Annotated in this window: 56 protein-coding genes and 1 pseudogene (2 of these 57 cut by a window edge); 14 read left to right on the top strand and 43 right to left on the bottom strand. The window is 47.2% G+C overall.

The genetic code is table 11. The annotated features are described in order from the left end of the window. From ACFSVM_RS21080 to ACFSVM_RS21015, 14 genes are all read right to left on the bottom strand, one after another. Window positions 1–47 carry the beginning of a CgeB family protein gene (locus ACFSVM_RS21080; RefSeq protein WP_379264380.1) on the bottom strand. The gene continues 1,090 nt to the left of window position 1, outside the view, so only the first 47 of its 1,137 coding nucleotides appear in the window; the start codon lies at window positions 45–47; its stop codon lies off the left edge, out of view. 23 nt (window positions 48–70) lie between these two features. Continuing rightward, complete coding sequence (locus ACFSVM_RS21075) at window positions 71–1,141, bottom strand: CgeB family protein (RefSeq protein ID WP_379264378.1); 1,071 nt, start codon at window positions 1,139–1,141, stop codon at window positions 71–73. Window positions 1,142–1,405: 264 nt separating this feature from the next. Continuing rightward, entirely contained in the window at window positions 1,406–1,717 is a 312-nt protein-coding gene (locus tag ACFSVM_RS21070) for a hypothetical protein (RefSeq protein WP_379264376.1), read from the bottom strand. Between the two features lie 68 nt (window positions 1,718–1,785). After that, entirely contained in the window at window positions 1,786–2,073 is a 288-nt protein-coding gene (locus tag ACFSVM_RS21065; RefSeq protein ID WP_379264374.1) for a hypothetical protein, read from the bottom strand. Then, window positions 2,073–2,396, bottom strand: a complete 324-nt coding sequence (locus ACFSVM_RS21060) for a restriction endonuclease subunit S (RefSeq protein WP_379264372.1) — start codon at window positions 2,394–2,396, stop codon at window positions 2,073–2,075. Before ACFSVM_RS21060 ends, ACFSVM_RS21065 begins: the two co-directional genes overlap by 1 nt. Before the next feature lie 24 nt (window positions 2,397–2,420). Beyond that, window positions 2,421–2,708: a nucleoside-diphosphate sugar epimerase gene (locus ACFSVM_RS21055; protein WP_379264370.1), complete on the bottom strand. Its 288-nt coding sequence runs from the start codon at window positions 2,706–2,708 to the stop codon at window positions 2,421–2,423. Window positions 2,709–2,960: 252 nt separating this feature from the next. Next, window positions 2,961–3,587 (bottom strand): DedA family protein, encoded by a 627-nt coding sequence (locus ACFSVM_RS21050; protein WP_379264368.1) that lies wholly within the window; start codon window positions 3,585–3,587, stop codon window positions 2,961–2,963. 221 nt (window positions 3,588–3,808) lie between these two features. After that, window positions 3,809–5,185, bottom strand: a complete 1,377-nt coding sequence (locus tag ACFSVM_RS21045) for a glycosyltransferase family 2 protein (RefSeq protein ID WP_379264366.1) — start codon at window positions 5,183–5,185, stop codon at window positions 3,809–3,811. Window positions 5,186–5,216: 31 nt separating this feature from the next. After that, window positions 5,217–6,254 (bottom strand): GT-D fold domain-containing protein, encoded by a 1,038-nt coding sequence (locus ACFSVM_RS21040; protein WP_379264364.1) that lies wholly within the window; start codon window positions 6,252–6,254, stop codon window positions 5,217–5,219. Window positions 6,255–6,267: 13 nt separating this feature from the next. After that, window positions 6,268–6,999 (bottom strand): sugar phosphate nucleotidyltransferase, encoded by a 732-nt coding sequence (locus ACFSVM_RS21035; protein WP_379264362.1) that lies wholly within the window; start codon window positions 6,997–6,999, stop codon window positions 6,268–6,270. Window positions 7,000–7,013: 14 nt separating this feature from the next. Further along, the gene (locus ACFSVM_RS21030) at window positions 7,014–7,760 is read right to left on the bottom strand and encodes a glycosyltransferase family 2 protein (RefSeq protein ID WP_379264360.1); all 747 of its coding nucleotides are present in this window, start codon (window positions 7,758–7,760) and stop codon (window positions 7,014–7,016) included. Beyond that, on the bottom strand, window positions 7,757–8,626 hold the full coding sequence (locus ACFSVM_RS21025; protein ID WP_379264358.1) for a glycosyltransferase family 2 protein: 870 nt from the start codon (window positions 8,624–8,626) through the stop codon (window positions 7,757–7,759). Before ACFSVM_RS21025 ends, ACFSVM_RS21030 begins: the two co-directional genes overlap by 4 nt. A gap of 9 nt (window positions 8,627–8,635) precedes the next feature. Next, entirely contained in the window at window positions 8,636–9,631 is a 996-nt protein-coding gene (locus ACFSVM_RS21020; protein ID WP_379264356.1) for a glycosyltransferase family 2 protein, read from the bottom strand. Window positions 9,632–9,831: 200 nt separating this feature from the next. Further along, entirely contained in the window at window positions 9,832–13,209 is a 3,378-nt protein-coding gene (locus ACFSVM_RS21015; RefSeq protein WP_379264354.1) for a WIAG-tail domain, read from the bottom strand. Between the two features lie 223 nt (window positions 13,210–13,432). Here ACFSVM_RS21015 and ACFSVM_RS21010 point away from each other — a divergent pair, with 223 nt between their 5' ends. Together ACFSVM_RS21010 and asd are read left to right on the top strand one after the other, a co-directional pair. Then, a complete protein-coding gene (locus ACFSVM_RS21010) occupies window positions 13,433–14,560 on the top strand; it encodes a YheC/YheD family endospore coat-associated protein (protein ID WP_379264352.1) in 1,128 nt (375 codons plus the stop codon). Window positions 14,561–14,649: 89 nt separating this feature from the next. After that, window positions 14,650–15,462, top strand: a complete 813-nt coding sequence (asd, locus tag ACFSVM_RS21005; RefSeq protein ID WP_379264350.1) for an archaetidylserine decarboxylase — start codon at window positions 14,650–14,652, stop codon at window positions 15,460–15,462. Between the two features lie 407 nt (window positions 15,463–15,869). Here the strand turns inward: asd and ACFSVM_RS21000 are convergent, their stop codons facing one another. The 3 genes from ACFSVM_RS21000 to pdxR form a co-directional block, all read right to left on the bottom strand. Continuing rightward, the gene (locus ACFSVM_RS21000; protein ID WP_047913601.1) at window positions 15,870–16,658 is read right to left on the bottom strand and encodes a helix-turn-helix domain-containing protein; all 789 of its coding nucleotides are present in this window, start codon (window positions 16,656–16,658) and stop codon (window positions 15,870–15,872) included. 97 nt (window positions 16,659–16,755) lie between these two features. Continuing rightward, window positions 16,756–17,535, bottom strand: coding sequence for a TIGR00266 family protein (locus ACFSVM_RS20995; protein ID WP_379264348.1), 780 nt, complete (start codon window positions 17,533–17,535; stop codon window positions 16,756–16,758). A gap of 96 nt (window positions 17,536–17,631) precedes the next feature. After that, window positions 17,632–19,128, bottom strand: a complete 1,497-nt coding sequence (pdxR, locus tag ACFSVM_RS20990) for a MocR-like pyridoxine biosynthesis transcription factor PdxR (protein WP_379264346.1) — start codon at window positions 19,126–19,128, stop codon at window positions 17,632–17,634. Window positions 19,129–19,291: 163 nt separating this feature from the next. Between pdxR and ACFSVM_RS20985 the strand changes: the two genes are divergently transcribed. The 3 genes from ACFSVM_RS20985 to ACFSVM_RS20975 all read left to right on the top strand — a co-directional run bounded on the left by ACFSVM_RS20985 (window position 19,292) and on the right by ACFSVM_RS20975 (window position 21,797). After that, a complete protein-coding gene (locus ACFSVM_RS20985) occupies window positions 19,292–19,906 on the top strand; it encodes a pyridoxamine 5'-phosphate oxidase family protein (RefSeq protein ID WP_379264344.1) in 615 nt (204 codons plus the stop codon). A gap of 218 nt (window positions 19,907–20,124) precedes the next feature. Beyond that, window positions 20,125–21,423 (top strand): aminotransferase class I/II-fold pyridoxal phosphate-dependent enzyme, encoded by a 1,299-nt coding sequence (locus tag ACFSVM_RS20980; protein WP_076315061.1) that lies wholly within the window; start codon window positions 20,125–20,127, stop codon window positions 21,421–21,423. A gap of 236 nt (window positions 21,424–21,659) precedes the next feature. Next, window positions 21,660–21,797 (top strand): YjcZ family sporulation protein, encoded by a 138-nt coding sequence (locus ACFSVM_RS20975; protein ID WP_379264341.1) that lies wholly within the window; start codon window positions 21,660–21,662, stop codon window positions 21,795–21,797. Window positions 21,798–21,918: 121 nt separating this feature from the next. Here ACFSVM_RS20975 and ACFSVM_RS20970 read toward each other — a convergent pair whose 3' ends face one another. The 6 genes from ACFSVM_RS20970 to ACFSVM_RS20945 form a co-directional block, all read right to left on the bottom strand. Beyond that, window positions 21,919–23,136 carry an ABC transporter permease gene (locus ACFSVM_RS20970; RefSeq protein WP_379264339.1) on the bottom strand — a complete coding sequence of 406 codons (1,218 nt, stop codon included), beginning with the start codon at window positions 23,134–23,136 and terminating at the stop codon, window positions 21,919–21,921. 3 nt (window positions 23,137–23,139) lie between these two features. Continuing rightward, window positions 23,140–23,886: an ABC transporter ATP-binding protein gene (locus ACFSVM_RS20965; protein ID WP_379264337.1), complete on the bottom strand. Its 747-nt coding sequence runs from the start codon at window positions 23,884–23,886 to the stop codon at window positions 23,140–23,142. 17 nt (window positions 23,887–23,903) lie between these two features. Then, window positions 23,904–25,268: a DEAD/DEAH box helicase gene (locus ACFSVM_RS20960; protein WP_379264335.1), complete on the bottom strand. Its 1,365-nt coding sequence runs from the start codon at window positions 25,266–25,268 to the stop codon at window positions 23,904–23,906. Window positions 25,269–25,463: 195 nt separating this feature from the next. Then, window positions 25,464–26,240: an SDR family NAD(P)-dependent oxidoreductase gene (locus ACFSVM_RS20955; RefSeq protein WP_379264333.1), complete on the bottom strand. Its 777-nt coding sequence runs from the start codon at window positions 26,238–26,240 to the stop codon at window positions 25,464–25,466. A 119-nt stretch (window positions 26,241–26,359) separates the two neighbouring features. Further along, the gene (locus tag ACFSVM_RS20950; protein WP_379264331.1) at window positions 26,360–26,818 is read right to left on the bottom strand and encodes a chemotaxis protein CheX; all 459 of its coding nucleotides are present in this window, start codon (window positions 26,816–26,818) and stop codon (window positions 26,360–26,362) included. 204 nt (window positions 26,819–27,022) lie between these two features. Beyond that, the gene (locus ACFSVM_RS20945; protein ID WP_379264329.1) at window positions 27,023–28,348 is read right to left on the bottom strand and encodes an MFS transporter; all 1,326 of its coding nucleotides are present in this window, start codon (window positions 28,346–28,348) and stop codon (window positions 27,023–27,025) included. Window positions 28,349–28,612: 264 nt separating this feature from the next. Between ACFSVM_RS20945 and ACFSVM_RS20940 the strand changes: the two genes are divergently transcribed. Together ACFSVM_RS20940 and ACFSVM_RS20935 are read left to right on the top strand one after the other, a co-directional pair. Then, complete coding sequence (locus ACFSVM_RS20940; protein ID WP_379264327.1) at window positions 28,613–29,515, top strand: LysR family transcriptional regulator; 903 nt, start codon at window positions 28,613–28,615, stop codon at window positions 29,513–29,515. A 19-nt stretch (window positions 29,516–29,534) separates the two neighbouring features. Next, complete coding sequence (locus tag ACFSVM_RS20935) at window positions 29,535–30,344, top strand: histidinol-phosphatase (RefSeq protein ID WP_076315053.1); 810 nt, start codon at window positions 29,535–29,537, stop codon at window positions 30,342–30,344. Window positions 30,345–30,554: 210 nt separating this feature from the next. On the opposite strand, the gene ACFSVM_RS20930 is transcribed toward ACFSVM_RS20935, so the two are convergent. From ACFSVM_RS20930 to ACFSVM_RS20895, 8 genes are all read right to left on the bottom strand, one after another. Then, complete coding sequence (locus tag ACFSVM_RS20930; protein WP_379264324.1) at window positions 30,555–31,526, bottom strand: DMT family transporter; 972 nt, start codon at window positions 31,524–31,526, stop codon at window positions 30,555–30,557. Between the two features lie 7 nt (window positions 31,527–31,533). Then, complete coding sequence (locus ACFSVM_RS20925; protein ID WP_379264322.1) at window positions 31,534–32,100, bottom strand: GNAT family N-acetyltransferase; 567 nt, start codon at window positions 32,098–32,100, stop codon at window positions 31,534–31,536. Window positions 32,101–32,128: 28 nt separating this feature from the next. Continuing rightward, entirely contained in the window at window positions 32,129–32,896 is a 768-nt protein-coding gene (locus ACFSVM_RS20920) for a metallophosphoesterase family protein (protein ID WP_379264320.1), read from the bottom strand. A gap of 54 nt (window positions 32,897–32,950) precedes the next feature. Beyond that, window positions 32,951–33,901 carry a metallophosphoesterase gene (locus ACFSVM_RS20915; RefSeq protein WP_379264318.1) on the bottom strand — a complete coding sequence of 317 codons (951 nt, stop codon included), beginning with the start codon at window positions 33,899–33,901 and terminating at the stop codon, window positions 32,951–32,953. Between the two features lie 27 nt (window positions 33,902–33,928). After that, window positions 33,929–34,741 (bottom strand): aminoglycoside N(3)-acetyltransferase, encoded by an 813-nt coding sequence (locus tag ACFSVM_RS20910; RefSeq protein ID WP_379264316.1) that lies wholly within the window; start codon window positions 34,739–34,741, stop codon window positions 33,929–33,931. Window positions 34,742–34,894: 153 nt separating this feature from the next. Continuing rightward, the gene (gene sdhB / locus ACFSVM_RS20905) at window positions 34,895–35,668 is read right to left on the bottom strand and encodes a succinate dehydrogenase iron-sulfur subunit (RefSeq protein ID WP_047913583.1); all 774 of its coding nucleotides are present in this window, start codon (window positions 35,666–35,668) and stop codon (window positions 34,895–34,897) included. Window positions 35,669–35,710: 42 nt separating this feature from the next. Then, window positions 35,711–37,456 (bottom strand): succinate dehydrogenase flavoprotein subunit, encoded by a 1,746-nt coding sequence (gene sdhA / locus ACFSVM_RS20900; RefSeq protein WP_379264313.1) that lies wholly within the window; start codon window positions 37,454–37,456, stop codon window positions 35,711–35,713. Window positions 37,457–37,481: 25 nt separating this feature from the next. After that, window positions 37,482–38,144, bottom strand: a complete 663-nt coding sequence (locus ACFSVM_RS20895; RefSeq protein WP_379264311.1) for a succinate dehydrogenase cytochrome b558 subunit — start codon at window positions 38,142–38,144, stop codon at window positions 37,482–37,484. 347 nt (window positions 38,145–38,491) lie between these two features. Between ACFSVM_RS20895 and ACFSVM_RS20890 the strand changes: the two genes are divergently transcribed. Continuing rightward, window positions 38,492–39,388: a LysR family transcriptional regulator gene (locus ACFSVM_RS20890; RefSeq protein WP_379264309.1), complete on the top strand. Its 897-nt coding sequence runs from the start codon at window positions 38,492–38,494 to the stop codon at window positions 39,386–39,388. A gap of 14 nt (window positions 39,389–39,402) precedes the next feature. Here ACFSVM_RS20890 and ACFSVM_RS20885 read toward each other — a convergent pair whose 3' ends face one another. Further along, the gene (locus ACFSVM_RS20885) at window positions 39,403–40,068 is read right to left on the bottom strand and encodes a potassium channel family protein (protein WP_379264307.1); all 666 of its coding nucleotides are present in this window, start codon (window positions 40,066–40,068) and stop codon (window positions 39,403–39,405) included. 23 nt (window positions 40,069–40,091) lie between these two features. Beyond that, window positions 40,092–41,438 (bottom strand): TrkH family potassium uptake protein, encoded by a 1,347-nt coding sequence (locus ACFSVM_RS20880; protein WP_379264306.1) that lies wholly within the window; start codon window positions 41,436–41,438, stop codon window positions 40,092–40,094. A 368-nt stretch (window positions 41,439–41,806) separates the two neighbouring features. Here ACFSVM_RS20880 and ACFSVM_RS20875 point away from each other — a divergent pair, with 368 nt between their 5' ends. Continuing rightward, window positions 41,807–43,507, top strand: a complete 1,701-nt coding sequence (locus ACFSVM_RS20875; RefSeq protein WP_379264304.1) for a CPBP family intramembrane glutamic endopeptidase — start codon at window positions 41,807–41,809, stop codon at window positions 43,505–43,507. Here ACFSVM_RS20875 and uvrC read toward each other — a convergent pair. Both uvrC and trxA read right to left on the bottom strand, forming a co-directional pair. Continuing rightward, entirely contained in the window at window positions 43,476–45,461 is a 1,986-nt protein-coding gene (uvrC, locus tag ACFSVM_RS20870; RefSeq protein WP_379264302.1) for an excinuclease ABC subunit UvrC, read from the bottom strand. The genes ACFSVM_RS20875 and uvrC overlap by 32 nt on opposite strands. Before the next feature lie 253 nt (window positions 45,462–45,714). Next, the gene (gene trxA, locus ACFSVM_RS20865) at window positions 45,715–46,029 is read right to left on the bottom strand and encodes a thioredoxin (RefSeq protein ID WP_047913576.1); all 315 of its coding nucleotides are present in this window, start codon (window positions 46,027–46,029) and stop codon (window positions 45,715–45,717) included. 229 nt (window positions 46,030–46,258) lie between these two features. Here trxA and ACFSVM_RS20860 point away from each other — a divergent pair, with 229 nt between their 5' ends. Beyond that, window positions 46,259–46,417, top strand: a complete 159-nt coding sequence (locus ACFSVM_RS20860) for a YqzM family protein (protein ID WP_090726846.1) — start codon at window positions 46,259–46,261, stop codon at window positions 46,415–46,417. A 114-nt stretch (window positions 46,418–46,531) separates the two neighbouring features. Here the strand turns inward: ACFSVM_RS20860 and dnaI are convergent, their stop codons facing one another. From dnaI to ACFSVM_RS20845, 3 genes are all read right to left on the bottom strand, one after another. Then, window positions 46,532–47,485: a primosomal protein DnaI gene (dnaI, locus tag ACFSVM_RS20855; protein ID WP_379264299.1), complete on the bottom strand. Its 954-nt coding sequence runs from the start codon at window positions 47,483–47,485 to the stop codon at window positions 46,532–46,534. A gap of 60 nt (window positions 47,486–47,545) precedes the next feature. Next, window positions 47,546–49,075: a helicase DnaB gene (locus tag ACFSVM_RS20850; RefSeq protein ID WP_379264297.1), complete on the bottom strand. Its 1,530-nt coding sequence runs from the start codon at window positions 49,073–49,075 to the stop codon at window positions 47,546–47,548. A 266-nt stretch (window positions 49,076–49,341) separates the two neighbouring features. Then, complete coding sequence (locus tag ACFSVM_RS20845) at window positions 49,342–49,638, bottom strand: YuiB family protein (protein ID WP_076315164.1); 297 nt, start codon at window positions 49,636–49,638, stop codon at window positions 49,342–49,344. 346 nt (window positions 49,639–49,984) lie between these two features. Here ACFSVM_RS20845 and hemQ point away from each other — a divergent pair, with 346 nt between their 5' ends. After that, window positions 49,985–50,728: a hydrogen peroxide-dependent heme synthase gene (gene hemQ, locus ACFSVM_RS20840; protein WP_076315038.1), complete on the top strand. Its 744-nt coding sequence runs from the start codon at window positions 49,985–49,987 to the stop codon at window positions 50,726–50,728. Window positions 50,729–50,794: 66 nt separating this feature from the next. Here the strand turns inward: hemQ and ACFSVM_RS20835 are convergent, their stop codons facing one another. Beyond that, on the bottom strand, window positions 50,795–51,049 hold the full coding sequence (locus tag ACFSVM_RS20835; RefSeq protein ID WP_076315037.1) for a hypothetical protein: 255 nt from the start codon (window positions 51,047–51,049) through the stop codon (window positions 50,795–50,797). A gap of 3 nt (window positions 51,050–51,052) precedes the next feature. After that, the gene (locus tag ACFSVM_RS20830; protein ID WP_076315036.1) at window positions 51,053–52,243 is read right to left on the bottom strand and encodes an NAD(P)/FAD-dependent oxidoreductase; all 1,191 of its coding nucleotides are present in this window, start codon (window positions 52,241–52,243) and stop codon (window positions 51,053–51,055) included. A 585-nt stretch (window positions 52,244–52,828) separates the two neighbouring features. Here ACFSVM_RS20830 and ACFSVM_RS20825 point away from each other — a divergent pair. After that, window positions 52,829–53,830: an NAD(P)/FAD-dependent oxidoreductase gene (locus ACFSVM_RS20825; RefSeq protein ID WP_379264293.1), complete on the top strand. Its 1,002-nt coding sequence runs from the start codon at window positions 52,829–52,831 to the stop codon at window positions 53,828–53,830. Window positions 53,831–54,178: 348 nt separating this feature from the next. Here the strand turns inward: ACFSVM_RS20825 and sda are convergent, their stop codons facing one another. Further along, complete coding sequence (gene sda, locus ACFSVM_RS20820) at window positions 54,179–54,316, bottom strand: sporulation histidine kinase inhibitor Sda (protein ID WP_379264427.1); 138 nt, start codon at window positions 54,314–54,316, stop codon at window positions 54,179–54,181. Window positions 54,317–54,591: 275 nt separating this feature from the next. Next, window positions 54,592–55,250, bottom strand: a pseudogene (locus ACFSVM_RS20815) (YheC/YheD family protein). 181 nt (window positions 55,251–55,431) lie between these two features. Here ACFSVM_RS20815 and ACFSVM_RS20810 point away from each other — a divergent pair. Together ACFSVM_RS20810 and ACFSVM_RS20805 are read left to right on the top strand one after the other, a co-directional pair. Then, window positions 55,432–55,635: a hypothetical protein gene (locus tag ACFSVM_RS20810; protein ID WP_379264291.1), complete on the top strand. Its 204-nt coding sequence runs from the start codon at window positions 55,432–55,434 to the stop codon at window positions 55,633–55,635. Window positions 55,636–55,875: 240 nt separating this feature from the next. Further along, window positions 55,876–57,399 carry a Ppx/GppA phosphatase family protein gene (locus tag ACFSVM_RS20805; protein ID WP_379264289.1) on the top strand — a complete coding sequence of 508 codons (1,524 nt, stop codon included), beginning with the start codon at window positions 55,876–55,878 and terminating at the stop codon, window positions 57,397–57,399. Here the strand turns inward: ACFSVM_RS20805 and ppk1 are convergent. Then, on the bottom strand, window positions 57,359–57,671 hold the final stretch of the coding sequence (gene ppk1 / locus ACFSVM_RS20800; protein WP_379264287.1) for a polyphosphate kinase 1. The gene runs 1,784 nt beyond the window's last position; only the last 313 of its 2,097 coding nucleotides appear in the window; its start codon lies off the right edge, out of view; its stop codon occupies window positions 57,359–57,361. The genes ACFSVM_RS20805 and ppk1 overlap by 41 nt on opposite strands.

The following is a 57,671-nucleotide window of genomic DNA, read 5'->3' as shown; positions in this document are numbered from 1 at the left end:
CTTCTTGTTGAAGAAACTTTTTTCTTTGGTTTCTGTCTCACAGCCACGCCTATCGTCCTCCTTTGGTTTTCTAAACAAGATTCAGCAGCATCTCAATCCGGTGCTTCATGGTATGGCGCAGATTCGTCGTCATAAGACCTCGCCAGGCAACGGACAGACGCTCTTGTTCGTGTGTAAGATAATATTCCATTTTCTCTTGGAGGTCTTCTGCCGTATGAAAGGTCTCGATGTCATATCCCGGTCGATAATACATCGTCAGATCATCTCGTACATCTGTCAATTGGAGCGTGCCGCAGGCACTGATCTCATAGGTGCGGGGATTGATAGAGCCGCCCTGAATTTGATGTGTATTCCGATTATCTAATCCCGTCTCGCAAGGTCTATGCATATTAATAACGATCTTAGCTCCATTATAGTAATTTACAGATTCAACAGGCGGAATCCAGCCTGAGCGAATAAATGGACGTAGCAGTTCTAAATTGCTGAGCCTATTCCATTCCCCTCCTGCAATCATTACACGTTTGTTCTTCAAATAAGGAGCAAGCGCATCGAACAAAGCGATTCGGTTCCAGAATCCACTTCCGATAAATACGATGTCGTATCGATATTCCGGTGCAATTTGCCGCGGCCTGTACAGTGAGGTATTCACTCCGAGGGGAACATAATGCACGTGCTCAGCACCCAGATTTCTGTAGAACGGTACTGTATTCAGCTCATGTGTAAACACCAGATCATAATGCTGGGAGATTGATGCTGTTTCCTCTGTAAAATAAGGATCATCGACAAACCATATGGCCGTTCGGATGCCGTGCGATCGAATCTCTTGTATTTGTGCAAGATGATCTTCGGGGAAGATATGAAGTCCATTCAATACGAGTACCAGATCAGGGGTGTGCTCCATAGCACTCTGGGCCATTGCAGATCGATCTGCCACCACACATTCACGAACAGATGAGTTCAGTGCATCGATGATCCCTTCATCAATGGCATCAAAGCCCTGAGGAACATACATGACCTTCAGATCCCGGATCTCGGGAGTAAATGGCTGCGTTCTGCCAAGCACCGCTTCACATCCGCCATATCGTACCCCCTGCTCATATCCATCCTGATAACCCTGCTGCCTCCGCTTAGTCCTGTTCACCTCTCGTTCTCACCCTCGCCCAAGTGGTATAGTGTAATCACTTCTAACTATATGCCAGGGTGTCAAATGCATCATGGACCGTTGTCCTCACCCGTATAAATTTGGCCTTTGTCCCCAGTACATCTATCATGATTTCTTACCTTAAGCCCAATTTTGCAATCATAAAAGGGCTTGTACCCTGCGTAATAAAAGAAAAACTGTCTTACAAGTGACCGAATTAATGTCTGCTTGAAAACAGTTTATGCCATTCAAAAAATAAAGAAATTATTGGGCCTCATAAGCAAGCTTATGCCCATCTTCGAATCCTTGAGCGAACCCTGCGTTGAACCCTTCGCTGTAAGCGTCTTTGTACCCCGGTGCGGCGATGGTTTCTCGCGGAGACGGGACACGTTTTTTGCGGAGTTGACGCTTCTTGCCCGCTGGAAGTAACCGTTTCTTTGCTCTCTTCTTGCTTGAGGTCATCTTGGTTGACTTCTTCTTGGTCACCCCGGCGACCTTTTTCTTCTTTCTGACGGATGTAGCGCGGGCACCAGCCTTTGTACCGGAACCCGTTACCCTCTTTTTTTTTCTCTTCATATTTAATCCTCCTGTGGACTTAATCATGGATGAAATAGCTCAAGGTATTATGAATAAGGCCGGACTACTTACGTATTTCGGAGCAACATGAACACGGTTTCCTCATCAGCATACCAAGGGGGAGCAGGACTCCCTTTCTTTATCGGCTCAAGTGAGATCCCATGGATGCTCTCTGCCATCTCCTGCTGACATTTGGCGATGAGGTCAATATGCTTCGTTAGCTGTGATGCAGGAATGGCTGCCAGCTCATAGCCGTCTGCAATCGTCTCCAGCATACGAGAAAGTGCAGTCTGGCTTCTCGCAATCGACTCCAGCAGAGCAAGCTTCGCCTCCCTCTCTCTCGTTAACAGGCTCATCACTTACCCACATCAAGATCCATCATAGAATCAAACGAACCGCCATCCTGCTCTCCTTGACTTAATAAGGCCTTTAGATTACTGTTTAGACCGGCTTCCATCCGATTAACTCCCTCAAGAAGCTCAATTAGATACTCCTGCAGCTTAAGCGACATATTCAACTGCTCCTCATGGCTCTCGAACACAGCTCCGCTTAAATGATTTACAGACCAATTTCTTAGTTTTTCCGCTTCCAGCGCCTTAGCCTCCAGAATCAGAGATATATTTTGCTGCAGCTTAACGGCTGCATCCATAATTTGAAGCATGGATTCCTCTCTGCTCATCCACTCTCACCCGCCCTGTTGCTTCTATTCTTCATCCGATGCAGCCATTTCCCTAACGATATGCGTAATGGAATCGGCAATCATCTCTTCGAGATCAGCCAAATTGCCCAAATAGGTTACGATTCCTGAATTTAATTGTCCGGCTCCATCGATTAGTCCCTGCATATCGGTGAAATGCGGCAACATGTCCGGCATTACACTGATCATCTCTGCCATACGCACATTCACATGCCGTTCTGCTTCAAGAACTCTTGCGACTTGTTGATGAGCATGCGCTAGATGAGCGAGCACTTCATCGAGTTTTTGCTGCACTGGATCCAACCTCCCTCTTAAAATACAACTCAAGATCAAATTCCGGCCTCATCAGCATTTGCCTTCCATAGCATATGCATGGCCCCGGAACTCAGTGCTTGTTAGACATGCTTATCGCCGTGGATATTTTAATGAACCGTGACTGGTCTGTAACAGGGGGGATCAGGAATGCGTTTAACTAAAAAAAGCACTGGATGCTCTCATCCAATGCTTGGTTCACGGTAATATTTTTATTATGGCAGATTCACCATCTTACTCTCGATTCTGCTGAGATCTTCGGATTCTTCGAAGGATCCATCTTACCAGCTGGTACAAGACAAAGACAATTCCAATCAGAATAAGAGTGCGTGTCAGCGACTTCTCCACCATGTTGAACACCTGCTTCCACTGCTCACCGAAGAGATAGCCGATGAGGAAGAACACCGTCACCCACAGTGCCGTTCCACCATATGCATAGGTAGCTACGGTTCGATACGGAAGTCGAATAATACCTATAAAATATCCGATGAATTGTCTGACCCCCGGAACAAAAAAAACAAAGAGCAAAAGCTTCTCCCCATATTTGTCGTACCGTTTTCTTGTTTTCTCAAGAAAATCCGGATGAATGGACAGAAACTTTCCAAACCGATGCACCAAGGGAGATCCAAATCTGTATCCGATCGCGTAGGTAATCGTCACTCCGAGACAGGCTCCTGTCAGTGCCAGCAGATAGGCCGGAAGCCACTCCAGCAGTCCCAGATAAACAAGATATCCCGTATATGTAAGCGTGCTGTTCCCAGGAGGAATCGGCAAAGCGATAAAGTCCAAAGGCAGGCCAATTAACAATACATAATAGCCATATTGATCAAATAATCGTTCAACGACGTCAATTAAATTCATGTAATCTCCTATTTTTCAGGCCCTAATGATATTTTGGGATAGGCAGACAAGGGCAGCTGCACTTTCTCTACTGAAAATATTATTAAAATTGGAAACTATAATCAAGTTTTAACCTTTCAAGCACAACATCCGAACCCTTTGAGATCAACTCAAGGGGTCCGGTTTAATTATGAATTAACGAATATCACCCTGACACTGATCTCCTGCACCCGCGTTTCATCTTATAATAGGGGACTGAGCAGAATAGGCGGAGCAATAATGGGAAGACCTAGTGGAATGGATTGCAATTGTTCGGTCGTAAGCTCATAGATGTCTTTTCGGTCAATGCCCCAGCACTCAGCTGCATGCGGCGTAACGAATTGCCTTCGCTTTCCATCCTTCAATTGAAATAGATGCTGTGCTGCCTCAGGACTGCTGACAGTCACGATGCTCCCATCAGGAATTCCAATCGTCATCTTCTCTGCTTGCTGCCGCTGTAATTCTTCGGTTAAACGGAGCTGAATGATATCCCCGGTTGGGATGGACTGAAGCTCATAACGAGACAGCCGAACCGCTTGATCAAAGACCATTGTTAGATGCGAATCCTGCAGTTCTAGAAGATGCTTATGGCCCTGGTTTAACCAGTACAGCTTGCTGCCGCTTGTTTTGATCAGTCTGCCATCAGGATAAAATTGATAGCTCGGAATACCTCGCACTCCAAACTGATCATATGCTGTACCAATCGTATGCAGCGTTTCCTGAATCAGCTGATGCGGATTCCCCCATTTTGCCTCATAAAACTTCGCATTCCGATGATTGGTTTCTTCAAACTGTGAATTCCCTATACTCTTCATGCTTACACTGCCGAAATGGTGAATAAAGCTGTCTCCCGCGATGCATAGTTTTCTTCCTGACAGCCTGATTCGAATCATCCAGTCATCATCCTCGTAATTGCCAATGCGATACCCTTCATCCAGATATCCAATGTCATACAGCAGCTCTCTTCGGAACAATAAACAGAAGCCAACAAGACGATCGGTATATTTCCATTTCCCGGGATCAGGCTTATTAAACCTCTCTGCAAAAGGAAGCATATCCCTCACTTCGGTATAGGGAACCTCTATTTGCTGTTCTCCTCCAATATAATTAGTGACAGGTCCTACAGCAGCAATTCCAGCATCACTGTCCAAACAGCTCATCATATTTGTGAGCCATCCCGGTGTCACCACAACGTCGTTGTTTAACACGACAATATACTGCCCTCTGGCCATCATCAGACCATGATTAACACCGCCTGCAAATCCCAGATTGCTATCCAGCACCGTGTATCTGACATTCAAGTCTAAAGACCTGAGGTATTCTGCCGTACCATCCGTCGATGCGTTATCCACAACTACAATTTCATAAGGCTGAGAGGTGTACGCCTGAATGCTGGCAATGCATCCCTTTAACATGTCCATCTGATTATAGGTTGGAATGACGATGCTTGGTCCTTCCATCCACTTACCGTATGAATTAAGGCCATGAGCCACACCTTGATCGTACCCTTGTTGAAAGCCTTCCTGAAACGGAGTCACCCGCGGCGTCTTCCGCATCTGCTTCTTGGTCTTTCGAGCCATCTTTGTTTTACCTCCTTCAAGAACAGCTGCATCACTGCTGGCTCTCCTGTATCATTTGATCCGCTAGATGACCGATATCAATGGCGACTTTTTTATCTCCACTCGCTATGCGCTGACAAAGAACGACAGCAGGAACTCCCGCAGCGATTAAACAAATATCAAATTCATACATACGGCACTGCTCTAATACCCGCTCGATATCTTCAAATCCACGCACCGGGCTAATACTGCCTACAACGTTTACACCCTGCTTCCTCATCCTATCCGCTGTTTCTGCGGCTTTGTTTCCGATAAGAAGGACACGCTGCTCAGCGAGAATAGACAGGAGCAGGCCATGATGATGGAGCTGATAATTAATTAGTGAGTTTGTCAGCCGGTTCTGCGTTAAGTTCCAGCCATAATGTTTGCTAATGGCAAACAGCAGCATCTGGAATTCGGGCCGCCTGGACATTGGAACACCTACATAATCCGCCTTCTGGATGGAGTCCATCAGGAGACTCTGAACAGAAGCATCAGGTAAAGGCACCCCTGCATAAGGTAGAAATGCCCCTAACTCATGGGCTTCTGAGCTAGCGATGATCGTCCCATAAGCAAGGGTCAGCAGCTCGCCGTCTCCCAGCCGAACAAGCGAAAAAGACCGGCGTTCATCAAGCGCCGACCGAATCTCATCCGCTACCTGCACACTGTCTGTAATCTCAAGCATCTCGGCTTGATGCTGCATGAGACCTGACTGAATGAGAGCTTCGGCTGTAACCCCTGGCAGTATTTTTCCGCTTGGAACGAGCCGCTCTACTATTGCCTCCCCGCCCTGGTACACCCCCTCTTTATACCCTGCGGCATAAGCCTTCTGAAGCGGACCCTCATGATAGAGCGGGAGCAGAGCCTGCGGCTTACGATGACGCGGATGCTTGTGCTTCTTGGTACTTGCTTTATTCCTCCTGGTCGGCTTTAACTTAGATCCCTTTTTTCTGAGAGAAGCCTTCTTCTTGGCGGTAGACCTCTGCCGTCTCTTCTTCGCGGCGTGAATGACTGCCAGCCCGTCATGATCCAGCTTCCTGCTTCGCTCCATCTTCATTGCTCCCTTAGGGTAAGATCTTCTTCATCTGAATGGCTGCATCCTGGAGAGATTCGAATGTCCCTGCATCGCTCCAATAACCGGAGAGAATATCGTACTCCAAGCTCTTCGCTCTGGCATAAGCATTGTTCACATCCGTAATTTCAAGCTCTCCGCGGGCAGAGGGAGATATGCCTGAAATAATGTTGAATACATCCGCATCAAACAGATAAAACCCGGTAACGCTGTAATTTGTCTCTGGATGCTCAGGCTTTTCTTCAATATATGAAATGAGCTCGCTATGCTCGGCATCAAATGCAGGAACCCCATATCTTCTTGGATCATCGACTTCCTTCAGCAGCACTCTGGCTGTTCCCGGCTTCTGACGCTTAAATGCGGTGACAAAAGGAGCAAGATCATCTGCAAACAGATTATCTCCAAGCAGGACACCAAACTTCTCCTGTGGCAAAATAAAACCCTTGGCTAAATCCAGTGCCTCTGCAATACCACCCGATTCTTCCTGAATCCGATAGGTCAGGTTTACCCCATACCCGGCTCCACTCCCGAGAAAATCGATATAGAGTCCAGCAGACTGTTTGCTAATAATCAGCATAATGTCTGTAATCCCTGCTTTGCGCAGTGTTTCGATTCCATATACAATCATCGGGTATTTGCCCACAGGGAGCAGATGCTTGTTAAGCAGCTGGGTCAAAGGCCGAAGACGCGTTCCTGTGCCTCCTGCAAGAATTATCCCTTTCAATTTCATTCCCCCTTCTATATAAATTGAAGTGGATCCACTTGCCATTTATCTATAAACAGCTGATGATTCCGCTTCACTAGCTGACTCAGGCTGTCCTCACCTGATTTTCGAAAACTGACACTGCCCTCATGATGTACAAGTGTATCTCCACAGACGAGCAGCCTGTATCCGGCAAGCCTTGCCCTATAGCAGTAATCATCGTCCTCGTAATGACCTGGGCTGAACCGTTCATCCAAATAACCGATCTTCTCCAGCAATTCCCGCTTGAACAAGAAGCACAGTCCGACAATTCGAGGAACCTCTACCCAGCGTGAAGGATCATGCTCATTATGTGCTGCTGCAATATCTAAGAACTGAGCTTTGGAGTCAAACGCGATCTCCACCTGCTGTATGCCGCTGGCATAGTTTGTGACAGGACCTGCAATACCGACCGCGGGGTCGCTGAACAGCCCCTGCTTCAACTGAGCTAGCCAGTTTCGTGTCACGGTCACATCATTGTTGAGCAGCAGCAGGCTGCCTCCCCTGGCGATACGCAAGCCGCTGTTGCATGCCTTTGGAAATCCCCGATTCTCAGGCAGAGAGATCACTTTGATACGCTCAGATACGCAGTACTCGTAGGTTCCATCCGTAGAACGATTATCTACGACGATGATCTCGTAAGGGTCTTCTGTCCACTTCCGTATTGAATCAATGCAGCTTCGCAGCAATTCAAGACCATTGTATGAAGGTATAATAATGCTGGTCATCTCCTGAACATTCATGGCGCATTTCTCCAACTGGCGACGGCAACTCTATATTGAGAAGAAGGCTCTCCCCGCCCTGTGCGGGCTTCAAGATATTTCGATAAAGCCTCAATATGGTCACCAATAATCATGCGTTCCACATCGTTGCCCTTGCCTGTATTGTCTTTTCTAAGGCGATTGCCCGTTATCACGTTCACTTTGCTGACTGCCTCAACCTTCATCCCCTTTGTACAAGCCAGCATCTGTGCCACAGGGGGAACCATCAGGCTCTGATACCCAACCTCTCTGATGCAGCGGCTGGATAAAGCATGAGGTATTGCGACAAGCGAATTAGCCGCAAGATCACTCCGATCGAGCACCGAATTTAGATAAGTCTTCATTCGTGTGACATCATCCTGATCTGGAAATGCGGGAATATAGGAGGTTAAATTATTTAACGCCATATCCACGCCTCGATCGACGGCCGACAGAAATGGGACCAATCGCTCAGCCTTAATCACAATGTCCCCATCCGTGAACAGGACAATATCAGAAGTCGTAAGCTCTGCTCCGATTGCGCGGCCGACATCGTGTCCTACCCGGTCTGGTTCATGCACGATTGTGACAGCCGGAAACTTTCGTGCTATCTCATAACTGTTATCTCTGCATCCATTCAGCACAACCACGATTTCCTGCAGAGGCAGACGACTCAGCTCCTTTAGTACTCCTCCGAGAGTTCCGGCCTCATCCGATGCAGAAACGACGGCAGAAGCTGAATTCTGTAATGTTAAGCGTACTGGTGCTGAAGCAGACAGCTTACCCTTTGTGCCCGGTAATTTCGTCCTCCTGCTGCCTGGCTTCTTCCTCCCACGCGCACTCTTCATTCGTACAGCCTGGTTCTTCAAATGATCTATTCACCTCGCTCTTACCAAGTGCCTTGCCCTATGGAGATCCGTAAATCCGCCGCGGCTCCCTTGATGCAGCGTTAACCAGCGCACAGCTTCTTCATGATCGCTCAGAACAACGCCGGTCAATAGGTCTTGGTTTCGCCGATCCTTTCTCCTTAGCGGATTTAATCTCCCAACGGGCACGCGATGTACCGCTTTGACAAGGAGCCCCTGCTTGATTGCCATGGCTTGAGCTAAAGGAGGTATCTGTAATCCCCCTTCTCGGAGCATTTCAAATGCAGCTCTGCTGATCGCATGCGGCACTGCCGTCATGGAGGCTCCCTTCAAATCTGATCGACCGAGCATCGTATTCAGTGCGTGCTTTGCTTCCACGACCGGATGAACCGGCACTTTACGAACGGGGCCATTATAATCGTTTAATGCAATATCAATACCGGACAATACTGCACTAACAAATGGCTTCAAGTCCTGAGCAGGGATCAGCATATCTCCATCAATGAAGAGCAGCACCTGTCCTCTAGCCGCTTCAGCACCGATTTGCCTTCCGACATCATGACCGAGAGCTTCTGAGTAAGTAATAATACGAGCTCCTGCTGCTATGGCTCTCGCCTCTGTCTGATCCGTGGAACCATTGACAACAACGATCACTTCCGTGGATGGATGGATCCTCTCCGCTTCCCGAATGATGCGGGCAATCAAGGCTTCTTCATTCATTGCAGGAATAATGACAGAGACCAACGGGTCATGGGTGACAGATTCCTGCACCTCGGGTTTCAGGTGATTGCGCATGAATTGCTCAGGGATCAACGGGGCTGATTTAACCGGATTTCGAGATGTTGTTCGGCGATTTTTAATCATTCGTCTGGTTGATCGACGCTTCTTCAACGGTTTTATTTTTCCGGCTTGCTGTATATGACCTCCCTTGTCAAGCACCCGTTTCTGGCTACCGGACCGGCTGGGAGCTGTTCTGCTTCGCTTCATTTTTTGATTGTTGTCTCCCACCGTATGTCCTCCTTCTACCTTCTTTTCAGGCATTGCTTCTATCAAGGAGTATTCACGTATAGCATATGCATTCTGAGGAGGAGAGCAACGGCATCTGTCCATGCTATCTTCACTTGAACCTCACGAGTATATAAAAATAAGCAGTGCTCTCCCGCTGCCGATCGTTCAGGGATTGCACTGCTTATTTACTGAAATGGGGATTATGACTGCGTGCCCAGAGCGATCCACGATACTGTGCCGTAATCACTGCTGTCCCCGCTCAAACGTCTGATTTTGAGCAATACGGATTCTTTACGCTGCTCAATCACGCTGACTTGGAAGTCTGTCGTATTACACATGGCGACGAATGCATAGCCTGCTGATTCAAACTCTTCCTCAAAGGAGATCACCACTTCTTGCTCAGCTGCTTCCTCCTCTTCAAAAGCAATAATATACTGCCCAAACTGCTGTGTAACCGGGTGCTTCAATGCCGAACGTACCGGAGTAAAGCTCAAGTGCTCCGGACACAGTGTTCCTTCTGCAACATGCTGTCCTTCAATCACTCGTTCCGCCAGCTGCGCTCCTGTAATCGATCGTGATTCAAGGACTGTAGCCGGAAGGCTCTCATCTGCCAGCTTATCGCCTGTGATGCTCTTATCTTGAATCAGCTCGGCCCCAATCGCCCCTTCCTCGATATGAGCCCCATTGATGCTGCGAAGCCGAATATGATAAGGAAGAATTGCACCTTCAAATATATGTCTAGATTGAATGGCCGACTGCTGCAAATGATTGGAGCTAATGATCTCAGCCTGCAGATGTGAACCATTAATGGATAACGGCATCAGATGCTCCCATGAGATGGAGGATATGCCGTAATGCTCATGCTGAATCAGACCCGGCATGAGATGCATGGACTGCACTGCTTCACTAGCAAGGTGAGAGCTGCCGATTGCACCTTCTTCAATAAGTCCAGACCTGATGGACAGCGCCTGAATATGTTCGCTTTCAATCGTTCCAGGCTGTATATGGTAAGATGAGATCGAATCTGGAGCAATGTGATGCTCACGAATAGCACTGTCCTGAACATGCCCTGAACCGATCGCGGCTTCTACGATATGCAGGCCTTGAACACTGCCATGCTCTAAATGTTCAGTGGATATGGCTGCTGCCTTTACATGATGGCGGTCGATAATCTGATCCTGAAGTGCATCCTCATTAATGGATGCGTTCATCAGATGAACCTCGCCTATGCTCGCACGGGCAAGCTTGCTTCCTGTGATCGTCTCATCGAGAATCCATTCTGCTTGCCGCAGATCACTGGCCAGATGCTCGGCCGTAATGGTGCTCTTCTTGAGATGATACCCTTGAATGCTCCGCTCTGCCACATGCTTGCCGAACACGGACTCATTCGCAAGATGAGTATCGAGAATGGATTGAGGAGCTATTTTGTCAGACGTAATCGCATTCGCCTGGATCGACTCATGAGTGATGGCCCCTGGATATAAATGGCCGCTCAGCACACTGTGTGCCGCAAGCTTCGTTGCGGTTACACTGCTGTCTGCGAGCTTCGCTCCGGTCACGGCCAGATTGGCTAGCTTATCGGTCGAGACACTTTCGGGCGACAGCTTAAGCGATGTAACCGCATAGTCTGACAGGTGCTGAGGAAGCACGGCTCCATTTTTAATCAGCTGATCGGTTATACTTGCCTGAGCAAGATGCCTTGTGTTAATGCTGTTGTCTGCAATTGCAGCGGAGAGAATTGAGCCTTTCTTCAGGTGAATGCTGTCGATGGAATCGGCAGCGATATGCTCGGTATGAATAGCCTGCCCTTGAATTGCCTCCCTGCCGACACTGCCAGGCGTCAAGTGAATATTCTGAATAGACTTCTCTGCCAGATGCTCACTGCGAACCGCATTATCTGCAATAATGCCACTATCTACCGACCCCGATGCCAGCTTAGATTCAGTTACACTCTTGTCGGCAAGCTTATCCGTAGTAACCGATGAAATTTGCAGATTCTTCGTATTCACTGCGTTATCACTCAAGTGCAGGTGCTGAATGCTGCGAGGTGAGATCGCTGTGCTGATGACGGATTCAGGTCCCAAATGCTGTGCCTGAATCGTACTGTTACCGATGTGTTCTGACTCAATGGCCTCCTTGGTTAAATGCCAAGCATAGATAGAGCCTGCGGCCAGATGAGCAGAGCCTACTGCACCGCCTGCGATGTGTCTCGTATGCACGGCCTGGTCTGCAATTTTGGCTGCGAGAATGCTCTGATCCGCAATTTTGGAAGAAGTTACAGCCTGCTCTACTAATTGGGCGGTGCCCACGGATTGATCACTAAGCTTCGTGGTGCCTATAATCCCATCCGCCAGATGATGCCCCAAGATTTCAGACTGTCCGATTTGCTCTCTGCCGATGGCACCTTTCCGAATCTGCTTTGCACCAATCGTCTCTTCTGCTAAATGCATCTCTGTTACGGCTTGCTTCTTAATGTGTGCTTCTCCAACGGCCCCTTCAGCAAGCAGATCGGCGTCAATAATCTTCGCAGATAAGTGCTGCTTGCCTATGGATCCCTCCGCAAGATGCTCCGAGTTTATTCCTCCCTGGACCACGTGCTGTGCAAGAACGGCACGGTCCTCGATTTTTCCAGAGGTTACAGCGCCATCTCTTATCTTGCGCGAGGTTACCGCATCATCGGCCAGCTTGGAATTATGAACGGCTCCATTCCCTAACTGTCTGGTTCCTACTGCGCTTCCTGCAATCTTCTCCTGTGTAATGGATTCATCCTGAAGCATGGCACTGGAAATGATCAGATTGGCAAGGTGCCGCGTGCTGATGGAACCATCAGCGATCTTGTCAGCATCGATGCTCTGGTCGCTTAATTTCCTGGAAGTGATGCTGCCGTCCTTGATCTTGCCGCCTGTTATTGATGCGTCCTTTACTTTGTCTCCCGAAATGGCTCCATTGACCAAGTGCTCATCCAACACAGAGGCTTCGGCCAGCTTGGAGGACACAATAGCCCGGTCTGTAATATGAATAGCAGTAACCGCATACTCCTGAAGAGCTTCGCTGCCTACAGCTCCCCGTTTGATATGTCCGCTGCTGATTGCGTAAGGGGCCAGCTGTGTACCTGTTACAGCATGCTCGCTAATGTCCTCAGTGTAGATAAATGCTTCTCCTCCTGGCATCTGTTTCTCCGCCAGCAGCTCTTTCTTTGCAGTGATCAGGCTGTGACTGGATGGAGTGTCTTGTTTTATATTCGATACCGGGCTAGTGACTGTCTCCTGCAGCAGCGTTTGATCCGTCTCGGAAATGGATGATGCCTGGGCGATAGGGGCTGCCTGGGCCGTTTCCTCTTCCTGAACAGGTACAGGTACAATTACCGCACCCGCAATAGAAGCCTTCTCTTTGAAGGCAGGTTCTTCTAAGGCAGTGGATTCAGTCTTAGCATTCAATTTACTCTGCTGCCTCGCCTTAGCTCTCTCCCTCTCTGCATTTAACCGGTCCAGTAGTGCAAGCTCACTCGTATCGGGGTCTATCCCAAAACGATGTTTGGATGCATTCTGGCTCGTTTTGATCTTCCCTCTTTTTTTCAACACCGCTCGCTCCTTTATGACAAAACAGTTATTTTTCCTGCATCCTATGCACAGCTATGGGCATGTGACACTCTCCGTACTCACTTCATACAGGTCCATGCCTTAATTTTAGGCTTGTATACAACGGCTGGACGCGGGCTGTTCTCCCTATCGGGACGATTCCTGCAATCATAGAATAGAATTGAACCTTTCCTTAACGTATCCGGAAGGAGGAATCAAGCTTATGGAATATGTCGGTATCCTCCTGGACTCTTCCGTCTATCGAGGAATTCCTCATGCCAGAACAGGGCAGGAATCACTTGTATCATATGAGCTGGCAGCAGCTGCCTACGACCTCATTCCCTGTTATATGAGGCTTGAAGATATTCATTTACCCTCAGGAACGTGCAGAGCCTATATCCACTCAGAGAACACATATAAGCTCAATACTATCAAGCTTCCCTATATTATTCATAATCGGGCTATGTACTTTACCACAGCCAGTCACCACAAAATGGCCGGACTGATACAGCGGGGAATTCTCATCTATAACCTTAGAAATCGATATAAAAAAGTTCAAATTCATAGACTGTTATCCCGAAATTCAGAGCTTGTGCCTCATTTGCCCGAGTCAGAGCCGGCAACAAAGCAATCCTTAGCACGGATGATGGCTAAGTATTCCGATTTAATTATCAAGCCCAGCAATGGGAGTATTGGATCCGGAGTGATGCGGCTTACACAGCGAAGCGCCTTGTGGCAGCTCTCCTTCCATCCGAAACCAGGCAAATGGAGACAAATAAGATTCAAGCAAGGAAGACTGCCGGCCTTTTTGCCGGCACGCCTTACTCGCAAAGAGCACCTCATTCAGCAAAGAATACCTTTGGCCACTTATGAAGACAGACCTTTTGATCTGCGTGTAACCGTACAGCGAGGGATAACCGGGGAATGGGGAGTTACAGGGATGTTCGCCAAGCTGGCTGCCTCTAAGGATGCTTTTATCACCAATGTAGCTCGCGGCGGATCAGCTATGGCGGTAGACCGCATATTTTCTAGCGCGTTCCCTCATGTTGCAGCAGATAAACTCCAGAGCAGCATTCATCATTTGGCTCTGACTGCAGCACACCAGCTGTCTGTCGAGCTGCCCCATATTGCGGATCTTGGCATAGATCTGGGTATTACTGCCGCAGGTGAACTCTACTTGATCGAATGTAATGGAAGAGATCAGCGCTATGGCTTCCGCAAAGCTGGCATGCCGGAAGAATGGACCCGGAGCTACCGTGAACCGATGGCGTACGCACGTTATCTACTTGATCAGAAACCGTCTGCTGCTTCTCTGAACGGCCTCAACCTTATTACAAGAACGTCATATTGATTTCGATCCAGTTCTGTGTCAATATTATGCAGAGTGGCCGGACTTTACGATTGTCCGGTCTAGACGCTCGTTTCCTAAGGGGGATATACATGTCGAAACCGTTGCTGCGCCTCATGACAGAGCTTTCTTCACGCAAATGGATCTCCCGGCTTACCGGCACTTTTTCCAAGAGCAGTGCGAGTAGGCTGCTAATTCCGTGGTTTATCCGAACCTACGAAATAGATCCTAATGAGGCCGAACTAGAACCAGGCGAATACCCTTCCCTGAACGCTTTTTTTACGCGAAGGCTGAAGCCCCATGCGAGGCCTCTGCATGAACACCCAGATTCTCTGCTCAGTCCGGTGGACGGCAAAATTACAGCAATGAGCCCGATAACCAAAGGCACCATTCTTAATATTAAAGGTCACGATTATACCCTTGCTGATCTACTGAACCAATCTCCTCACATGGAGAAGTATAAAAATGGATGGGCCGTCATTCTGTATCTGAGTCCAAAAGATTATCATCGAATTCACGCTCCGGTTACGGGTAAACAGGTAGAGAGCGAGCATATCCGCGGTAAAGTATATCCGGTGAATGATTTTGGTCTGCGTCACATGAGAACCGTATTAAGCCGGAATGAACGGCTTATTACATATATCAAGCATGAGCATGGCGAGATTGCGCTTGTGAAAGTCGGTGCTATGAATGTAAGCAGCATTCAATATGCTGATGACAAAGTGAAGGCTTGGCAGCGCGGGGATGAGCTCGCTTACTTCGAATTCGGCTCTACTGTCGTGTTGCTGTGCGAGAACGGTACCTTTGTACCAAGAGAAGACCTGGCGGAAGGGGACAGTGTCCGGATGGGTGATTCACTTGGAGTCATTGTTTCAAAGGCAGCAGAAATAAGAAGGCCTTCATAGAAGGACACAGTGAATAGTGCATGGATCTAGATAGTAAAAAGCAGCAGTCTCTCGGAGAACATTTTCCAGAGGGCTGCTGCTTTTATCATTTCAGGCTTTTGCATCATTCGATATGATTGTTCATGGGATGTATACAAAAGCCCCTGTATATGAAGAGTAGTCAATATATGGATTCAGTCCAACTTCATTTCAATCCATTCTAGAACCAGACGTCTTCCACCGGTTTACGGCGCAAACGATTACGGAACAGAGAACAGCCTTTGCCAAAGCAGCCGCGATTACGAATTCTGCGAATTCCGTTCAAAGTAGACCCTCCTTACTCCTGCATGTTATACATTAATGCATATACCCAGCAGCATGAGGTTTGAAACTTTGATTATCGATTTGCGCTATTTTACACTCTTGAATCAACGGATCTCCGATGGACTTCTCCCCGTGTATTGCTTGAACTGCCTGCTGAAAAAGAAGATATCGCGATACCCGAGGGCATCCGCCACCTCTGTTACATTCATTCCTGCATGCACCAGCAGGTGCTCTGCACGTTCAATGCGCATCTTGATAATATAAGACTGGACGGATGAACCGATCAGCTCTTTAAATTTAATGGAGAAATAACGGGGGGAAAGTCCTGCTCTCGCCGCAAGATCCTCTACCCGATGATTAATGCCGGGATGCTGACGCACGTAGTTAGCAATCTCCTGAATCGCTTCAGCTAGCTGGTTACTAACCTTCTTCTCTGCAGGGTGCTCCTCATATTCCAGACGCAGCAAATGAATCATCATCTGCTTCAAAATAAGCTTATTCTCTTCTTCACGTCCATAGGCTTGGGATAAAAATAACCTCACGTATCTCGCAAGCATATGCTCAAAGTCAATCGTCTCTCGAAGCCGGTTATACGTACCCGGTACTTCTGTAACCGGCTCCTTGACATCAAAATGTATATACGTTAGTACAAACGGCTTCTGCGGATTATGAGTTGCGCTTGTATGGTCACCAGGACGGAACAAGAAGCAGCTCCCCTTCTGGGCATGATAAGGCTCATCATTTACAATGACCGTACCTTCTCCGCTCCACACATAAAATAAATCGTAGTTTTGCATCGGTTTTTCGCGTTTCTGCCATTTCCAGCCTGGCTCACAGACAATCTTGGCGACGGCGGGCAAAATCACAAAAGACGACGGTGACGCATGTAACATGTCGTCCTTCCTCCTTATTAAGTGGATCATTATCCCTTATTATAGCGTGAAACGAGGCGGAAGAAAAACGCTTCATCATGTAGATATGATTAACTATTTAACGTCCATCCAGTAAATTGCCGAGTCCTCCAAGAACACTGCCTTCCTCTTTTTTTCCCATGCTTGCAGACAGCACTTTATCAGCCAATCTTGAGAATGGCAGAGACTGTACCCAGACTTTACCCGGTCCACGCAAAGTGGCAAAGAAGAGACCTTCACCGCCGAATAATGCAGTCTTTACTCCCTTGACGAACTCAATATCATAATCAATAGTGGATGTCATCGCGACAAGGCAGCCTGTATCTAAACGGAGCGTTTCACCAGGCTGGAGCGTTCTTTCGATCACTAAACCGCCGGAATGAACGAAGGCTAGGCCATCCCCTTCAATTTTTTGCATAATGAAGCCTTCACCGCCAAAGAAACCTGCACCCAGCTTACGACGAAACTCAATGCCTACCGATACTCCCTTGGCTGCACACAGAAAGGCATCCTTCTGGCAGATCACTTTACCGCCAAGATTAACCAGGTCGAGAGGGATGATCTTGCCTGGATACGGTGAAGCAAAGGTTACACCTTGACGGTACCTGCCTTCGTTCGTGAATACCGTCATGAATAAGCCCTCACCTGTGATGAGTCGTTTGCCTGCCCCCATCAGCTTACCCATCATGCCTCTTCCCGCTGAACTGCCGTCTCCGAAGATCGTTTCCATACGAATATCCTGATCCATCATCATGAAGCTGCCTGCTTCAGCAACTACACTTTCACCCGGATCGAGCTGAATTTCTACACACTGCATCTCTGAACCGAGAATGGAATAATCAATTTCATGTGCCGGCATTTGAATTCCCCCGTAATTTTAATTAATTTTCAAATAAGTCCTTATTAATGACTATGATTACGAGATATTATCTTTACTGGTTTCATTTCGCTTACTTTATTTTCCTTTTTCTTGTCCATATTTGATATCTTCAAATGCCAATGTCATCCTTAGGATGCCTTCTTTTATTTGTTCCTCGGATAGATGCGCGTATTTAAAAAAGAGGGAGGGTCTGGACGGATCGAGCTGGAATCGGATTCCGTCAGTGAAGTATACTCCTCGCCGTATACAGGCCCTTTTAAATGCAGCATAATTCTCATCGTTCCCGTTCCATAGCGCGTAAAAACCCAGCCCCGCATCCCCTATAAACACAGTGAACATGTGGCCTGCATGCTGCTGGATCCAATCGGCAAATTTCTGATGTTTGACCCCATACCTGCGAGTCAGCTTTCGAATATGCTTCGCATAGCCGCCACGAGACATCCAGACAGCCAGCGCCCGCTGTTCATATAGACCTGCAGATATGGGATCGTAGTAGGCCTTGGCAGCAACGACCGGTGCTACAAGTGCTGGAGGCAGAACAGCATAGCCCAGACGAAATCCCTCCGGCATCGTTTTGGAGAAGGAGCCGATATGAACGACTCTTTGCTCCTGATCCAGCACTTTCAGCGGCTCAATCGGTCGTCCTTGAAAGCGGAATTCGCTGTCATAGCTGTCTTCGATAATAATTGCCTGCCTGTTTCTTGCCCAAGCCAGTAGAGCCAGCCTCCGCTCCAGATTGAGCACAACGCCCGTTGGGAACTGCCGGCTGGGCGTAACAAACAGAAGACGTGCATCCCAATCCTCAGGAATAATTCCATGATGATCTACGGTAGAGGGAATCACTTCGCCTCCGCACACCTGGACAGCCTGGGCAAACCCCTTGAATCCCGGACTTTCGACTACTGCCTTCTCGCCCTCATCCAATATCACTTGGGTAAGAAGCGCTATAGCCTGCATCGAACCGTTGAATAAGACTATTTCCTTGCCGCTGACCATAATACCCCGAGTTGCTCCCAGATGCGCAGCTATGGCTTCTCTTAAACGTATGTCGCCTGCCGGGTCATACAGACTTTCATATTTTCCCTGTTGATTGCTTCTCGATAGGAAACTCTTCCATTCCGCATATGGAAAATCGGCATCAGGCTGGTGTGATCTGTCAAAACGTATTTCCTCTGTCTGCTGATGTGGGGGCTGCTCATCCGGCAGGAGAAGATGCGAATTGATCGCTGTTAATGATTGATACTGTTCTGCTGCACGTTTCCCCCACGCAGATAATCGAATGTTTGTATTATGTAATGCCTCTGGCGGTTCACCCGGTATGCCGGCAAAGGCTACATAAGTCCCTCGTCCGGTCTCCGTGTGAATATACCCATCGGCCTGCAGCATGTCATAGGCGGTTGCAACAGAACCGCGAGACAGTCCGTATTGAACAGCTAACAGCCGAGTGGCCGGCAGCTGAGTTCCACTCTGCAGCGTTCCTGACAGAATTGCATCCCGAATCGCATGGTACAGCGCATGGTATTTATAACGGTATTCCTTGATATATCGATCCCAAGATAGCATAAATTCCATGTTGTTCGTTCCTCCGTTTATCTGCAGCTTCCGGTTTGAGTTTACATGCATTTTATAGATTGGACTATAAAAAATCAATGGTATTGGATCTTTTTTCATGACAATAGACGGACTAAGATGTAGAAAAACATCAATATAACCCGCTTCAAGGAGGCACACGTTCATGAGAAGAAAAGAATTTACCATAGAACAGGAAGAGGAGATCACTGAATTTCTGTCAACACAAACCTTCGGATTTCTTGGTACCGTAAGTATGGACAACAAACCAAGGGTAACACCACTCAATTTCGTTTACGATGAGGGCTGTTTTTATTTTCACGGCAGTCTGGCTGGAGAGAAAATGAAGCATATTAAGGCAAACAGCACGGTCAGCTTTACTGTGGCAGAAGAGTATTCCTTGATCCCTTCCTACTTTAAGGATCCCTTGCTGGCCTGCCCCGCTACCGCCTTCTTCAAGAGTGTGTCCGCCAGTGGTCATGCAGAAAAAGTAACCGATTTGAAGGAAAAAGCCCGGGCTCTGAACCGATTTATGGAGAAGCTCCAGCCGGAGGGAGGCTATCTGACCATCGATGCCGACGATCCAAGATATACAGGTCAATTAAAGGCTGTAGCCGTCGTCCGGATCGTTCCAGAAACGCTGAGTGCGAAATTCAAATTCGGGCAGAACCTGCAGCAGGACAAGCATGAGCAGCTTCAGGAGCAGCTTGAGCAGCGAGGTGAGGCTAAGGATGCGGCAACCGTAGAAATGATGCGAAAATATTGCCCTTTTCACTCCTGAATATTTCCATGTTTTCTCTTTCCAGGAGCCGTTCATACTACAGCTGCAGCTTGTTCATGCTTGCTGCACAACCATTATAGCTCAGCAATGTAACGCGGTAATGCATTGTAAAGGTCATTTGTATTGTTTTTCCGTGACGGCGGCTGTGCTTGGTGCTATAATATGAGGCAGTGTAAATGGTCTCTAATTTATTCAACGACTTGGAAGGATGAAAATCGATGAACCCACTGGCTGTACAGCTGAACGAAAGTATTCAAGCGGGCAGCGATCATGTGTACGACATGCTCTCGAGGCTCGGCAAAGAGCTATATTATCCGAAGGAAGGTATTCTTAGTCAATCGGCTGAAGCTTCAAGCCGTGCGAAGAAATACAATGCAACGATCGGGATTGCTACCGAAGGCGGCAAACCGATGCATCTGCAAGTCATCCAGGAGAAACTATCTGCTTATAAGCCACAGGATTTGTATCCTTACGCACCCCCGGCTGGTAAACCGGATTTACGAGTAGCATGGCGGAACAAAATGATTGAAGAGACGCCATCCTTACAAGGTAAAATATTTGGCAATCCCATCGCAACGAACGCTCTGACCCATGGTCTCAGCATTGTGGCAGACCTGTTTGTCGACGACGGAGATGCTGTTATATATCCAGACAAAAACTGGGAGAACTATGAACTCACCTTTGGAGTTCGAAGACATGCCCGTCTGGTCAATTATCCATTGTTTAATGATCAGATGAAATTTAACAGCACCGGACTGAAGGAAGCCCTCCTTGCACAGAAGGATCAGGGCAAAGCTGTTGTTGTCTTGAATTTCCCGAACAATCCGACAGGCTACACCCCGGGCATTGAAGAAAGCAAGGAGATTGTAGCAGCTGTCAAAGAAGCCGCAGAGGCAGGAATTAATGTCGTTGTAGTCACCGATGATGCCTATTTCGGTCTTTTCTTCGAGGATTCCATTCACGAATCTTTGTTTGGAAGCCTGACCGGCATACACCCACGAGTTCTACCGATCAAGATTGACGGCGCAACGAAGGAAGAGTTCGTATGGGGATTCCGTGTCGGATTTATAACGTATGCCCATGACAACCAGGACATCCTGTCTGCACTGGAACAGAAGACGCTGGGTATTATCCGTGCAACGATCTCTAGTGGTCCGCATCCTTCACAGACCTTTGTGCTTGATGCGCTGAAATCACCTGAATTTGCAGCACAAAAAGAAGAGAAGTTCCACATCATGAAAGCTCGTGCCAATACCGTAAAAGCACTGCTCGACAGCGGCAAATACGACGGAGCATGGGAATACTATCCTTTTAATTCAGGGTACTTCATGTGTCTGAAGGTTACGAAGGTACAAGCTGAAGAGCTGCGAGTGCATCTTCTGGACCGATACGAGATCGGTACCATTGCGCTCGGCGAGCATGATTTGCGTATTGCCTTCTCCTCGCTGGAGGAGAACCAGCTTGAGGAGCTGTTCGACACCATTTATCAAGCTGTCCAGGATCTGACACAAGGTTAGATTCAGATTCAAGTATTAAACCAGGTAAGTCCAAATCACGAGAAAAGTATAAGCCCCTCTGACTTCGTCAGAGGGGCTTGTTTGTGTGTCAAAAATAGACGGCTTATATTTGTCGTTTATTTTTTTATGCATCAAAAGGCAACTGCCCAAACACGAGAGGGATTTGCGTCATAGGATACGTTGTACGCTTCGTAAGAGAAGCTTACCATTAAATGACTCGAAAGGGGTATGGAAATATGTCTGGAAAAGATGAAAGAAGCTACGGAGATTATGGAAACTACGGTAGTTATGACCATGGAAGCAATAAACTTGGTGCAATCCTTGTATTGTTCATCCTTCTCGTAATCATCGTTAAATCCTTCTCCTCGTACTAATTTCAGGTGAGCAGCAGCTCGGTAAATTTTCGTACCTGATCTAACCTCGCGAATAAGTCACCAGGCCATAAAGGAAAGGGGGCTATCCATTGATAGCCCCTTTCCGCTAATCACCTTACACTTATTCCAATTCTTCTTCCTTAGTCCATTTCTTCAGTTGTGAGCTTCGGAACATACGGGCGATGAGTAGGCCAAGAGCTAATGTAATTAGCAGCTCTACCCATCTGCCCCACCCTCCGACAAGCAGTGGAATCCATAACAAGATGGTTAACGCTGACTGCAAGGTATATACGAACTTCAGTACCTGTAGTCTACGGCTCTCTGCTGTTACCGGATAGATGTAGATCCAGAAGGAATCACGGTGATATCGGAGTAGTCCGGACAGCTGAATTCCCAGTACGAACAAGAAGAATAAGTATACTCCGCTTCCCCACAGGCTGCTTCCCGTCCAGTACACGAACAGACCGCCTACAATGGCAAGCCTGATACATATTCCCAGCAGATCACTGCGGATGAAGGTCTTTGCTATTAAGTATTGAAAAGCTTTGTCCTGCCCCCATGATATACGTTCGGCCAGTGGTGCAAGCAAACGGCGGGAATGGACACGCTGCTTGAGTGCAGGGACCTCGACGAAGAAACCTAATGTCTTGATGACTCTCGCCCCTCTGATCTGCTCGGTTTCGATCAGATGCTCCCAATGAACAGGCAATCGTACGGGCAGACGAAGAGAGACGACATACAGCACAGTCAGTACAGCGATAAAGATTAATCCAGGTATAACTTGATGCCATATCCATGCATACAATGACAAGGTAATCACAGCATAACGCAGAAGCCGGTATCCCATTCGTGACGACTTGGTTAACATTTGCTGCTCGCACCAGCCTCCGAAGCTGGCAATGCATTTTAAGATCACGAGCAGAATGAGAAACAGCAGGAAGGGCTTGGGTTCTCCTTCACTCCGAATATAAAGCGGCCACAAGAGGATGAATAACATGATGAGTCCAACCGTTTTGTAGACGATACCCCGAATAAAGCTGTTCTGCAAATATAGATGCATCCGATATTCCTGAGGTCTTAAGAAGACAATATCGGCTTGACGAAGATAGGTCCGATAGCTGCTGAAGATGACCGGAGCAACGAGCACAACAAGCATAACCCACCGAATCGGAAAACCATTCGGTACATCTTGTACAAGCGAAGTGTACCATGCGGAAAACGCGATCAGGGAAAAGCCAAGGACGACGGCTACTCCGCTCTGCAATACATAGCCTAAATAAGGAGTAATTTGGCTCCAGAATGCACCTCGTCTTGATTTCCATAGCTGCTGCAAATCCATCCTCTAATCCCCGCCTTGTACGAGCTTATAGAATATTTCCTCCAGCGGCGCCTGTCTCATTCCGGACCCAGCCCGAAGCTCTTCCAAAGTCCCTTGTGATATAATCTTTCCGCCATGAAGTATGACGAAACGATCGCAATAGTTCTCTATCGTGGACAGGATATGTGAGCTGAGCAGAATCGATGAACCCGAGGCGCGAATTTGCATCATGAAATCGAGCAGTGATCTGATGCCCAGTGGATCTAGGCCCAGAAACGGTTCATCAATAATGTAAAGTGGAGGTCTGGCCACAAAAGCGCTCATGATCATGACCTTTTGACGCATCCCTTTGGATAGATGGGCAGACAGGCTGTCTTTTTTGTCCCCCATACGGAACATGTCCAGGAGATGATCGGCCCGCTCTTCGAACTCCGTCTTGGACACATTATAGGCCCTTGCGGTAAATTCCAAATGCTCCATAACGGTCATCTCCATGAACAGCTCTGGTGATTCCGGAACATACGCCATGCCGCTCTGGTAAGCTTCTGGATTCTCATCCCTGCGTTTGCCTCCAATGAGCACCTCTCCCTGATGAGGCACCATCAGACCTAAAATATGCTTCATTGTCGTACTCTTCCCGGCACCGTTCAGACCGATCAGGCCAACCATTTCACCAGGAGCAACATGTATATCAATATCATGCAGCACCGGCTTCTTTGCACTGTACCCTCCGCTTAATCCGTTAATTTGCAGGATAGGTGTCTGTTCCATGTGATCCCCGCTTTCTTCTAGGACTCGCTGCTATCATTACGTTTATTCTTCAGCCATTTCGGAGCTCCTTTGTTCTTCTTGTCTTGCGCCTTCTCATTCTTGCGTCTTCCGGCTGGAGCCGGCTTGTCCTTCGGACGGCTTGGCGTATGGCTGATACCCGCTTTTGGAGAAGTCGTTCTTGGAGCAGCCTCTGTACTTGATCCGCTTGCTCTTGTGCCTTCACGGAATGCACTGCGCTTCGCTTGATCGTCCCGTTCCTGTATTTCTCCTCCGTACAGCACCCGTTCAATCAGCTCGATTCCGAGCTCTCTTGCGAATTTACGCATAATGAATGTTTCCTTCTCACCCACAATGGAAATCACCGTTCCCGTCTTGCCCATCCGTCCTGTTCTTCCTGCCCGGTGAACATAGTGATCAGAATCAAAGGCCGGATCAAAGTTGATAACCAGCGGAAGATCCTGAATATCCAGTCCGCGCGCCGCAACGTCACTGGCTACCAGCAGCTTGATTTTGCCCTCTCTAAAATTCGCAAGGACTCTACTCCGAGTCATTTTATCGGCATCGCCATATAAGGCAGCTGCAGACAGACCCATAAAGTTCATCTTGCCTTCTACTTCGGCAATAGTTTCTGCCGTATTCGCGAACACGATAGCTCTGGACGGGTCAAAATGGCGCACAATTCTTCGCAGCATGTCCACCTTTTCCCGTTCCTCAGCTACAAAGTAGAGATGCGTCAGACCGCTCGCTGTCATCTGCTCAGGTTCAATGCCTATGGTGACCATATCCTTCATTTCGCGCTTGGCAAGCTGCTCGGTCTCCTTATCCACCGTTGCAGACAAGAATACAAGCTGACGATCCCTTAATGAACGATGCATGATCTGCTCTACATCTCCGGCTCCGCCAAGCTGGAACACTTGATCCACTTCATCAATGACAATCGTACTAATCTGATGCATCTTCAGCTTGCGAATTTCGATAAGTTCACGCACCCGTCCCGGTGTACCCACAACCACTTCCGGATGTTCCTTCAGCTTCTCAATTTGGCGCTTGATTGCAGCACCGCCGATGAGTCCCAGTGTCTTAATTCCGCGGTAGGCACCGTATGTTTCGGCTTCGCGAACAATCTGCATCGCCAGCTCCTGTGTTGGAGCGAGGATCAGCTTCTGCGTACCCTTGATATCCGTATTTACCGTCTCCAGCACCGGCAGCAAATAAGCCAGCGTCTTTCCTGTTCCTGTCTGGGAGCGTGCAAGCACATCCTTGCCTTCCTTAATGACGGGAATGGTCTGCTCCTGTACAGGAGAAGGTGTCTGTATGCCTCGTTCTTCCAGTCGTTCTATCAAACCCGGGCTCAGCCCGAGCGAATTAAAAGTTGTCGTCATTCAAGTCCATCCTTTGTTATAAGTTCATTACTGTTCATTATATGCGAAAAACGTTCACGTACCAAATTACGGCTGCCAAAAAAACAAAAGAACGCTGCAGCAGTATCCATCCAGCTCACCAAAATTGATTGAAAACGCATCAAAAAACACACAAAAAAGCTCTTGAGCACAATTCTGTTCAAGAGCTCTCTATAGCTATTTACGATTTAACAAGCCATACGTAAGCTTGTCCGCCAGCCTCGGAAACAACTGATATAGCTTTATTCCTGCCGCAGCGATATGCGGAAGATTAACCTCTTCCTTCTGTTTAATGATCGCCTGAACCATCTTATCCGCTACATATTCAGGCTTCATAATAAAGCCCTTCAGGTTGCTAATGTAACTACCGCCTGGATCTGCCGTCTCAAAGAAAGGCGTATCAATCGGCCCCGGATTAATCGTCGTTACCTTGATCCCTGTCTCTCTCAGCTCCTGACGCAGTGCATTGCTGAAGCCAAGCACGGCATGCTTCGTTGCCGTATAAGATGCAGACTTTGCTGTTCCAATCTTGCCTGCCATGGATGCGACATTAACGATATGCCCCTGTCCGGAAGCTAGCATATGGGGCAGTACAGCCTTCGTCATTCGTACGATACCCATATAATTTACGTCCATCATTTGTTCAAAGGCCGCTACAGTCATGTCCTTCGTCATCTCGAATTGACCGTACCCTGCATTGTTAAGCACAACATCGATCTGACCGTACCTGTCGATCATCCTCTTAATCAGTGCTTCCACCTGAACATTATCGGTTACGTCCAGCGGATACCAGTCCGGTGTACCGGTGATCGAGGCACTGATCTTCTGCAGCTTGTCCTCCGACCTCGCCAGCAGCACGGGCAGAGCGCCCTGCTCACTTAGCTTCTGAGCGCAGATTGCGCCAATACCGCTGGAAGCTCCTGTAATGAGTATTACCTTATCCTTTAATTTCATCTTTCTTACCTCCCGAGTGCAGTCCACTTATGTATCTGATCATAGTGTACCTGCAAATGGGTTTCAAGATTACAGTTCCATGATAGGATGTAAGCTGCCTTAAGCTGAATCCTGCCTTCTTACGAAATCATCACCTGGATATCAAGCTCTCCGATGCCGTCCATCACAAGCGGAATACTTAGAGCCTGGGTCACCGCATCCATCGCTGGATGGGAGGACTTCGTCACTTGCGGCGGCGTAATATCAACGGCAATACCCTGATTGTATAGAATCGTGCTTGCGTTCCCGCTGATCATATTGCCAAGCTCTGAAATGGCGCTTTGTCCCATCTCATCCATCTCTGAGATAACAAATCCGCCCATCATCGCAGAGACGATCCGCAGTGCCACCTGCTCCTGTATTCCGAACACGACCTTCCCGTTCAATTGTCCCGTCATTCCGATTAGAATCCAGATGTGGTCCTCGAGAAATTCAACTTGCTTAATACCCAGCTTGCCTGCGGAAGGTGAAATCTGAATCAATTGCTCAAATACGAGCCGCGCGGACTCCAAGAATGGATTAATTACTTCGGCTTTCAACGATTGTGCCTCCTTACTAGGTTAATGGTCACGAATCAAAAGTCCCATTATTTTAACAATATTATACTTGAAGCCACACCAAAATTCATTACGAATTCAAGCCAAAGGCCCATAACTATTGTTATCGACAAGTAAGAAGTGAATATTTATACCAAATCGCATTTAATCCATGTTTGATCCGCACGCAAGATTAGTTCTATAGGACTATAATGTTGCCGCAGGTGGTTTCCCTGGGTTTCTCGTTATGGGCGGCTCGGAATCCTCTGAAGCTTCAGCTTCCCCTTTGGCCAAATTAACCCGAGTCAGCATCCATATACCCGCAACAAAAAAGATAAGCACCGATAGAATCGCCAGTCTGCTCGTTCCCGTAGCGGCTGCTGTAAAGCCAAATACAGCGGGTCCCAATGCCGCAGATACTTTACCTGACAAACTCATGAACCCAAAGAATTCCGATGTCTTATGCGCAGGCACCAGGCGGCTGTAAATAGACCTTGCCAAAGACTGAGATCCCCCTTGAACCATTCCCACCATAAATGCCAAGATATAAAAATGGAGGGCCGATTCCATAAAGAATCCGAAAATAACAATGACCACATAAAACCAGAGTGACAGATACAAAGAACGCTTGGCCCCTATCTTACCCGCAAGCTTTCCGAATAAAAAGGTAAAGGGAACACCCACAAATTGAGTAATGAGAAGTGCTGTAATCAGGTGGGTTGTACCGATTCCGATCTCAGCACCATAAATAGCAGCCATGCTGATAATTGTGCTGATTCCATCATTAAAGAACCAAAATGCAATGAGATATTTGAACAATTCAGGATACTTCTTCACATGAAGAAGGGTGTTCGCCACACTTTTGACACTGTGGAGCGCCGTTTGTCCCACTGAACGGCTGGCCGTTCGTGAAGCCCCCTTATCACGCAGTGGAAATCTCCGGAGAAGAGGAATAGCAAACAGCAGCCACCATAAGCCTGAGGTCAGAAACACGAGCTGCATCGCCTGAATTTGCGACGTAAAGCCAATGCTTTCCCAGCCTTGGATCATAATGACATGGACAAGCAGCAGCAGCCCTCCTCCAATGTAGCCAAACATGTAGCCCCGTGCGGAGAGCATATCCCGTTCTGGAGGCGGGGCAATATCTCTCAGCATGGAATCATAGAATGTATTTCCGCCGGAAAAGCCCAGCGTGGCAATAATAAAAAGGATGGATACAAATATATAGTCCCCTGTTCCGGTAAGTGCCATTGCCGAGCTTGCGGTAGCTCCCACTATGGCTGCAATCATTAGATAGGTTCCTTTGCGTCCCCCGACATCCGCCGCTGCTCCTAATATAGGGGAGATAACGGCGACAAGAATCATGGCGATTGTTTGGGAGAAAGCCCAATAGCTGGTAGCTATTGCATCATCCAGACCCTCAGCCGCCACATTTTGATAAAAGATAGGAAGTACAGCCGCAATCATGGTTGTTGCAAAGGCTGAATTCGCCCAGTCGTACATGACCCATGCACGTGCTTGCTTTGGATCCATTCGTAAACCCCTCCATCATTTATCTCGTTTTTTTAATATTAGTTAGCATGACTTTTGCATAGTTTGAGATTTCATATGATAACTTTACATGAGATATGTTAATTAAATTTGCATTTTACATAAACTATTGGACAAGCCACAGACACGATCTGCATTGCTCTGCCGCTTTCAATCGCCTATAATTTAATAGTGTACTTTCCTTTCATTAGAAAACAAACGCGATAAGCGAATTATTATGCAACCTATGAAGTCAGGAGGCTAGTCATGAACATCAGTCAATTGGAGACACTGATTACGATTTCCAAAACGATGAGCTTCCGTAAAGCCGGAGAACTTCTTAATTTGACACAACCTGCCGTCTCAGCTCAGATCAAAAGCCTTGAGGATGAGTTTCGGACGGTGCTTGTGGACAGATCCCAGCCGGTCGCCCTAACGGACCGAGGTAAGGTATTTCTGAGCCACGCCGAACGAATTCTTGAGATTGTGGATGAACTGAAGCTTAAGCTCCTGGATCTTGATCAGAACCCACAGGGACATATTTTACTGGGCACAACCACATCTATCGCCATTCAAATTCTGCCGCGCATTCTGTCTTATTTTCAAGATCAGTTTCCACAGATTAAGACAAGCATTCAATCCATGCCATCCTCACAAATCTATGAGCAAGTAGAGAGCGGGGTGATTGACGTCGGAATCGGTTATCTTATTGAACGGAACCCTAATTTAAGTACCTCCACCCTGTACTATGATACATTTGAATTGGTCGTTTCACCCAAGCATCCACTGGCAAAGAAGAAGCATGCTACAATTGATGCACTGGGTACAACGCCGCTCATCATGCTGTCACCGGATACAGTCGGCCGCCGGTTTGTAGATAATATCATGGATAAACACGGGATTGAGCCCAATATCGTAATGGAATTGTCCAGCAGTGAAGAAGTCAAAAGAATGGTGGAGCTGGATCTCGGCGCAGCCGTCATCTCCAAGCAGGCCATTGCCGCAGAGCTTCGTCTCGGGACGCTGGTCATGATCCCGCTCAGCGAGCTCGAGGTCAGCCATCCTGTTGGAGTCATTTATAAATCTAGTCGGTATTTAAATTCCGCGATGCAGCAATTTTTGAGCGATCTCAAAGGAATGCCGGAAACCCAGTTTGTAAGCTCGGAATAATGAAGAAGGAGGAACAGGAATGAAATTTGACCTGCATACGCATCATTTCCGCTGTGGACATGCCGACGGGAACATACGCGATTACGTGGAAGCCGGTATTTCCGCTGGACTTGCCGCCATTGGCATATCTGACCACACTCCCTATTTCGGCAGCGAAGAAGAACAACCCTTCCCGAAGATCGCGATGCCCAAAGCAGAGCTTCGTCATTATGTACAGGAAGTTCTGGACATTAAGAAGGAATATGAAGGAAAAATTGATGTCCTGCTCGGCATTGAATCTGACTTTTTTCCCGAAGTTGCACATATTTATCATGAGACGCTCAGCAAATATCCCTTCGATTATATCATCGGTTCTGTACATAGCACCGGCGGTGTGAGTATTTTTAACAAAAACAGATGGAAGGGATTAGACGATCAGACAAGCCTACAGGTAAAAGAGGCTTACTATGACCTGATTCGGCAATCCGCGAGAAGCGGCATGTTTCAAATTCTTGGACATATCGATGCCATGAAGGGGAACTACCCTGCGTTTGCCGACATTCCTGCGAGCAAGGCTATAGATGAGACCCTAAAGGTCATTGCTGAGGAGAAGATCGCTATTGAGATCAATACTTCAGGAAAGACTAAACTATGCGGGGGCTGGTATCCTGCTGACGAAATTCTGGAGAGGGCCCTTCATTACGGTGTATATGTTACGTTCGGATCTGATGCGCATAAGCCGTCTCGTGTAGGAGATGAATGGGAGGAAGTCCGTACAAGGCTGATCGACATCGGGTTTAAGGAATGGGTCTATTATAAACAGAAGCAAATGCAGATTGTTCCTCTATAATACCTACTACAATAGCTGTCAGGCCGCATACTGCGGTCTTTCTTTATGTAAAAAGGCAAAAAAAATGGACCCGCTTCTCAAATAAACGGGTCCCAACAGCATTGAATTTATATTATCAAAAAGGGGGTCATGTCAATAAGTTTACCCGCTCACTGTTAGAGTAAAGTTTCAGTAATATTTCATTTGTGTAACAAAGTACATTATTTTACATTACGAATGTTGAGTATCCTCTTTGGCTCTTGAAACCATCGTTTTAACCGTGACCGACCTGTTTACAATCAGGATTCCGCTGACAACGAGCGACAGTGAAATACCGACCCAGCCTGACATCTGTTCTCCAAGTAGAATGGAAGATAATATGACGCCAAATACTGGGATCAGGAACAGATACATCGATACACGTCCGACATCATTATATTTCATAATGGTATTCCAGATTCCGAATCCTACTGCCGACAAAACGGCTAGATACAATAGATACATGAATAGAGTGCCGTTAATCGCAAAAGGAGCTGCACCGACCATCGGTACAGACACCACTATGAGCAGGATTCCGCCAAGCGCCATCTGTCTTCCCGTTAAAGATAACACAGGCTCATGTCTGCTCTCCTGCTTCGCCAGCACATTGCCTACACCACCAAAAAGGGCAGAGCCCAGCAGCAGCAATTCTCCCCACCCAAAGGAGAGACTGAGATCCCCTTTTCCGATGCCGACAGCAGCAATACCTAAGAATCCCAGCAGCAATCCGGTGATCTTCATTACAGTCAGTCGCTCTGCCGAATTCACGAAGCGTACGGAGAGCATCTGGAACAAGGAAGTCGATCCGACGATGATGGACCCTTGTATCCCCGTGCTGTAGCTGAGTCCTACGTACAGCAGTAAATATTGAAGAAAGGTTTGAATGAAAGCTAGACGAGACAATCTGGCTTTGCCAAGCTTTTTACGATGTTCTGTTGTTGCTGTTCTTCGAGTGACCAAATAATGAAATATGATAAGCAGCAGACCTGCCAGTGTAAACCGATAACCTGCAAACAGCCACTGCGCCCCGTAATCTGCTGCACCAATTCCCAAATCCTCATATCCGATCTTTATAATCGGCATCGCACTTCCCCACAGCATGGTAGCGACGACTGCACTAATGACGATCCCTGCGGGGTGTCTAAACCATTGTTCAATTTTCATAGTGTACCTACTTTGAATATAATGTCTGTTCCTTTACATAAACGAGTACATCCTGTCCATTTTTTGGAAACAGGGAGAAATGCTTATGTGTCCGCATATACTTCATTCCATTCTTGATGAGAACCTTCTGGGAACGCTGATTATGTTCATGACATTTGCCTTCAATTCGCTGAAGCCCAAGCTCCTCAAAGCCGAAACGGATCATTCGTCCGACCGCCTCCGTTCCATACCCCTGACCCCAATACCTGCGGTCAAACATATACCCGATCTGTGCCTCCTTCTTATCTTCCTTCCATTGCTGGAATGAGATAACCCCGATCAGCTCGTCCGTTTCAAGGAGACATATACCATAGTGAACCGATTCAAGTCTCGCTCCGGATATCCATATTTCCTTTAGCAAGCGCCTAGCCCGAAGCTTAGTCGGCAAGTGTACACGATTTAAATACTTTATGACCTCTACATCATTCAAAAAGCGAAGTATCGTCTCATCATCGCTCGGCGTAAGGCCTCTGAAGAGCAAGCGCTCTGTCCTCAGCACCGGCAGTCCTCGTCCTAACGCATGCTTCGTGAACATGGTCGTATGCTCCTATCGTCCATTATCTTTATTTTTGTATACCGCGATAAACACCCGTGCGAATTTCATTAATGTAGAGATCCATATCCGGGGCACCCGAATTCAGTGCAATTTGAACTTCTTCCTCAATGCGATAAGGTACACGGATAAATTGGATATTAAAAGCTGCATCAGACGAGGACGACTTCTCTCCGAATTGCCCCATCGTAAGGTTCGTTCCTTCAAGAATACAGTAGGAAGCTTCCGGAATGTCCAGCGGGTTGCCCACGCTGCCCACATTAAATAATACTTTGCCGCTGATATGCTGAAGATAGGCATTATGCACATCTCCATAACCGACCACATCCGGCACGTCCTGCTCCAGCTCTTCAATGGATGCAGCAATCGGCGCGAACATACCGAGTCTCTCCTCTATGCTGTCCCATGGCTGGACACGATGATATACGCTTACAGCCGAAGCATGCACCAATCGAATGGAACGCCCGCTGAGTCCGAAATGACAGCTAAAGGGCAATGAGGATAAATAGGATAGGCGCTCCTGACCAAGCCGATCTGCATGCCACTCAAAATGAAGCCCCTCCTGCCTTTTAGCCACAAGCTCATCCCAGTTGCCCCGCACAACCACCTCACAGTTTGCTCGGACACTGTCTAGGCAGGCTTCCGGATTCGGCCCTTTGCCCACCACATCACCAAGACAGAAGATACGCGTAATCCCGCGGTGGCGCATATCCGCCAGTACGGCTGTCCATGCGGTCATATTCCCATGAATATCGGAAACTATAGCGATTCGTTCCATCTCATCATTTCCTTTCTGTTATTGTTCGTCCCTATGCACTGATTCATGTGCAGATTACAAATGGATCATCGTCAGCTCGGGCTTGCATAGGAAACGGATTGGCAGCTGGGTCATACCGACACCCCGATTTACATAAACCGGCATGGATGCCCCCTCTTTTCCGGTGTAGTACAGACCTTGAATATACTTATGCGAGCCTCGCGGTGTCGTCAGAGCGCCGATAAAAGGAGCTCTCACCTGTCCTCCGTGACTATGCCCGGACAATTGCAGATCATAGGCGTATCCAGACGAAATATCGGCGTAATCCGGTTCATGCATCAGAAGAAGCGTAAATATATCTGTCTCCAGACCATCAAGTGCAGCTGCCGGATCAGGTACACCGTTCAAGGCATCATCCAGGCCCGCGATGGCAATGATGTCCCCATTTCTTTCGACTGTAACATGCTCATTAACTAGTAATGTAAAGCCCGCATCATGATACAGCTTTGCCAGCTTCTTATACTCCCGTCCACGATAATCATGATTGCCGAGCACCGCATACTTGCCCAGTGGGGCCTGCATAGATCGGAGCAGGGGAACACACTCTGCCATAGGTTCGGCCTTCGCTTCTACCATATCCCCAGTAAAACAAATGATATCCGGAGACTGTTCTCTAACCGCCTTAGCCAATCGCTCCATATCCGATTTATCCATATGGAACCCCAGATGCATATCACTAAAATGGGCAACTCTCATCCCTTGAAAGCTCTGAGGAAGTCGGGGGAGCGTAAGGTTCACATGCTCCACTTCGAGATTTCGCGGCTCCCACAGCCAAGCGTACCCTCCCGTAAACAAACCGGCACCAGCGGTAAGTCCCAGCTTCATCACCTTCTTCAAGAAGCTTCTGCGGGAAGGATGATGCTGCTTGGGTTTGCCAGGGAAAATGGCCGGAACTGTCTCACTTCCATCCTTGGGACGTTCAGGTTTATTATCCAGTTCCCTATTCGGGCGTGGTGTAAATTCCAAGCGTAATTTCCCCCTTCTAATGAAATGCTATAGCTGCCTCTTTGTCCTGAACCACTCCGCAGCATAATCAACGAGTGCACGCTGCGGTGCCAGGAAGCAGGAGGCCCGCCTGATGTGACTTCTCGCATATATAGAGCCATCCGTCTGCTCATAATCATGTCCTAGCTTATCAAAATCATCGGAGCTGATATTATAATCACGATAAGTAATCCACTGCTTGCTGCCCTGCACAAGGACTGGAGCCTGCTGCTGGATTTCCTTCCTGCCTTTATATTCCGTTCGGTACTCAGCCAAATGCAATGAGGTATTTCGATCATGCCCGCAGCCGATTAACAAGACATAAGCATCCGCATCGTACAACCGGGCAAGCGGTGATGACTCGCCCAGCGGATAATCATAGGCATGGTTCTCTATAATATAGGGTGCAAGTCGTCCATGCGCCGCAAAGGACACATGCGGATGCAGACTACGCAGTACAGCACCGCTCTGCCTGAATGCATCAACAATAGCACCCATTCCAGAAGTCTCTGTCATATCCGGATCATATGCCGGCATTTCAGCACGAATAAGCTCCCACCACTTCGGGTCTGCAGGAGGGTTCATCCAGGTGGAGGGGTCCGTTAAATCCATTGACTGCGTCGGCATGACAAGAGTACCTTCCGGGCCCAGCACATCTTGCAGCGCAAGGACAACAGAAGGAGCGCCCCCCGGAATCCATCCTCCAAAGCTCTTTAACGAGGAATGCACAATCAGCGTCATCCCGGGTCTGAGCCCCAGCTGGTAGAGCCCTTCGCTAATTTCTGTCCGGGTCACGGGTCTGTCTATTATGGGTTCCGTCAAAAGTATTGCACTTCCCTTCTTCAGTTAGTTCCGATTATAACACACTCCGGGTATCTGTATGGAGCCAAGGCGGGCATGGCTCTGCCAATATAAAGAAACTCCGTCTTCAGCATCAAGACGGAGTTCTTGCAAATCATATTACCAGGTGGGACTTTATGCGCCCAGCCAGCGTTTAAACATATGCTTGGTCGTATCCTTGTTCATCTCTGCAATGGAAGTTGTAAGCGGAATGCCTTTTGGACAAGCTCTTACACAGTTCTGCGAATTACCGCAGCCTTCAATTCCTCCATCCTCCATGAGCGATTCGAGTCTCTCTTCCTTGTTCATCTCGCCTGTCGGATGAGCATTGAACAAACGGACTTGTGAGATCGCTGCTGGACCGATAAAGTCTGTCTTGTCATTTACGTTAGGACACGCTTCAAGACAAACACCACAGGTCATACACTTGGACAGCTCGTAAGCCCACTGGCGCTTCTTCTCCGCCATTCGCGGACCAGGTCCCAGGTCATAGGTTCCATCGATCGGAATCCATGCTTTGACCCGTTTAAGTGCCTTAAACATACGATCTCGATCAATAACCAGATCCCGTACTACCGGGAAGGTCTTCATTGGCTCAAGCCGGATCGGCTGCTCCAGCTGGTCCACGAGTGCAGCACAAGCTTGACGCGGCTTCCCGTTAATAACCATCGAGCATGCACCGCAGACTTCCTCCAGGCAATTGGAGTCCCAGCATACCGGAGCAATCTGCTTGCCCGAAGTATTCACCGGGTTGCGCTGAATTTCCATGAGCGCACTGATAACGTTCATTCCGGGACGGTACGGAAGCTCAAATTCCTCAATATAGGAAGGAGAGTCCGGTTTATCCTGGCGGGTAATGACAAACTTTACACTTTTCACGGTTTGTTTATTTACAGCGGTTTCTGCCATGATGGTTCCTCCTTACTGTTTATAATTCATTCCTTGTTGCTCTTATTTGTCCTTGGAATAGTCACGGATACGCGGCGGAATCAGAGATACGTCAACAGGCTCATACGAAATTTCAGGTCCATCCGGCGTCCATTTTGCAAGACTCGTCTTCAGGAAGTTCTCATCATCACGATCCGGGAACTCCGGCTTGTAGTGCGCCCCGCGGCTTTCATTGCGAAGCAGTCCGCCCAGCGTCATCGCTTCAGCCAGCTCCAGCATGTTCCACAGCTGTCTTGTGAAGGATGCACTCGTATTGTTCCAGCTGGATGTATCATTCACGTTAATGTTCTTGTAACGCTCTTTTAATTCCTTAATTTTGCCGATGGTAGCTTCAAGACGATCATTGTAGCGGACAACCGTCATATTGTCCTTCATCCAGTCGCCGAGCTCCTTATGAATAACATAGGCATTCTCTGTGCCTTGCATTTTGGTAATGCGGTTGTACTTATCGGTCTGCTGCTTCTGATATCTGTCGAACACAGAAGAGGATACATCCTGTGCTGATTTCTTAAGGCCTTTGATATATTCAACCGCCTTAGGACCTGCAACCATCCCTCCGTAGATCGCCGATACAAGAGAATTGGCGCCAAGTCGATTGGCCCCGTGGTACTGGTATTCACACTCTCCCGCTGCAAACAATCCCGGAATGTTGGTCATCTGGTTATAGTCGACCCACATACCGCCCATAGAGTAGTGAACCGCAGGGAAGATCTTCATCGGAATCTTGCGCGGATCGTCGCCCATGAATTTTTCATAGATTTCGATAATACCGCCGAGCTTAACGTCGAGCTCCTTCGGATCTTTGTGAGACAAATCAAGATATACCATGTTTTCGCCATTCACGCCGAGCTTCTGGTTAACACATACATCAAAAATTTCACGTGTGGCAATATCCCGCGGTACAAGGTTCCCGTATGCCGGGTATTTCTCTTCGAGGAAGTACCAAGGTTTACCGTCCTTGTAAGTCCAGATACGGCCACCCTCACCCCGTGCCGACTCTGACATCAGTCTCAGCTTATCATCACCCGGAATCGCTGTCGGGTGAATCTGGATGAATTCTCCGTTCGCATAAGTCACACCTTGCTGATACACCGCACTCGCCGCTGTACCTGTATTAATAACCGAGTTCGTCGTCTTACCGAAGATAATGCCGGGACCGCCAGTTGCCAGAATCGTTGCATCCGCTGCGAATGTAGCGACCTCCATACTGCGCAGATCCTGAGCCACTATCCCGCGGCATACGCCTTCATCATCCACAACCGCCTGCAAAAACTCCCAGTGCTCATGCTTCGTAACAAGACCTGCTGTCTCCCAGCGGCGTACCTGCTCATCCAGAGCGTACAGAAGCTGCTGACCTGTTGTTGCACCTGCAAACGCGGTACGGTGATGCTTAGTGCCTCCGAAACGGCGGAAATCGAGCAGCCCTTCCGGTGTCCGGTTAAACATAACGCCCATCCGGTCCATCAGGTGAATGATGCCTGGTGCTGCTTCACACATCGCTTTAACTGGAGGCTGATTCGCCAAGAAGTCACCGCCATAGACGGTATCGTCGAAGTGAACCCATGGAGAATCGCCCTCCCCCTTGGTGTTAACTGCGCCGTTAATACCGCCTTGGGCACAAACGGAGTGAGATCTTTTGACAGGTACAATAGAAAATAGATGAACGTGGACTCCTGCTTCTGCAGCCTTAGTTGCTGCCATAAGTCCTGCAAGACCGCCGCCCACGACGATAATGTTGGATGTAGCCATTTCTAGTTCACTCTCCTCTTACAGCTTAGACTGTTACTTTCAACACTTCGATTACAGCAGATGCATCAAATTCCACGGAACGGAAGGCAAATAGCGATGCAATAAACATAATGGAGCAGACTGCGAACAAGCTCATGCAGACGTACGAGGATACTCGCTGTGCACGAGGGCCGCGCGTAATTCCCCAGCTAACAAGGAATGCCCACAGGCCGTTGGCAAAGTGATAAGAAGCTGCCACGACACTAATCAGATAAATAATGAAATAGACCGGATTCGTTACAATGCTGTGCATCAGCGCACCGAGCTCATCATGGCTCACCTCGCCCAGGAATACCTGAACGCGTGTCTGATAAACGTGCCAGATCACGAATACGAAAGTAATGACGCCGGATATACGCTGAAGCGTATATCTCCAGTTGCGCTCATTGTTGAACCTGCCAACGTTCGGCTGGGCCTGATACGCAATGTACAATCCGTAAACACCGTGATACAGCATAGGGACATAGATCACGAAAATTTCCATCAAAAGCAGCAGCGGAAGGCTGTTGATCAAATTTACTGCAGACTGAAACCTCTCCGGCCCGCCTTCAACAGCTGCAAAGTTCGAGAACATGTGCATAAGAAAAAACACACTCAGAGGGATGAGGCCTAGAAGCGAGTGAATCTTTCGGGCATAGTAACCTTTCATAAACTGACTTTCCCCTTTCCATGTACAGCGTTTTCATATTTGAATTTGGAAGATAAAATGAACGAAAGATCCTGCACCCCGTCAAACAAAAAATATATCATACAGGGGAATGGTTCATGAAAGGCTCATGAAGTCTCCGGTTCAAATTATCTGGATCACACAGTGACCTGCTAGTTCACTAAGGCTCGACAAATTTCTAGTTTTTGCTTAACTTGTGAACAACCTGTGTCGCTTTAATGTTACTCTTTTTTTTCTTATAAGGGAATTGCAATATAATTATTAAATGTTATAACTATAGGGTATAAGTATATATGTTTATAAACGCTGAATAGGAGGATGAAGCATCTATGTATGAAGAAATGCAGGCATTTGCCACTGTTGTTGAGCAATCCAGTCTTAACCAGGCCTCCAAGCTGTTAAACCTGTCACAGCCTGCTCTGTCCCGCAAGATCGCCAAACTGGAGGATGAACTCGGTGTTACCCTTTTTAATCGGGTTGGCAAGAGATTGGAGCTGACCTCCATCGGAAGGCTTGCTTATGATTTTGCGATTGAACAGCAGCAGCAGCAGCTGAAATTTCTGCAAACACTGGCCCAATTCAAGGACGATACGGACAGCGCTATCACACTGGGAGCCAGTTTAACGACACTGCAGACGACGCTGCCTCCGCTCATTACAGCATTTATGGACAACCATCCGCATGCGGAGATCAAGCTTGTTACAGGCAAGACCCATGAAATTGTATCCAGTGTGCGAGACAAGCAGGCTGATGTAGGCATCGTCGCTTCTTCCATTAACGAACCCGGACTAAACTGTCTTCCTCTCTTCGACGACCATTTGGAGCTCGTTGTTGCCAGCACACATTCTCTAAGTGGACAAGCATCCCAAATGGATGATCTGCAAAAAATGCCAATGATCACCTTCTCCAAAGGTACCTGGTATCGTAAATTAACGGATGATCTGTTTCACAGATCAGGAGTTATGCCAGATATTCGAATGGAAATCGATTCCTTTGAAGCCATTGTACGTCTGCTTCCAACCTGCAAGCTTGCCGCCCTGCTCCCCAAATCCTATTTGAGGCCGCAGCTGCTCGCAGACAATGACTTGGTCACGGTTCATATTCCTGAGCTTCGACAAACAAGACGGACGACCTGCATGATCTATGGACAAAAAGAAGAGCTAAGCGCGACAGCCAAGCAGTGGATTCACGAAATACGCGAATTTTTCGCTGCGAAGCGCGGTTAGCTCAGGGAATATTCTTATTGGCTAATGACTTCTTCGTCAAAACGCTCAATGTTGTCATTGGTCCCGATAATAATCATGATATCTCCAGTATGCACATGATCGAGTGCAGTTGGTGCAATAATGATGCCCTCATTCTTCTGAAGAGCAACGATGCTGCAATTGTATCTGGCTCTCGAATTCAGCTCGGAGAGCGTTTTGCCATCCAGACATCTCGGAACTGTCATTTCGACAATGCTGTAATTGTCAGACAGGTCAATATAATCGAGCAGATTCGGCGTGACAAGCTGGTGTGCAACCCGTTTGCCCATATCTCTCTCCGGATAGACAATCCGGTCCACGCCCAGCTTCTCCAGCGCCCTGCCATGCAGCAGCGAGATGGCTTTGGCAATGACCTTTTTCACACCGAGCTCCTTCAGCAGGATGGCAGACAGAATACTCATCTGAATATCGTCGCCAATCGCCACGATGCCGCAGTCAAAATTACGGATACCTAGTGAACGAAGCGTATCCTCATCCGAAGCGTCCGCGACGACCGCATGAGTCAGGAACTCACTCATATCATTAACGATCTCCTCATTGCGGTCTATACCCAGGACTTCATAACCATTCTCTACGAGTTCGATTGCCAGACTGGAACCGAAGCGGCCGAGCCCAACAACAACAAATTGCTGATTTTTCATAACGTTAGTCTCAAATCTCCTCTTTAGCCAATAATAATCTTGCCTTCTGGATGTCTATACAATTCCTTGCTCTTTCGATTGAGTGCATAAGCGAGCGTTATCGGCCCAAGACGACCTGCAAACATCGTCAGGCAGATCAGCAGCTTGCCAATGGTCGTCAGCTCAGGTGTAAGCCCCATGGACAGCCCTACCGTTGCAAATGCCGATGTTGTCTCAAACAAGATCATTAGAAAGCGTGCATCTTCAGTAGTCGATAAAATCATCGTTACACCCACCACCAGGAGCAGCGAAATCATTGTAATGGTCAGGGCCTTAATAATTCGTTCCTGAGCCAAACGGTAGCGGAATATGACGACATCATCCCGGCCTCGTACCATGGATAGCACGGCACCGACAAGAATGGCAAATGTCGTAGTCTTGATCCCGCCCCCAGTCGATCCCGGAGAAGCCCCGATAAACATCAGCAGGATGATAAAAAACTGGGTTGCCTGGCGTAAGCCCGCGATATCAAGCGAATTCGCGCCTGCCGTCCTCGATGTGACGGATTGAAAGAAGGAAGCTAGTACTTTTCCTCCGGCATCCAGTCCTACCAAAGTCTTCGCGTTGCTAAATTCCAAGATAAATATAACTATAGCACCGAAGACAATCAGGAAGCCTGTAATCGACAATACTACTTTTGAATGCAGTGACAGGGTTCGTTTTTTTCTTTTTCGAAGCTCCAGCACATCGGAGAGAACGACGAAACCAAGACCACCTGAAACAATCAATACCATCGCGATGATGTTGATGAACGGGTCATCCACATAAAGCGTCAGACTCCGATATTCACCAAAGATATCAAAGCCGGCATTATTAAAGAATGATATGGAGTGGAATATGCCAAAATATACTGCCTTGCCGATACTCATATCAAAAGACCATCTAAGCGCAAACAAGACAGCCCCTACTGCTTCAATCGTCAGGGAGTAGAACAATACTTTGCGGACCAGCTTAACAATGCCCTCAATCGAACTCTGGTTGAACGCTTCCTGCAGGATCAGTCTTTCCCGCAGCGAAATCCGCCGCCTGAATACGATGGCAATCAAGGTGGCCATGGTCATAAATCCCAGACCGCCGATTTGGATCAAAAACATAATGACGACTTGGCCAAATACAGAAAAGTCATATCCGGTGTCCAGTATGACAAGTCCGGTCACACATGTAGCAGATGTCGCTGTGAACAGCGCATCAATAAACCCTACACTTACTCCGTTCGCGCTCGATACAGGCAGCATCAAGAGAAGGGTGCCCATCAGGATAATGCCTGCAAAGCCAAGCACCAAAATCTGCGGTGGATTCAATTTAAAAAGACGGTGCTGCTCGTTAAGCACGGGTTCACCTCGTTTTATATTCCTATCATCAAAAAAAGAACCAACCAGCCCGTAAAGTCCAGGCTCTATTGTATTGGTTCCCCTGTTTTCACTTTAGGATTCGGCTAATTGCTTCTCGTATGAAGTTCAACCACGATTATAAGACTTTCGGGAAAGCGTGACAAAATCAAAAACACCTTAATTTCACTAAAAAAGTGCAAAAATGAATATACTTCTTTAAAGTCAACATATTATGAAACATTATTGGACATTTTCATGCTTGTAAACCGCTTTCTCAAGGATTTGCTCTATTCATTGGCTTTGAGACAGCGGCATATGCTATCTTTACTGTAAGCTGAACAATCTCAAGTAAGAATGGAGGAATGACATTGAATCGACCAGGGCAGCCTTTAGTGCTCAAACCGAACTACAGCTTGCTCGGGGTGCTCGCGGCCATCGGCCTGATCTTGTTTTTTATTTTTCAGATATTGCCGGGAACGTCAATGCAATCTACTGAACAGCAGACAGCAAAGGTAATCAGCAAAGAGGAAGCATACCAAGCTGCGGTTCAATATGCCGAGAGTGAACTCGGGCTAAACGATAAAATTTTGTTTGAGGATGTATTAGTTACATACCAGTCACGTTCCGAATTATACGGCTATCTGGCTAATCAGAAGCTGCTTGAGCAGTACGACAAAGAATTTGAGCAACAATATCCGTATGATGTATATCGGGTAAGACTCCCCGATCAAGACTCAGGAGGCTATCTAAATGTAGATATTCACATGAATACCGCGAAGCCTGTATCCTATATCCGGGAATTGCCTGATTCCGATTATACGACGAATGAACTGGTGCCTGAATCGGAAGGAAGAGCTGCATTACTTCGGTTATCCGAAGGCGGAATTTCACTGGAAGATAAAGTGAGTCTTGCTGTCCCTGTTCTATCCGAATTGGGCTATGACGTAAGCACACTAGAGCTTGAAACGACCGAAGCCGATCCCGGTCTGGTCTATGCAGATCACAGTAAGGAGCTCGGAGAAAGTACGCTGAAGCTTCATTTCACTTTTGAAAATGACGATATTCGATCATTCGAACCCGAGTTCTCTGTACCTGCCGAACATACAGCATATGTAGCGAAGGAAACGTCCAGAGCCAACCTAATGACGCTTGCAGGCTATGGATTATTCACCTTGCTGCTTGGTGTACTCGCTATCGTGTACAGTGTACTGACAAGAGCCTATACCTCATTTAAAAGAGGAATCTGGTTGTCCATTCTGTATTTCCTGTTCTCCATGATCGGTACGATCAACTTGCTGCCAACATTCCAGGCGGAAGGTTATTCGACCCTCATGCTTGTCATCTTGTTTGGAATCCAAACGTTGTTTACGCTGGCTATGACCGCTCTTGTATACTTCTCTCTGGTTGCTGGGAACGGGCTCTGGCGGAAAGACGGCTACAATCTATGGGGACGGGCCAAGGAGCCTGGATATGGCCACTATGTGCTTCACAGCATGTATTCGGGTTACCTATGGGCATTTATACTGCTTGGATTGCAGTCCGTCATCTTCTTCGTGCTTGAAAAAGGACTCGGCGTATGGTCTACAACAGATGCCAGCCAGTCCCCTTATAACATGGTCTATCCGTGGCTTATGCCTATCCTTGCCTGGATGGCCGGCATTGGGGAAGAAGCCGTTTACCGTTTGTTCGGTATCCGAATCTTTAAGAAGATGGTACGAAGCACGGTCTTGGCCGCGATGATTACGTCTCTCATCTGGGCATTCGGTCATACGCTGTATCCGATCTACCCTGTCATCACAAGACCGATTGAACTCACGATTATCGGCCTTGTATTCAGCTTCATTATGATCAAATATGGCTTCGTCACTGCTGTATTCAGCCACGTCATCTTTAACAGCATTCTCATGGGTATCAGCTTGCTCGCCATGCAGGATGCCATAAATGTAGCTGCCGGAGTATTCTGGATGGTGCTTCCTGCCATCGTGGGTTACGTCATCTACCGTTTTCATTCGGGAACAAAAAAAGAGAAGCCGATATTTACGGCTCCTCATCCTGAAGAGAGTCAATAATAGTTTGGGCGAGCTTATCGCCAATGGATAGAGGCCGGAAATCTTCAATGCTGGCCTCTTTAATTTTGCGCAGAGATCCGAAATGCTTAAGCAGCATCTTGCGTCGTTTCTCGCCAATACCCGGTATGGCATCCAGACGGGATACAACCATCGATTTGCCTCGCTGCTCGCGGTGGAATGTGATAGCGAAGCGGTGGACCTCCTCCTGAATTCGCTGAAGCAGGTAGAACTCCTGACTATCCCGAGGCAGCTGAATAACTTCGAACGTATCTCCAATCATAAGCTGCGATGTTTTATGCTTCGCATCCTTCACGAGGCCGCATACGGGAATATACAACCCCAGTTCATTGTGAAGAACATCCATTGCTGAGGATATCTGACCACGACCCCCATCGACGATGATCAGATCGGGCTGTGTCAAATTCTCCTTGAGCACACGCTCATATCTGCGGCGAATGACTTCACGCATCGTTTCATAATCATCCGGCCCTTTAACAGATCGAATCTTGTATTTGCGATACTCTCTTTTCTCTGCCTTACCGTCAATAAACACGACCATCGCAGATACTGGATTTGCTCCTTGAATATTGGAGTTATCGAAGGCTTCAATACGGTGAAGAGAGGATAGTCCAAGCGCTTCTCCCAAACGCTGCGCGGCCTTTGAAGTGCGCTCCTCTGTCCGCTCAATCAAACGGAATTTCTCATCGAGAGATACCTTCGCATTCTCCGTGGCCATTGAGACCATTTGACGCTTCAAGCCCCGCTTCGGAATGAGCACCTTGATATCCAGCCATTCTTGAAGCAGTCCTGCTGCACTGACTGGATCATCAATTCCGCTCGTCTCTAGATCACCTGATGCAGTCTCGTCAGGAATTGGAACGGTCTCCTCCTCCTGCTCATTCTCCTCTAAACTATAAGCTTGTGCCTGCTCATTCGCTTCGTCTGCTTCCTGAGTCTGCTGAAGCTGCATGTTCTCCTCCTCAGGCAGCATAGGGAGAAGTATTTCCTTCGGCAATGCCGGATTATCACTGTAATACTGGGTTACAAAAGATATGAAGTCCGCATACGCATCTCCGTAAAAAGGAAAAGAAGTGGAATGACGCTCGATCATTTTGCCCTGGCGTATATAAAGAATTTGTACACTCATCCAGCCTTTGTCTATCGCAAAACCGAATACATCCCGGTCCTTGGTATCAGCGGTCGTGATCTTCTGCTTCTCCATCAGGGCATCGATCGCAATGATCTGATCGCGCAGCTCCTTAGCCCGTTCAAAGTATAGATCCTCTGCCGCCTCCTCCATCTTCTTCTGGAGATCCTTCTTGATCTCCTCGTGACCTCCGCTTAGGAAGGAAGCAATCTCTGTGCTGATCCCTTCATAGGTCTCTTTGCCAATCTCTTTGACACAAGGTGCCAGGCATTGACCCATATGGTAGTACAAGCATACTTCCTTCGGCATGACTCCGCATTTACGCAGCGGATACATTCGGTCAAGAAGCTTCTTCGTCTGATGTGCTGCATAGGAGTTCGGATATGGACCGAAATACTTTGCCTTGTCCTTCAGCACCCGGCGAGTGACCTCCAGCTTCGGATGTCGCTCATTCGTTATTTTTAAATAGGGAAAGGTCTTGTCATCCTTAAGCAGTACATTGTAACGCGGCTGATGCTTCTTGATTAGATTCAGCTCCAGCAGAAGCGCCTCTTTGTTACTGCTCGTAACGATGTATTCAAAATCACGGATATCCGCAACAAGCCGCTGGGTCTTCCCGTTATGGCTTCCCGTAAAATAGGAGCGCACCCGATTCTTCAGCACCTTCGCTTTCCCGACATAGATGATCGTCCCCTGATCATTCTTCATCAGATAACAGCCAGGCAGATCGGGCAGCAGTGCCAGCTTGTGTCTGATCTGCTCCAGCGCCTTCTCCTGTTCATGAATATGGCTCAGATGTGATTCCATCTTCCTTCGTTCCCCCTCCCTGTCAAACTGTATTATTAGATCTATATATAAACGGTGAATTAAAGGTTATAAAAGTAAAAAGGTCTGAAAAAGGGATCAAACAACGAATGCATGTTCCCTATGTTATAGTATAACTTCTTTCTACGTACGATCAAGTGCTATCCTGTATTCATTCGTCCAAACCGCAAAAACCATGAAAAAACGCCCCAGGCTGCAATGCCGGAGGCGTTACCATCTTCATTTCTTAAGCCGATTAGTGCTTGGAAATCAGATTTTTCAGGTTTTCCTTAGAGTTCAAACCAACCACTTTATCAACAGGCTGACCGTCTTTGAACAGGATCAGTGTAGGAATGCTCATTACACCGAAACGGGAAGCCGATTCAGGGTTCTCATCCACGTTTACTTTAGCGATCTTTACATCATCGCCTACTTCACCAGCAAGCTCTTCCAGAATAGGAGCAAGCATTTTACAAGGACCGCACCAAGGCGCCCAGAAATCTACAAGAACCGTACCTGTGCCTTCAACCTCAGTGTTAAAGGATTGATCGGATACATTAACAATAGCCATGAAATATGTCCTCCTTATATATACTGCGTAGTTATTATTAAACTTCATATCGTTCTGGTAAACGATTGAGTTCATTATAGCACAACGACTCCCGTAAGGAAATACATGCATATGCATATATTTTGCGAATTCTTCACAACTATTTCCGTATTCATGAATTCTTTACAAGGGCTTCCTATAGTGGGTATACTTATATTGTTTTAGTACGTAAACAGAGGAGGGCAGCATCATGGAACCAAACATTGTGAGACCGTACGATCCAAGGTCCCATGTGAACGAAGAACCGCGTAACGATCTCTTCGATCTCATTGGCGGATTCGTCGGCATGTTCGTGCTGATGACCGTTATCTTTTTTGGAATGGTTATCATTAAGTTCCTGATGGCGTAGGCTTTCCATAGAAAGCCGCATGACCCAAGCCAAAGTCTGATTGGCCCGCTGTGACGGGATGATCAGGCTTTGTTTATTGTGCCCGCAATTTATGATTTCATCAGCTGAATTCAGCTACCGATGTTTTCCACGCTGGTTCTCCCCACGTACAGAAACTACATCCACAAAAGGACGAATCCGGTCCATTAAACGCTGTCCCTTATGCCGTTCTTCCCCATCCTTGCTCGTAAAGCTCAAATGCTGTTCCAGGCTCTCCAGATTATAATTTGAAGTATAAAACGTTGGCTTGCGGTTCATCCGATAGTTCAGAATTGAGCCCAGTACATGATCTCGTACCCAAGGGCTTAAGTTCTCTGCACCGATGTCATCAAATATGAGCAGATCGCAGTTCTTAAGCATCTCTGTCGTTTCCTTCAGCTTCTGTCCATCCTGAAACATGGATTTCAGATCCTCTACAAAGTCAGGCATATACACAATGACGCCAGTGAACCCTTCAAGCGCCAGCTCATGCAGCAAATAACCCATAAGGAATGTCTTCCCTGTTCCAAAAGAGCCTTCGAGATACAATCCATGCGGTGAAAGCCCGTTCTGCTTCGCTTCATTGACGTAACGGAACACCTGGTTCACGGCAGGGGCCCGCTGCAGATCTTTTCTTAAAATTTCGGCAACATTATACCCCTCACTCAGAGCACGTTCATCCACATAGAAGCTCTGAATCCGCTCCTTGACCTTTTTCTTGTGCATTGCTGCAAGCTGCAGGTTGCAGGGGGTTTTTTTATCTATAATTTCAGGCTCTCCGTTAAAATGCTCCACGGACAATTTCGAATAATGTCCTTCGAAGTCATTCGGACAATTCGCAAGACCTGGGCAGTTGGCACAATTACTGCTGTCTTTGGCATACTGAAAAAACTTGGATAATGAGAGCATAAACCGGGCGTCATCGACCTCAGGGTTCTCTTCCAAGAACCGGCGAACGGAAGGATCAGCCTTCAGCTTGTCCGCAATGGCATGAGACTGTTGACGAAACGACGGATTCATCTGCTGTAATATTTGTCCTAGCGGTCCCATCCTTGGTTAATGCCCTCCTTTCTTGATTTGAAATATATATTACTGAAATTCATTTCTTGGTTAACGGAGTGATTTCTTCGCCTGCATTTCCTCGGCAAAACGAATCATTTCTTCAAGCTCCTCTTCGGTAACCGAAGCCCCGTCTCCTGTATCTTGAACAATAGGAATGTCCGGCTTAAGTTTTGCCTGCTGTGATGCATAGCCTCTCGTGCGCCCAGGTCGTTGAGCCTTCTCGCTCGTTTTATCCTTGCTGCCTTTGACCTTCGACTGATCACGGATATACTGTACTGCTTTTTCATAAGTATTGACCTGCTTAAGCAGCATATTGGAAGCAATGGCTTCCACAAAATTACGATTAATACGCTGTTCACTCCCGGACACCAGCAAGGTCATTAGATAATGAATCAATACATTAATGACTTCGCCCGGGAGCTTATAGCTGAGGTCTACTTTTTCAAATATGTCAATGAGATTGTCCGGTACGGAGCCTGGGAAAAAGGTTTGCAGCAAACGCAAATAAGGTTCATTACGAAGCATCATATTGTACTGGTGGATATCGCACTTGGAAGAGAATTGAGGCGGCACTTCCAAATAATATTCCATCTCTACCCCATGCTCCACGGGAGGCTCATCTGCCTGCTTGCTGTCAAGTGCCTGCCGCATGCTGACTACCTTCGCAGCGTGGATGGACCGTTCTTCCTTCCGCTTCTTCCCTTGCCTGAACATGCTGCTAGCCAGCTCCTGCAGACGATCGAGTATAATCTCGCCACGGGTGTTAAATACTTCGTCCTCATCTAGCAATCGGCACAGATCCTGAATCCCCAGGTCATATTTGTGCACAACATAATTCACAAGGCCAAGCTGATCCGGTTCGAATCGGAGCTGCTCGACATAACGCCGATTGGCAGATTCACGCGGGAAGCGCAAAATAATATCCGCATAGTTCAGCTGGTCATTCTCAGGCACAGCCGGCGTACTTGCTTCAGATCTAGCACTCGACATTTCGGATAATGCCTGCTCAAGCTCATAATCAATGACATGCGTATTCAGCTCAAATATATCGTAAAACGGGACAGAGATATTCTCCTTGTTCGCTGATGGTAATCCTGCTTCCTCAGCATCTTCAGTCCAAATCTGCGATCTCAGTGCAAGCACTGCGAACTTGCCAATCTTATCTCTCAGCAGCAGCGTCAGATGCTGGGTCCGGAAAAATTCACCGGGAGACAAGGGAGGATACAGCTCATACTCATAGGTATATTCATCTGTCTCAGGTATATAAACTCGGGAAGTCTGAAGCAGCCCTACGGCTTCAAGCTTGGAGGTTTGCTCCATCAAATACTTGCGTCCTTTATCACTGGGTTCGAGTCCCAGCGCCAGGAACAGCTTGCGCTGCTGCTCCATCGTGGAGTAGCCGATTTGATCTGCTCTGACATGCTGGAATAACAGCCTGTACAAGCTGATCGCAAAGGCCCCCGCCATGGGCTGATATGCGGAGCTGAGCATCCGTTCGTCCAGGCTGCTAAGTCCAAACTCGCGGAAAACGCAGTATCGATGATTCTCGGTAAAGTGCAGCATGTTCTTCATGCGCATCGCTCATTTCTCCTTCTTCCGAATAATAATGTTTCTCTATTCTATCATAAAAGACGGCCGCTTAAATCTTCAAAAATAGCCAATTTCCCTGCTTAATCTTTCCGCTATTTCATCTTATACGACATTAATCGACCATTCTTCTATTTTGAAAGCCACGGTTTACTATTGTACTCTATCACTCTATGAAAAGTGAACCCCTGATATGACAAAAGAGCCCCTTTCTTCATCCAGAAAGAGGCGTCCTCCAATAAGTATCCAGTTAATTACTAAAACATTCGATATCCACCAAGCCTCAGCTTCTTAATCGTCCATCCGCTCATCACGGCACCTACAAGTCCAGCAATCCCTGTTAAATAATCCACTAGCCGATATGTACCGAGATGTGCGCCTAGGCTCATGCTTGCCTGATCCCACATACTGAAGATCACAACAGGAATCAGGACGATGACAAACAAATAAGAAGGAAACCACGTTGTCTTCATCAGCATATTCAAAATGAAACCGATCCCAAACATCATGACAAAAAATAAAACCATGAGAACAAGCACAGGTAAAATCTGCATCCGTTCACTTTCCCCCTCTTTCTGCCAATTCATGTATGCAAACCCATAATAGATAATCATTAGTTTAACTCAAATGAGAGGTACAGGCAATGAGATCACATCCAAAAATACAGCTCTTGCCGTTGCAAAAACAGAAATGGGCAGGCTTCCGCCCAATAGTTCAAATTATGAGCATTTTGTTAAAACGGTGCACTTAATGAGATCTTCATTTGCCCAGCCGCTTTACGCTTTGATACAATAAAGCTGTATGCACCAGAATCAATGTCATAAAAGGGATTATGACATTGATTCACAACAAATGAAAAATTCTTTTACAATAAATATTCCAATCAGGAGTGATAAACAGATGAGCGAAGCGGCTTTAACTCTCGAGGGCTGGTATGCCCTTCATGATTTCAGATCGATCAACTGGGCGGCATGGCGTGCTGCTGACGATGAGACCCGTGCGGTTGCCACAGATGAATTACAGGAATTTCTTAATGCCTGGGCAGCGGATGAGGAATCCGGCAAAGGAAGCTCTACCGTATATACTGTAGTAGGTCAAAAAGCGGACTTTGTCATGATGCATCTGCGTGAAACGCTGGAGGATCTGAATGCGATCGAGAATGCATTTAACAAAACAACGTTTGCCCAATTTACGACGAAATCCTATTCTTATGTCAGCGTAGTTGAGCTTAGCAACTATCTGGGCAAAGATGAAGATCCGATGCAGAATCCACAGATTGTTGCACGTCTGAAGCCGGTACTTCCGAAGAATCAATACATTTGCTTCTATCCAATGAACAAAAAACGCGATCTCAGTGACAACTGGTACATGCTGCCGATGGACGAGCGCAAATCCATGATGAGAAGTCACGGTATGATCGGCCGCAGCTATGCGGGCAAAGTAAAGCAAATCATTACGGGCTCTGTCGGCTTCGATGACTGGGAGTGGGGAGTAACGTTGTTCTCGGACGATGCTCTTCAATTCAAGAAGCTGGTCTATGAAATGCGTTTTGATGAAGTCAGCGCACGTTACGGGGAATTTGGTTCCTTCTATGTAGGAAGCCTTCTGACACAGGAGTCATTTGAAGCAATGCTGAAGCTGTAAGCTTACACAAAGAGGATGTACTGCGGATCAACCTGCAGCACATCCTCTTTTTTGGGTAACAATGCTTTAATCCTCATCTTCCTCTTCGAGCCTTTTCAGTGACTCCAGGAACTCTGCCGTTGCACGGTCCCGGTCCCTGCTCTTCTCCTTCAATCGCTCGATAGCCGGCAGAATAAGAATGTCAACTTCCTTCTGAACAATATAAGATAGATCATAGCGGTCTTGTTCTTCCAAATAGCTGCCTACTTCCATCAGTGCATTATACCGATTGAGTTCATCTCTAGTGAGCAGCCCGCGTACTTGAACACTGCAATGTCTCATAAGTTAAAAGAACCTTCCTTTTTGGATGACGAGCGGGATTCCGCCGATCTTATATAAGTATCTGATATCTACTGCTTTTTTGAGCTGAGCAGCCTTCCAGCCTTTCCATTTCTTCCCGTTCACAACAGCGATTGCTTCGCCCTTGCCAAGTGAAGCTACCGTTCCTTTATGATTAAATCTGAATTTTTCCAGCGATTTGCCACGGATCAGCAAAGAAATGTTCTTAGCACAATTGACCCCTTGCTGCATCGCCATCTGCGCTGTAGGCGGGTAAGGACGACCCTCTGCACTCATAATGAGAGAGCTGTCTCCAATGATGAATATGTTATCGAAGCCCGGCGCCCGCAAATATTCATCAACGGCTACACGTCCTCGTGTGACCTCAAAGCCAGCCTGCTCCACCAGCCTGTTGCCCCTGATGCCCCCGGTCCATACGACCGTGGAAGCTTCAATGTGTTCCCCGTCTCCGATAATAACACCCTCAGGCAGACATTCTTTAATAGGAACACCTATACGCAGCGATACTCCCTTGTTCTTCAGCACTTTCATCGCATATTCGACCAGCTCTTTATCAAAGCCTGGAAGGGCCGTTGGGGCTGCCTCAACATTATAGAGGTGTACAACCCCTGGATCGACATCAAACTCCTTACACAGGCGTGGAAGACGGTCAGCAAGCTCAGATACAAACTCTACCCCGCTAAAGCCCGCACCGCCCACTACAAAATTCATCCTGCTGGCCTTGCTGTCATTTTTATAGCATGCAAATTGATATTCAATATGCTCCCGAATCAGCCTTACTGAATTAATGCTGCGAATCGTCAAAGCGTGCTCTCTCATCCCGGGAATTCCGAATGTCTCCGGTTCACCTCCGAGACCAATAACTAAGACATCGTATGACAAGGTACCATCTTCCAATATTACTTTTTTCTCATGCGGCCTAATATCTTTGACAGCCGATTTCACAAGATCAATCTTGAATTCATCAATCAATTTGGAAATAGGCACTCTTGCATGCTCAATCGAGTCCGTCCCTGCGGCCGGCATATGAAGATGTGTCGTAATATAATGGTAGTCATGCCGATTTACGAGTGTAACGTCTGCTTCGTTATAATTCAGTTCCTTTTGAAGTCGCTGCGCGGTCAATATACCCCCGTAGCCTGCGCCAAGGATGACAATCTTAGGAATGCTGCTCATGCGCTTACCCCTCCGATATTGTTTCAACTTCTATAGAAGGAACCAAAGTCAATATTATCAGGTTATAATAAGTAAATCTTCATAACAACTGAATCGATTTCATCCTATTAGTCCGCTCTATATTTATGGCCCATTCTTCCCCTGAAACGTACAAGTTCGCTATGGGCTCCTTATCCATCCAGCTGTATACATCCACCTTCGCATAACGTGCTAAAAAGAGGGTGTAATTCAATTCCTATTCATTAAAACGACAGCTTATGTCATTCGGTTGCAAAACTATTTAAAATAAGCCTAAAACCTTTAAAAATCAAGTTATTTTTTCATGCAACAAAAATGATAGCGATACGTATCGAAAATAGCAAGTGAAAATATAATCGTTTTCTGGGTGAAAATTATAGGAAAAGTTGTATATTGTTCTTTGCAACGAGCAAGAGTAGTGTCTATAATTGATAATGACTATCAAATAGAAGGACTAATGGCCATATTACTTCCATTTACCCATTGGTCTATGAATCGAAATTCGTGGGATTTGAATCCGTGACGATATTGATTCGGAATATAAAATATGAAAGGTGTGTTTTACAGGTGACGACCCCAGATTCCACACAAGATATAACTGATTTGCTCATCATCGGCGGCGGTCCCGCTGGGATGTTTGCTGCATTTTACGGAGGTATGCGCCAGGCTTCGGTCAAAATCGTCGAAAGCATGCCTCAGCTCGGCGGACAGCTTGCCGCCTTGTATCCGGAGAAATACATCTACGATGTTGCTGGATTTCCAAAGATTACGGCTGGCGATCTCGTTGGCAATCTGCTGGAGCAAATGAAACGCTTCGATACCGATATCCGTCTGGAGGAGAAGGTACTTTCTGTTGAAAAGAAAGAAGAGCGGCATTTTGTCGTAACGACAGATAAAGACGTTCATCATGCCAAAGCCGTTATTATTACAGCAGGTGTGGGTGCATTCGAGCCTCGCAGACTGGATCTTGAAGGAGCGAGCAAGTTCGAACAAACGAACCTGCACTATTTTGTAAGTGATCTGCAGCGCTTTGCCGGCAAGAAGGTGCTCATCAGCGGAGGCGGAGATTCTGCAGTTGACTGGGCGCTTATGCTTGAGCCAATCGCAGAGCAAGTCACCCTGATTCACCGCCGCGATAAATTCCGTGCGCATGAGCACAGTGTAGAGAACCTTATGGCTTCCAAAGTGAATGTAGTTACGCCAGTAGAGATTACGGAGCTTCATGGTGAAGACCGCATCACGAAGGTAACGCTCTCTCATGTCAAAACAAAAGAAACACAAGAAATTGAAGTTGACGATGTCATTGTAAACTTTGGATTCATCTCCTCTCTAGGTCCGATTGCCGAGTGGGGCATCGAGATTAACAGCAACTCCATCGTGGTTGATACACGTATGGAGACAAGTATTCCGGGAATCTTTGCTGCCGGTGATATTACAACCTATGAAGGTAAGCTGAAGCTGATTGCTGTTGGATTCGGCGAAGCACCGACCGCAGTTAATAACGCCAAGGTCTATGTGGACCCAAGCGCGAAGCTGTCCCCAGGCCATAGCAGCAATATGAAGCTGTAAGCGATAAATGCATAATATTGCAACAAAAAAGGGTATCTTACTCCTGAAACTAATCTCAGGAGTGGATACCCTTTGTCATATGTATGCCCAATATGTAACGGTCTAGATTCCGCACCCGTTTTACTATGTCCCAACTGCCATCAAGAAACCGTAGATTGCGGACTGGAGGAAGATTACGCAGGACCTTACAGTCCCTATGTCGCATCTTCCCACGCTCAAACGATACCCGCAGCAGCCAGTCAATGCATACACTTAATGCATTGTCCTCATTGTCTGACGGAATTCTCATATGCAGCTGATACCTGGTATGTGCCTGGAAGGATCTGACCGTCCACCAATCGAGGATTTCTAGTGCAAAACGGCAGATACGTCGGTATGCAATCTACGTTTGTGGATTTCTTCTAACAATAATTCTATGAAATCGACATCAAGCTGAAGCTCGATTGCCATATGGTAAGAATCGAGCAGCGTCTCATCTGAGAGCATAGCCATGAGTCCGACACAACCTTTCCTATTTATTCCTCAAAGCTATCATATCAGAGAATAAAAAGTAGAACAAGCGTTCTTGATATCCACATCCACTTGTGGAAATCCTGTGTATAAATTGTTAATAATTCTGATAAATCTATATTTTTGGCAAGTGGATTATGTGGATAATATTTATACACAGGTCATTTCTTCTGAAAACCTTATCAAAATTTTTTTCGAGAACTATTAAATTTTGATAGAATGAAGAGGAAGCAGCATTCCATAAAGAGTAATTACTGAGGTCTTGTATTGACTTCCAGAATCCAGATCTTACCTGAGTGGTCAAGTCCATAATCAAAGCCCAATTGTCCGATTCCCGGGAACCTTTCTTCTAAGATAGCTGTGCAAACACGTGTTAAATTCCGCATCTCCTCTGCTTCGACCGAGCGCTGATATGGGGAAGTGATTGCTGTAACGCCAGCCGTCCTTTAATCAGGGTTCCTCCCTTGCATACATTCGTTATCACAAGGCCGGGTCGTGCCAGTCTTCCAAGCATTGCCGTGATCTTCCAGCCCGCCTCTTTCTTGACGAATTTGACACGATAATCGATCGGTCTGCCTCCGATCTGAGCCAGCTCAATTCCACGTTGTATTAGATAGCCTCTTCTCTTCTTTGCTCTCAGAAGTGAGGCATACATAAGATCAAAATTCGAAAACGTCAGTCGGCGCGACAATTTGGTGTATGAATAACCTGTCTGCTCTTGCTTGACACGAATGACACCGGCTCCCCCGCCTCCATGGACGGGCTTAACAAATACCATTCCGTATTTTTGTAACATATTTTTCAGATGCTGCTTGGTAAACAAGCAGGTTTCTGGGATATGATTAGCAACAGAGGCATTGCTCAGGAGCACTTGTGTTTTTAACCACTTACTTCCGATCGTCAAGCTCATTTTCTTCCTTCTCCCCTCTATTTAAGATTTCAGGATGAACTTAAGCGTGTTATATACTACATATATATTGGCGGAAGTCTTGCTTCTCTTGTATGTATGCCTTTGTAGAGAGCCTGTTTTGGTTAAACTTTATAGAAACATTGCAAGCAGATTATAACCCTGGAAGGGAGCACTAACTAAAGTGGCACAATTTATTGAAAGTCTATACGGGGTCGCTTATTTTGCCATCGTTCTCGTACTTGTTGCTGTAACGATTCTTACTTTCGTGACAGGCATTAAATTTATCCGTGACAAGAAACATATCGGTTTTGGAATTGGCTGTATCGTATTCTCTCTCATCTTTACAGGGATTTTCATCAGTGTCATTGAGTTCATTACTACGTAATGCAATCGACCAAGATTTACAAAATATCCGTTTTCTCCTATCTGGAGAAGCGGTTTTTTTGTTTATGCTGTCTGTTTAAGCTGTTACAATATAGTACATATATTTAGACATAGGCTTTATACATAACCTGGCACTGATTCATTCGAGTATATATGTATCTAATAAGCGATAGGATGGTATTAATCCAATATCCAAATAGGAATCACCTGGGAGTCTCACAAAAAGGAGTGGCTTGCTGACATGAATCATCGAATTGGCATCATTGATATTGGATCGAACTCGATCCGACTCGTTATATACGAAGTACTTCATTCGGGAGAGCATAGGGTTCTCCATGAGAAAAAATATGCAGCCAGACTCAGTCAAAAAGTGAGTCCTGACGGCACCATCAACAAAGAAAATATAGATACAATCATTCCCGTTCTGCTGAGCTATCAGGATATCTGTTCAGCATACGGTGTCTTACATATCCGGGCAGCTGCGACTGCAGCCATTCGAAATGCTGCAAATAGTGAGGAAATTACAGCCTGGATCAGAGCGGCAACCGGACTTACCGTGGAGCTTATTTCCGGTGAGGACGAAGGACGGCTTGGATTTCTTGGTGTACGAGAATCCATTCCTCTTCAGCACGGATATATCATTGATATCGGAGGAGGAAGCACAGAGATCACACTGTTCCTTAACCGGGAGTATCGAGCAAGCCTATCGATCCCCTACGGCGCGGTAAATTCTCATGCACGTTATGGCACAGCCGATTACTGGCGCTCAGAAACCGTGCAAGGATTCAAACACTCCATTCTTACCGCCTTGAAAGATGAGGACTGGCTGCTCGCGCATCCAAATCTTCCGCTGGTCGGTCTAGGCGGGACCGTTCGTGCCTTGGCAAAAATGGTTCAGAAGAGACAAGCCTATTCCCTTCCGCTTATGCACGGGTACATGATAAGCAAGGAAGAAATTCAATCCTTCTATGACACGCTTCCATATATTCCATATGACCAGCGTAAGAAGACCCCTGGCTTATCCAAGGATCGAACCGATCTGATCATTCCTGGTGTGATCCTGCTGCAGACGATCTTCGAGCTATTACAGTCGACTCATTATGTTGTGAGCGGGGCAGGACTACGTGACGGGCTGTTCTATGAGCCCCTTCATCGGCAATTTCCTCAGTTTATGGATCAGGATGTCTTGTACAAGAGTGTCCAAAATGTTCTTGCCTATGATTCGCTTACACCGCAGGAGGATCTCGATCACATCTATAGCCTGATGAAGCTGCTTCACACTACACTTATAGGCCAAGGACAGACACAGGATGAACGTGTAATTTATGCTGTATCCATGCTTCACAGAATAGGAGAGCGGGTACATCATCACCGGGCAAGCTCCCATTCCCTATATTGGCTCATGAACAAAGGCTTGTGGGGACTCAATCATCGGGAAACCGTCATCTCCGCTATCGTCTGTGATTACCATAAGAACCGTACGCCAAAGCAAATCCAAGATCATTTGGATATACTGACACCAGCTGATGTGGATAAAATACACCAAATCGGCTCCTTGCTTAAGCTCGCCCGAGCTCTGTACAGTGGAGGAAAAGCGATCCACAGGGTAGATATGCAAAAAACAGACGACGCCCTGCACCTGCAGTTAAACTGCAGCAGGGAGCCGTCTGTGGAACGGGTGGAGCTAGCGGAGGTTAAGAAAGATATAGAGAAGGCTTGGAAGCTTAGCTTGAAATGGTCTCTTTCTCTTTCTTCCACGTTTTGATCTTAAGTGCTTCAAATTGACTTCTCAGGCTCGGCTCATCATTCGTAACAGGAACATAATTCCCGTTCGATAGAAGGAGCCGGGCCTTCACATTGTCATGTAACGATAATTCCAGTATATTGACAATCGTTTGCTTAAGCTGTGGATCATGTACTGGACACATCAGCTCAATCCGGCGATTTAGATTTCGAGTCATCCAATCCGCACTGGATAAGTAGACCTCTGGGTCTTTATGGTTCTGAAAATAAAAAATACGTGAATGCTCAAGAAAC

The organism is Paenibacillus shunpengii, assembly GCF_042684905.1.
Classification (GTDB): Bacteria; Bacillota; Bacilli; order Paenibacillales; family Paenibacillaceae; genus Paenibacillus; species Paenibacillus shunpengii.
Note: the sequence above shows the minus strand (reverse complement) of the source record. Positions and strands in the feature narration are given on the sequence as shown.

Excerpts from the sequence above, each read along its gene's own strand:
- ACFSVM_RS20860 (WP_090726846.1), top strand. The coding sequence starts at position 46,259 with ATGGAACCAAACATTGTGAGACCGTACGATCCAAGGTCCCATGTGAAC.
- ACFSVM_RS20940 (WP_379264327.1), top strand. The coding sequence starts at position 28,613 with ATGAACATCAGTCAATTGGAGACACTGATTACGATTTCCAAAACGATG.
- ACFSVM_RS20890 (WP_379264309.1), top strand. The coding sequence starts at position 38,492 with ATGTATGAAGAAATGCAGGCATTTGCCACTGTTGTTGAGCAATCCAGT.
- sdhB (WP_047913583.1), bottom strand. The coding sequence starts at position 35,668 with ATGGCAGAAACCGCTGTAAATAAACAAACCGTGAAAAGTGTAAAGTTT.
- sdhA (WP_379264313.1), bottom strand. The coding sequence starts at position 37,456 with ATGGCTACATCCAACATTATCGTCGTGGGCGGCGGTCTTGCAGGACTT.
- ACFSVM_RS20980 (WP_076315061.1), top strand. The coding sequence starts at position 20,125 with ATGAACCCACTGGCTGTACAGCTGAACGAAAGTATTCAAGCGGGCAGC.
- dnaI (WP_379264299.1), bottom strand. The coding sequence starts at position 47,485 with ATGGGACCGCTAGGACAAATATTACAGCAGATGAATCCGTCGTTTCGT.
- ACFSVM_RS21010 (WP_379264352.1), top strand. The coding sequence starts at position 13,433 with ATGGAATATGTCGGTATCCTCCTGGACTCTTCCGTCTATCGAGGAATT.
- ACFSVM_RS20895 (WP_379264311.1), bottom strand. The coding sequence starts at position 38,144 with ATGAAAGGTTACTATGCCCGAAAGATTCACTCGCTTCTAGGCCTCATC.
- ACFSVM_RS20960 (WP_379264335.1), bottom strand. The coding sequence starts at position 25,268 with ATGACGACAACTTTTAATTCGCTCGGGCTGAGCCCGGGTTTGATAGAA.
- ACFSVM_RS20885 (WP_379264307.1), bottom strand. The coding sequence starts at position 40,068 with ATGAAAAATCAGCAATTTGTTGTTGTTGGGCTCGGCCGCTTCGGTTCC.
- ACFSVM_RS21070 (WP_379264376.1), bottom strand. The coding sequence starts at position 1,717 with ATGAAGAGAAAAAAAAAGAGGGTAACGGGTTCCGGTACAAAGGCTGGT.
- ACFSVM_RS20805 (WP_379264289.1), top strand. The coding sequence starts at position 55,876 with ATGAATCATCGAATTGGCATCATTGATATTGGATCGAACTCGATCCGA.
- ACFSVM_RS20830 (WP_076315036.1), bottom strand. The coding sequence starts at position 52,243 with ATGAGCAGCATTCCTAAGATTGTCATCCTTGGCGCAGGCTACGGGGGT.
- ACFSVM_RS21050 (WP_379264368.1), bottom strand. The coding sequence starts at position 3,587 with ATGAATTTAATTGACGTCGTTGAACGATTATTTGATCAATATGGCTAT.
- ACFSVM_RS21060 (WP_379264372.1), bottom strand. The coding sequence starts at position 2,396 with ATGAGCAGAGAGGAATCCATGCTTCAAATTATGGATGCAGCCGTTAAG.
- ACFSVM_RS21045 (WP_379264366.1), bottom strand. The coding sequence starts at position 5,185 with ATGGCTCGAAAGACCAAGAAGCAGATGCGGAAGACGCCGCGGGTGACT.
- pdxR (WP_379264346.1), bottom strand. The coding sequence starts at position 19,128 with ATGGAATTTATGCTATCTTGGGATCGATATATCAAGGAATACCGTTAT.
- asd (WP_379264350.1), top strand. The coding sequence starts at position 14,650 with ATGTCGAAACCGTTGCTGCGCCTCATGACAGAGCTTTCTTCACGCAAA.
- ACFSVM_RS20930 (WP_379264324.1), bottom strand. The coding sequence starts at position 31,526 with ATGAAAATTGAACAATGGTTTAGACACCCCGCAGGGATCGTCATTAGT.
- ACFSVM_RS21040 (WP_379264364.1), bottom strand. The coding sequence starts at position 6,254 with ATGGAGCGAAGCAGGAAGCTGGATCATGACGGGCTGGCAGTCATTCAC.
- ACFSVM_RS20965 (WP_379264337.1), bottom strand. The coding sequence starts at position 23,886 with ATGGAACAGACACCTATCCTGCAAATTAACGGATTAAGCGGAGGGTAC.
- ACFSVM_RS20835 (WP_076315037.1), bottom strand. The coding sequence starts at position 51,049 with ATGAGACATTGCAGTGTTCAAGTACGCGGGCTGCTCACTAGAGATGAA.
- sda (WP_379264427.1), bottom strand. The coding sequence starts at position 54,316 with ATGCTCTCAGATGAGACGCTGCTCGATTCTTACCATATGGCAATCGAG.
- ACFSVM_RS20955 (WP_379264333.1), bottom strand. The coding sequence starts at position 26,240 with ATGAAATTAAAGGATAAGGTAATACTCATTACAGGAGCTTCCAGCGGT.
- ACFSVM_RS21030 (WP_379264360.1), bottom strand. The coding sequence starts at position 7,760 with ATGAATGTTCAGGAGATGACCAGCATTATTATACCTTCATACAATGGT.
- ACFSVM_RS20925 (WP_379264322.1), bottom strand. The coding sequence starts at position 32,100 with ATGTTCACGAAGCATGCGTTAGGACGAGGACTGCCGGTGCTGAGGACA.
- hemQ (WP_076315038.1), top strand. The coding sequence starts at position 49,985 with ATGAGCGAAGCGGCTTTAACTCTCGAGGGCTGGTATGCCCTTCATGAT.
- ACFSVM_RS21065 (WP_379264374.1), bottom strand. The coding sequence starts at position 2,073 with ATGAGCCTGTTAACGAGAGAGAGGGAGGCGAAGCTTGCTCTGCTGGAG.
- ACFSVM_RS20985 (WP_379264344.1), top strand. The coding sequence starts at position 19,292 with ATGAGAAGAAAAGAATTTACCATAGAACAGGAAGAGGAGATCACTGAA.
- ACFSVM_RS20945 (WP_379264329.1), bottom strand. The coding sequence starts at position 28,348 with ATGGATCCAAAGCAAGCACGTGCATGGGTCATGTACGACTGGGCGAAT.
- ACFSVM_RS20845 (WP_076315164.1), bottom strand. The coding sequence starts at position 49,638 with ATGCAGATTTTACCTGTGCTTGTTCTCATGGTTTTATTTTTTGTCATG.
- uvrC (WP_379264302.1), bottom strand. The coding sequence starts at position 45,461 with ATGGAATCACATCTGAGCCATATTCATGAACAGGAGAAGGCGCTGGAG.
- ACFSVM_RS21000 (WP_047913601.1), bottom strand. The coding sequence starts at position 16,658 with ATGTTACATGCGTCACCGTCGTCTTTTGTGATTTTGCCCGCCGTCGCC.
- ACFSVM_RS20935 (WP_076315053.1), top strand. The coding sequence starts at position 29,535 with ATGAAATTTGACCTGCATACGCATCATTTCCGCTGTGGACATGCCGAC.
- trxA (WP_047913576.1), bottom strand. The coding sequence starts at position 46,029 with ATGGCTATTGTTAATGTATCCGATCAATCCTTTAACACTGAGGTTGAA.
- ACFSVM_RS20850 (WP_379264297.1), bottom strand. The coding sequence starts at position 49,075 with ATGCGCATGAAGAACATGCTGCACTTTACCGAGAATCATCGATACTGC.
- ACFSVM_RS20975 (WP_379264341.1), top strand. The coding sequence starts at position 21,660 with ATGTCTGGAAAAGATGAAAGAAGCTACGGAGATTATGGAAACTACGGT.
- ACFSVM_RS20995 (WP_379264348.1), bottom strand. The coding sequence starts at position 17,535 with ATGCCGGCACATGAAATTGATTATTCCATTCTCGGTTCAGAGATGCAG.
- ACFSVM_RS20970 (WP_379264339.1), bottom strand. The coding sequence starts at position 23,136 with ATGGATTTGCAGCAGCTATGGAAATCAAGACGAGGTGCATTCTGGAGC.
- ACFSVM_RS20920 (WP_379264320.1), bottom strand. The coding sequence starts at position 32,896 with ATGGAACGAATCGCTATAGTTTCCGATATTCATGGGAATATGACCGCA.